The organism is Pedobacter sp. MR22-3 (genome assembly GCF_026240075.1).
Lineage (GTDB): Bacteria > Bacteroidota > Bacteroidia > Sphingobacteriales > Sphingobacteriaceae > Pedobacter.
Genome location: NZ_JAPIVF010000006.1, coordinates 1 through 57671, shown reverse-complemented (window position 1 = coordinate 57671; position 57671 = coordinate 1). Strand labels below are relative to the sequence as shown.

The window sequence follows — 57671 nt, the reverse complement described above, 5'->3', positions numbered from 1 at the left end:
AACAGCAGTTGCATTTTCTGCAAAAAGTGCAAAATTCACTCCTTTACCATCCCATGTGGCGCCTAAGGGATAAGCATCTCCTGGGAATTGTAAAATTTCGGGCATTATATTTTTTAATTAGATGGTTAAATTTTTAGCCATTGACGGATAATATCATATTGCTTACAGCATATTTTCCGATCAGCCTATTTAAAAGTAATATTCAGCACTAAAAGTTTTAACAAAATGAATTTGCTGACGACAACATTTTTCATCAAATGAATCTAACGCCCCAATTGAGTTAAACAACTTACTGTTAACAAGTGAGTTAAGGCATAAAATAATGATATAAACTATTCAGTGCAGCCCTGCTAAAATCTGGAAAATCTCCGGTGTAGGTGGCATTTATTCCATTGGTAATAATTACAAAGCCAAATTTTTGCTCCGGATTAAAAAACATGGTACTGTACAATCCATAGGCAGAGCCGGTATGCCCAATCAGTTTTACCCCCGGAATTAAATTACTGGTTTGGCGAAGTGCCAGGCCATATTCTTCTTCCTCTGTAATTTTGGTTTGCATGAGCCTTGAATGCTTTTTGGACATGATTTTCACACCATCAGCCTGACCATAGTGCATATGCATAATCATATATTTCGCTAAATCAGTTGCCGAAATTTTCATTCCGCCCGTTGGCGAAAAAATGGGCGTGCTGTAACCCATTACATACTGGCTGATTTCTTCCCGCCTGGGCGCATAGGCAGCCGGCGATGGCGTGAAACTTTTGGTATCTGTATGGTATTCATAAAGCTTCACAAACCGATTGCTATCTAAAGAATCGACACAATAGCCTCCATAAAGTCCCAGCGGTTTCAGGATATGTTTTTCAATGTACTGATCAAAACGCTCACCTGATTTTTTTTCAATAATAGTTCCGATAAGATTAAAATTCAGGTTGCAGTACTGATATCCTTTTCCGGGCGCATAGTCGTTATAACACTTTGCGTAATCCGGGTTTTTATCAGGGTTAATCAAATCCAGGTTCAGGTATCCTTGGCTGTCATTTAAACCGGAAGTGTGCGAAAGTGCCATTTTCAGTGTAATTTTCTGATCCGGAAATTTTGGATTTCTGATTTTAAAACCAACTAAATCACCGAAATCATCATTAAGAGACAATTTCCCGGCCTCAATCAGCTGCATAATAGCAGTGGCAGAAAAAGATTTTGAAATGGAGGCGATCCGGAAAATATCCTGATCAGTTAATGGCGTTTTATGCTCCAGATCCTTCAAACCAAAAGAATGTGTATAGATGATTTTGCCTGCTTTTACTACTGCAACAGCAGCACCAACGGCATTAAACCTGTTCATCACCTGTTCAAAATCTGCTTCAGCACCTTCCTGTTGTGCCCTGGCCATGCCAAACTGAAGCAGCAAAACCGTTATCATAATCAGTTTGGAAAAAAAAGAAGAAATCATATGTTTGAGTTAAAAAAGGAATATCACGGTGAATCATAGCAGATGCTTTATTTTGCGTCATTTGTTTCCAGCCAATGTCCGTCCGGATCTTTAAAATAAACTTGTTTTACGCCATCAACCCTGAGGGTAACCGCTCCTGCTTTGCCCGCCCAGTCTTCGAAGGCAATATTTTTCGCTGATAATACTTTAATAAACGTATCAATAGAAGACACGCTAAAGCAAAGGTGTTCGTTTTTATCGAAAATTTGATTGCCTTTGGCCCCCTGAATCAGATGTAAAGCTCCGGCATTCCCCAAAGAAAACCAGGTATGTTTACCATCTTTAAAGGGCTCCGGAATTTCCTTTAAATTAAATACAGTACCATAAAAGGCTGTTGACTTATTCAAATCGGATACATAAACAGCAATATGATTTAAAACTGCGGGTTTTTGCTGTGCCATAGTATGTTGAAAGAAGAAAAAAGATAGCAATAACAATGAAGAAGGGATAATTTTTCTCATACCTAAATATCTGATTTTATCCTTCAATTTATAAAAAAAATGGGTTTTTTATCAAAACCTACTTACAAAGTTACATTGGTGGAGATGCTTTTTTATGGTCAACGCGTATGAAAAAAAATTGATGGGTCTGATCTGTTACCGTTCTTGAGAAGAAGAACAGAAAGAAGGAAGTAAAATAACTGATGACTGATGAACATCAACCACCAGTTATTGGATTTTTTATTGACGGGAAAGGGTTTCAAATTCTGCTGCAGATAAATTAATGTCTGCTGCTTTCAGGTTTTCTTCCAGGTGTGCAATTGATTTGGTACCCGGAATGAGCAGGATATTGTCTGAACGCTGAAGTAACCAGGCCAATGCAATCTGGGCAGTAGTGGCCTGATGTGCTGCTGCAATCGCTTTAATTTTATCTTCCAGTTTGGTAGGTCCCGAAGCCAATGGAAACCACGGAATAAAGGCCAGGCCTTGTTCAGCAGTATAATGCAATACATCTTCCCATTTTCGATCCCCCAGGTTATACATGTTTTGTACAGAAGCTACAGGTAAAAGATCCTGCACCTGTTTAATTTCATTTACACCAACTTCAGATAAACCCACGTGTTTAATCTTTCCAGCTTTAACCGCCTCAATTACTGGCGCAAGTGTTTTTTTTACATCCACATTCGGATCAATCCGGTGCAGCTGCCACAGGTCAAGCTGTTTAACATTTAGCCTTTCCAGGCTTCCTTCAATGTCAGCTTTAATTTTATCCGGATGACCATTTGGAACCCATTTGTTTGGTCCGGTTCTGTCAAAGCCACCTTTAGTAGCAATCAGCAATCCGGATGGATAAGGATGTAATGCATCTGCGATCAGTAATTCATTAAATTTTGGCCCGTAAGCTTCGGCAGTATCAATAAAATTCACCCCGTTTGCTACAGCGGCCTGCAAAACTTTTTTGGCATTTTCACGGTCTTCCACCTCACCAAAAACACCCTGTCCGGTTAACTGCATGGCGCCATAACCCATACGGTTAATTTCAATATCGCCTAATTTGAATGTTAAATTCATCTGTTATATGTGCTAATATTTAAAAAGATATATGATAACTAACTGGAAAATGATGCTGAATGTTTGTTCCGGAAAAAATTATGATCATGCCGCTACAAATGTAAATGCCATCGCTTCAGCACCATCAACCAATGGCATATTTGGCCATAAAAGATTTTTTACTCACCAGTTGCAGATAGCTGTAATGGCCTGAAATCTGGTATCTTTTTCTCAGCCGGTATAAAAAGTGCCCACCGAAATCGATAAAAACAGGGCACGACACCTGCATCCAGGCCTGATGTGGATGGCGCCAGCTGAAAGCATAAAATGCTGTACTAACAGGAACTGATTTTAAATCCTGGTGGTAGAAATTAAGAATCGCGGGATTGGGATTTTGTGTTAGCGCATCAATTTTACGGATCATCGAAAGATGCTCCGAGAGGCAAAATTCAAAATCATCAAGCGCAGGATGATGGGGATCAGGAATTGACTTTAAAATTTTAAAGCCCTTGAACTTTAATCCATTCACTAACCAGATTAATTTGGGATAAAAGGCTTCACGTGCCTGTAGTTCTGTTAATGAAATGGCTGAGTTTTGAAGTTCAATGGTGATTCCGGCAGCGGTATGGATATCGGCCCGGTGAAACTCCAGCAGTTTTTCATCAAAAAAATTTACTTCACGAAAATTAACCGGAAATTCAGCTTTCCATTCGCGGTGCCAGATGGTTTCATTTTCCCACCAGGAATCACATCTGTCTGCCACCGCATGTGCCCAGTGTTTAATGTTAATGGATCCGCATTTGGCAATTACCTTTTGCCCGCAGCACATGCAAATGCCCTGCGCACCCCTTACCGCTTCGGCTTTACATCCGTTTAATAGGGCATATTGCATTTGGTATGGCTATTCGTTCCCTTTAAAAATATTCATCACAGCAGTTTTCCACTGAATGTAGCCTAAATCGCCACAAACCCGGCCAACATACTGTTCTACCTCTTCCGGTACATCATTTACAATGCGCCAGCGAATCTTATATTTTGGATTATAACTGATGTACACCACTAAATCATCACTGCGTTGCCCTACGGCCTCCATGGCTTGTAAATGGATATCACGTAAGTCATCCGCAGCCACTTTAAGCCGCTCATTCATAATTTTACCCAGTGAATGGTCTGGTCGAAAATCTGTTTCAAATATTGCTAAAACGGTAACAGTCATATTATCCCCTATTCTTTGAAAACAGCCAGCTGCTTTCTTCGCTAAATCATCAATAACTCTTTCGAGACAAACAAATCTATACTAAAATATTTAGTAAACAAAAATATTAAAGATATTTTCTTTAGTTGAATGTCATATTTAAAAATACCACTGAGCATCAACAGGATACCTTTTCCATTTCTTCAGGGCAATAAGGTCCCAAATCTGGATTCAACAATTATGATGATGATTTTGTGCATAACCTGTATAGAAAAGAGTGCCAGGATCAGTTCAATTCTGTGCATCTTTGCAAAAATTAGCGAAATGCTTTCAGGAGATCAGTAAGTAAAGATGGATAACAAGCACAATTTGGAAAATTCGGATCAGGATCATCAACTTATCCTTGATTTTATTCAATTCACCAACCAACCTATATTTTTAACGGGAAAGGCAGGAACCGGGAAAACCACACTCTTGCGTAAAATCAAGTCCACCACTGCTAAAAATTTCGCCGTTGTGGCACCCACTGCTGTAGCTGCCATCAATGCAGGCGGGGTAACCATCCATTCTTTTTTCCAGATGCCCTTTGGTCCCATTATTCCAAATCAGCCTGGCGAAGCTTCTAAAGAACTGAAATACGCTGAGGATAAAATTAAATTACTGAAATGCCTTGAACTTCTGGTGATTGATGAGATCAGTATGGTCAGGGCAGATATGCTCGATTTTATTGACCAGACACTCAAAAATGTAAAAGCATCTAATTTACCCTTTGGTGGCGTACAGGTTTTAATGATCGGCGACCTTTACCAGCTCTCACCCATTGCACATGATGCCTGGCATATCCTTAAGGATTATTATTTAAGCCCTTACTTTTTCGATAGTTTAATTCTAAAGCGGATTTCACTGCTTACTTTCGAACTGCAGAAAGTTTACCGGCAGTCTGACCCCTTGTTTCTGGATATTTTAAACCGGATCAGGGAAAACACGCTCACCCCTGCCCTTTTAAATCAGCTGAATGAACACTATGATCCAACACTGGCAGATGCCTGGAAAGAAGATTACATCACATTAACCACCCACAATAACCTGGTTGGGCAGATTAATACGGAATGCCTTGAAAAACTGGATGGTGAAACGCATGCTTTCGCAGCCAGGGTAACCGGCGATTTCCCTAAAGATGCCTATCCGGTGGATGAGGTGCTCCATTTGAAAGTTGGTGCGCAGGTGATGTTCATTAAAAACGATTCTTCAGGAAAAAAACAATATTATAATGGTAAGGCTGCGAAGGTTGTCGGTATAGAAAAAGATAGTGTTCATGTGCAGTTTCTGGATGATAGTCAGTCATTTGAAGTAGAGCGTGAAGAATGGCAAAATGTTAAATACGCACTGGATCAGGATGAAAATAAGATTAATGAAACCAATACCGGTTCCTTTGCGCAATACCCTTTTAAGCTTGCCTGGGCCATTACCATTCATAAAAGTCAGGGTTTAACTTTTGAGAAAGCCATTGTTGACATCAGCTCATCTTTTACCCATGGCCAGGCTTATGTAGCCTTAAGCCGCTGTAAAAGCCTGGATGGCCTGCTGCTTAAAGCTCCTGTGAAGATGGAAAATATCATGACAGATAAAAGGATTATTGCTTTTACAGAACAAGCTGTGAGCAAGAAGCCCACTGCAAATGATTTAAATATTTTCCAGCAGCAATATGCCTGGAACCTGATTGATGATTTATTTGATTTCGGCGTCATTCAAGGTTACTGGGGGATCCTGAAAACTGCAAAATTCAGGGCAAATGATGAAAATGCAGCACTGGATAACCTTCGCGCGGTTGTTAATGACCTGCTGGAAAAAGACATCATCCGGGTTGCGGGAAGATTTAAAGATCAGGAACTGGTTAAAATAGATAAAAGCGCAATCCTAGAAAATGATGCGGTTTTTTTAGGCCGTCTGACTAAGGCAGCTCAATATTTTATTCCGAAACTCGAAACGGTGACCCATGAAATGAGCAAATTTGCTTCCTTAAATATTTACCTGGATGAACAATCAGAAAGGGTTTTAGCCACCCTAAGCCATTGCGCCAATGCGCTGAATGTTAAACTGGCACTCTTTAATTTTTCATGGCATCCTTTTTCGCTGGAAGATTATACTAAAACTTATCTTGGAGCAACCAATAAATTTGATCAGCGACCTAAAAAACTAACCTTCGCCAAAACCGAACTTCCTAAAGAGGTGATCAACCAGAAATTATATCAAAGCCTGGTGGACTGGAGAAAGGGCCTCAGTCAGCAGCGAAACGTTCCGGCTCATTCTGTTTTATCTGATCTGGCTTTATTAAACATTGCGGCTAAGCCTCCGCGATCGGCCGATCAACTCGCTGCGATAAAAGGTGTAGGCATTGGAAATGCGGTGGATTTAGGAAAGGAAATTTTAAAAATAGTGAATGACTATTTGGGTGCGAGTACGCTTTTTTAAGCGGAGTGAAAGATTTTATAATAAGCATAGGTACATAATATCCCTGCAAGAAAGCATAAAATCCGTACCAGCCACTTTTCTAAAATATCCTTGCCTTGCTGTGTAAGGCTATTTTCTAAGCTTTTAAGCAGTTGTTCCTGCTTCGTTAGTTTTTCTTTTAAATCAAGATTTTCATTCTGTAAATCAAAAATACTTTTACCGGTATCCTGCTCCAGCTTGTTCAGGGCATAGCGACGTTTAAACCCACCTTCACTGATAAACATATCAACACCAGCCTGTTTCCCCACCATGGCCGGCAACGGTATGCCATCTACCTGCCCTACCAAAATAACCAGGTTCATCTGGACCAGAAAATCTAAATAATCTGATGCCAGACTCCCGTTACCCCTGAAAATTTTAAGCACACGATCAGATTTGATGTAAACTTCTTCATCAAATTCTTTTAGGATGTTATCCAAAAGCTCACATTTAGCCGGAGTTAAACTGATGGAATGGTTCTTCATTTAGTGGAACGTTGGTAATATCTGGCAATAAAGCAAAAATATATTTAACCTGATAGTTTTGCAATAAAATAAATACGCATTTTTAGACTAAACAGATTAAATATATTTAAAACGATTTTTCTATACCTTTCATTTTTCTGAAAATAAAAACTTATGCTAGCGCAAAACTGTTATTTAAAGAAAAATATAAAGTTATGAGAGACCAGGAAGATCAACCAAAAGACGAGAAAAAAATTGAAGATTCTGATCAGTTCCAAATGCACCGTGCAGGTGGAAACGCCGGAGAAGGACACCTGCCTAAGGAAGAAAAAGATGATTCAGCATACACAGAACAGGAAATTCCATTTGCTGATGGCGAAGGTACCAAACTGGATGAGTGGATAGAAGACGAGGATGACGAAGAAACAGATGCATAAAAAAAGAGCGATCAGTCATGATCGCTCTTTTTGGTTTATTGAAATAAAGAATATTTACCAGGCATTTACCCGATTTTATTGATTCAGCGCAGAAACTTGTTTTAAATGCGCTTTCAAATGAGGCAGATGTTTGGAAGCAAATTTTCTGATTGCGCTATCTTTTGATTTAGCCCCTTCTTCAAATAAAGCAATGGCCTTCTGGTGATCGCTTATCATGAGCTTTACATATGCCTGATCCAGCGCAGTGCCTTTCATTTGCTTTAAGTCTTCAACAGATTTTAATATTTCGGCTTCGGTATCCCCATCCGGATGAGGTAAGACAGCAGACTTCATATTTCCGGCTGCTTCAGCCACATTCTGGTTTCTAGTGGTATCTTTCATGTTTTCCAATTGAGAATCTACCCGCCCATCAGGTCGCATTCCACCCGGAAGTTTACTCATCGGTAAACTCACGCTTTTAGCCTTCGCCAATAACTTTAATTCTTCATTCACCTTACTATGGTCATCGATCATCATTTTGGCAAAGGCTTTTACTTTGGGATCAGCAGATTGTTCGCTGGCTACTCCGCTTAGCTGTATTTCTTTCATGCCAGACAGCATCGCCTGCCTGATGAATACTTCTACAGGCATATCCATCATGTTGCTTTGCATGACTAATGGCTGATGATAATGGGCAGATGCCAATTGATTTAAACCGGAAACAGACAGTAAAACAACAGCTGTTTTGGCGAGGGTAGAAAAGATATTTTTCATGGTTCATTTATTTATCATTAATACAACCCTGTTGACTTTAAAAAAGTTTCATTTATATGCCATTGAATTCAGCTAAACGGAACAGGTCTGATGGCAAAGGTGAATAACCCCGGGTTTGTGAACAACTTCCGTAAACACCTGTTAATGAAAGATGTTAAGCTTGTATACCAAAACATCAAGCGATGAAAAAGTCCATCTATGTTGTTGAAGATCATCCGGCCATCAGAGAAATAATCGAATTTCTACTCACGGAAGAATTATATGAAGTAAAGGCTTTTCCCAACTCGGCAGATTTCTGGAAAAGAATGCAGGATAGTATCCCTGATATGGTTATTCTGGATATCAGGCTACCTGATGCCAATGGAATAGACATTTGTAACCGGCTTAAACAAAATGCGAAAACACATCATATCCCGGTGATGATGATGTCGGCCAACAATCATTTAAGTGCGGTGAAAGCGAAATGCATGGCGGAAGATTTTATTAATAAGCCGTTTGATTTAAATGATTTCGCTACCCGGGTAGCGCATTATGTCAGCAATTAGTACCTATCGATACAGTGATGAGCCGCAAAACTTGCAGAACAGCGCATCACTGTCATGGCCTTCCCGGCTACAGTTGGGACAGGATTCCGGTAACTCTTTTTTCTGCCTGGCCGCAATTGCGATATCATGGGTAATGATACCTGTAGGTACCGCAATAATGGCGTAACCAATCAGCATCACTACAGAAGCCACAAATTTTCCCATTGGTGTAATGGGCGAAATATCGCCATAGCCTACTGTAGTAATGGTCACAATGGCCCAGTAAATACTCTCCGGAATATTGGAGAAACCATTCTCCCGCTTTTCAACCAGGTACATGATCGAACCCAGAATGACCGTAATGGTTAAAACAGTAAGCAGGAAAATGCTTATTTTTCTTAAGCTGCCCTTAAGTGCCTGGGTTAAAAAGTTAATCTCTGATAAAAATTGCCCGAGTTTAAATATCCTGAACACCCGAAGCAGCCGCAAAGCCCTGAACACCAGCAATGATTGTGCACCAATAAAAAAGATGCTTAAATAAGAAGGAAGCAGCGCAATCAGATCAATAATACCCAGCGGACTCAGTACAAAAAGTAAGGGTTTTCTAACGCTCACCAACCTTAAAATATATTCTACCGTAAATAAGGCAGCAAAAATCCATTCCAGCCTGTTAAACAGCTTACCGTACTGATGGTGAATACCAATGACACTGTCCAGCATCACCACCATAATGCTGGTAAATATCGCCAGGAGCAAACCTATGTCGAAAGCTTTCCCCGCAGGTGTGTTTGATTCATATATTACCTCATGCAGCTTAAAACGCCAATCTGTTTTACCTGTGGGTTTAATATCCTTATGTTTCAATTGTTCGGCAGACATGAATGTTAAAGCGGATCAATTTCCCCTATGCATATAATGTTAGTGATTTTTTATGGATAAACCTAACCATTTACCACTTCGCCGCCATTGACATGAATCACCTGGCCGGTAATGAATGAGGCATCTTCACTCGCCAGAAATACATAAGCCGGTCCCACTTCTGAGGGTTGACCTGCCCTTTCCATCGCTGTTTCTGAACCGAATGATTTAATTTTTTCCTCATCAAAGGTTGAAACGATCAGTGGTGTCCACACCGGGCCGGGAGCCACTGCATTTACACGAATGCCTGTTTTAGCCAGATTAGTAGCCAGCGACCGGGTAAAGGATGTGATAGCACCCTTTGTAGCAGAATAATCAATGAGGTTTGGAGAAGAGCGGTAAGCCGTTACGGAGGTGGTATTGATGATGCAATCGCCTGCCTTAAAATGTTCCAATACGTCATTTGCAAAATAGAAATAACCAAAAATATTGGTCCGGAAAGTATCTTCAAGTTGTTGCTCATCTATTTTTTTAGGATCTTTTTGTGGAACCTGCATACCTGCATTATTGACCAGAATGTTAAGCTGGCCAAATGTTTTAACGGTTTTCTGCACCGCTTTTTTGCAGAAATCAGATTTCTTTACGTCGCCCTTAATCAGTATGCACTTACGGCTTTCATTTTCAATCATTTTTTTTGTTTCGTCGGCATCAGTATCCTCATTCAGGTATACAATGGCCACATGAGCACCTTCACGGGCAAAGTGAACGGCAACAGCACGTCCGATGCCACTATCGCCACCGGTAATTAACGCAACCTTATCTTTCAGCTTTCCTGAACCTTTATAGCTGGCTTTAATTACTTCAGGAGCAGGATGCATTACAGCTTCGATTCCGGGTTGCTGCTCCTGTTTTGCAGGGGTTTTCTGCTTTTTCATATTGTCTGTTTTTATGTTATGATGATTTAAAATAACATGAAAAGGGAAGGCATGGTTTTAATCCGGCCTGCCAATCATCATTTTGTAAAAAAGCCAAACATAGCAAGCGCATTGCTGTTAACCTTAGATGCGGCTAACTTTACTCCTGATCTTAGGCACAATTCTTCATCTTGAACTGAAAGCACAATACAGCGATTCCACCAGGTACCATATCGCGCTTTCTTCTACCGGATCAGTTAACCGTACCAATGAAGACAAAGCTTATTTGTTAAACAATGCCCTGAATTTAGGAATGAAAAGGGAACATTTTGTTTTAAATTCTTCTTCCAGCTGGCTTTATGGCAAACAAAACAACAACCTCAGTAACAACGACTTTTCCTCTACCCTAAACTTTAATCTTTATAAAACCTTTCCACATTTTTATTACTGGGGATTGCTGAATTATAATACCAGCTATTCATTAAAACTGAAAAACCAGTTGCTTGCGGGTGGCGGTATTGCCTATAGCTTTCTGGATAAACCAAATGCTTATGTCAATTTAAGTGACGGGGTATTATTTGACCAGAGTAGCCTGATCGTTGGCGAAAGCTATAATACCTATCGCAATTCCCTGCGTTTACAATATCATTTTGCCATTAAGGAAATCATTGTGATTGATGGCAGCCACTTTCTTCAAAACTCCTTTAGCCGGAAAGGCGACCATATCATCAGATCGGTGACTTCTGTTGGCTTGAAACTGCGAAAATGGATCAGCCTGACTACGGCCCTGAATTACAATAAATTGAATATTACCGGAAGAGAAAACCTGAACCTTACTTACGGACTGAGTATTGACCAGTATTTTTAGTGACTGATGTTCAGTTCCAGTCTTTTTTTAGTAAGCGGATACCGCTGCGTCAGGAAATTTTCCATTGCCGTACAAAGCATGGGATAACATGCATGGCTGCTTAAACCCTCCAGCAAAATGGCATGGCTGATGGTTCCTGCCCCCAAATGTTCAGCTATCCATTCTGAAACATATATTACCGCCTCCCATACACCTTCCATCAGAAAAAAATCAAAAGCCTTTAAAATGGTATTCCATTGCGTGTGCATGGGGCGAAGCAGAAAATGCCGGGACACCGGGAGTAAATGTTTGCTGAAGCGTACATAATCATCACCACAGCCTGAAGTAACCATCATGGCTGCATCTGATGGAAAATTAGCTTTTTCAACCCTGATGATTTCTTTTCCATATTGATGGATACTGGCCGCGCAAATGGACGAAATATCAATCAGCGCCAGATGATCATAAATCTCCGGGTGCATGGTTTTCTTCGCATCCCTGCTGAATTTGAATCCGGCAATACCTTCCTTACCTTCCGCTTTGGGACGAAGATCGATGTATAACAAGTCAAATTCCTGCTGGAAATTGAGCGCCATGATATAATGCGCGGCCTCGGTGATCACATACGGAAAATCGAGCACCGGAGCTTGTTGCCCTTGCTGAAAAGATAAAATAGACAGTTGCAAATTAATGTTGTTCGGTTTCCTTATTGCTTTCTTACTTCGTACAAAAGCGAAGCGTAAATTTAGCATTTTGCCGCTATTCATCAAAAACCATCAGTTGGATTTTAGCGGTTAAAAAGGCTTTCCAGCTGGATAGCAGCACTTAAAAACATATCAACAACAACAAATAAAAAATGTTGAAAAATCTCCGGCTACCTAAAACACTGAATAACAACCAGTAGTCAAATTTATTTTACGGATGTGAATAAAAGCATGATTCATTTCATATTCAAATGATAATTTTGTGTTATGGCAAATTTAAACGTAAGAAAATCGATACAAACCAAGATAGAATCTTTAAGTAAGGAGATTGAAAATCTGCAGTCGGAATTAGTAAAATGGGAAAAAATTGCAGCTGAATATGAAGTCAATTCTGAAAGCATCGATTTGATCTTATCCATACAACAACCCGAAAAAGCCGAAGGCGGACGGGCAAAAAAAGTAAAACAAGCTTAACAGCTGTTTAGAACAAGCCTGCAAAATCAAATTTAATTGATTTTGCAGGCTTGTTTATGATGTTATTTGTGACATGATAACAGATCACGAATCAGGTTCGGAAGGATGATTGAGTATACTTAATTTATCACATTCTCCATTTTTCTAACAGGTATTCTAGCTCTTGGTTTACCATGCTGCAGCGGATTTGATCCCTCCGTTTTTAAAGGTTCCTTAGCCTTTCCTTTTTTCTTAAACTTACGTCCGTACCAAATCAGAAAACCTGTGATTGGTAAACTCGCGCCAATCAGGGATGCCAGAAAGGCCAGTACTTTGCCCGGGAAACCCAGGATACTGCCCACATGGATATCATAATTCATTTTCCTTAACTTGCCACCAAAACCAGAAGCTTCGTAAGGCACTGAATAGACACCTTTCCCTTTTAATTCTTGTAGCGTATGCTGATCAAAAGTATAACTTTGGTTATTGTAAAACTGCCCTTTATCAGGATAAACCGTAATATTAATGGTTGCCTTTGCTTTGGAAGTATCCGGGAAATTATAATAAAAACCTTCTGATTTTGGATGTTTTTTAATTACGGTATTCCAGGCTAAATCCATTGCCTTTTCTGGTGTGTAGAATTTCCCTGCCTGTAGTGAATCAGATGCCAGGCGATCAAATTCACCCAACTTTTCGCCACCACTGGTTACCCAGTATAAGCCTTCGCTATACCACCTGATGCCATAAACCATCCCGGTTAATGCGATGAACAATAAAAAGATGAGCGAATAAAACCCCAATACATTATGCAAATCCAAATTAACACGTTTGAATGATGCACCCCATTTGATTTTAAAACTTTTATCACGGGTAGATTTGTTCCATTTTTTAGGATACCACCAGATCAAACCTGTAATCAATAGGATAACGAAGATGAGTGTTCCATAATTCACAATCGGCCGGCCAATGGCATAGGGCAGCCAAAGGAAACGGTGTCCGTTCAGGATAAAGCGGAAGAAATCTACCTCACCTTTTTTGTGTACCACTTTGCTGATCACCCGGCCAGTGTAAGGATTAATGGTTAAAGTTGTTCCACCACCCCTGCGGCCTTCTTCTTTTGCGCCTTTCAAATTTAAGTTAATTGCCCTTCCCTGCTGGTAATTCGCGTAAACCGGCGATTTGTCCGGAAATAAGCGGGCAGCAATCGAGGTGAGCTGAGATGGCGTGATCACTGGCTTATCTTGCTTTTCTATCTTGCTTTCAGGCTCCAGTAATCCGGTGATCTCTTCATTAAAAACCCAGATGCAGCCTGTTATACAAACCATTAAAACAATGACACCAGATACAAGACCGAGCCAGAGATGAAGCCATTTGTTAATTCTGGTAAATTGCGAATCTTTCACTTTTTTCTTCGCCGGATTAGAGTTGTTTGCTGTTGCCATTATCTTCTTAATTGAAATGAGAAATGCTTAATTAATATTGAAGCGCATTGATGGCGGTAATTGTCCCACCTTCTACCTTTAAACCTTTTTTTGCAGCGGCGATGTCGGCATCAAAAACATAAACATAACTTCCTTCGCTGGCTGTGGTGATTCCGATATAACCTGTTCTTCCATCTCTCGGGGAATAGTTATTAATTGTAGTTGTCCTTGTTATATCAGCTGGTATGCCTGTTACCCATTTAAACGTTTTGTTAATTACATCTACAATGGCAAACTTTCTGGCTGCGCCTGTAATCGAATTGGCTTGCGGGTACATCTGCACTACAAATTTACCCATGCCTACATAGCTCTGACCAGCCATGTGGTAACCGCCAGACAATTCCTGAACATTTAAAAAATAGCTTTTATCAAACTCAGTCGTTCCTTTATTAATCCGGATTACTGCAGAAGGATTTTTAGAGCTTGGCGTTCCGGAATTGGTTGCAGAAGCATAAGAGAAAGCATAAGCATCGCCATTTTCGATTTCCACTAAACCATTTACAAAGTAAGCACCGATATAACTCGTACGGTTGTCTTTTATCACTTTCTCCAGTTTTAATTCCGGGTAACTGTAAACGGCCACCCACGAACTATCAGGATAAGCGGTACCAAAAACATCCGGTGCTGCACCTTTGATGCTCATATAAGGGATAAAAAGTTTTTCACCCACTTGAGTTGCCCATGTAAAATGTGCGCGTTCCCTGTTTCCCGCTAATTTTACAATGTTCACCTGCTGCTCCCCAACAATTTGGTATTTACGGGCATCAATCCTAAAGAAACTTGAAAATTCATTTCCTGATCTCGGTATTTTCGCAATAAATATATCATCCTTCGCTGGTGCAAAAAGCTGAACCGTTTCAGTTTGAAAATTGGTGAGTTTATTTAACTTTCCGGTACCGTCTAATCGATAAGTGGTTACTGCACCCGGATTCCCTTGTCCGTACAACAAGCTAAAAAACCGGTTTCTATGGGTTAAATAATAACGGTAAGAACCGTCTTGCTCAATGCCGTTTCCTTGTGTAGTCACCGTTCCTGCATCTAAGCTATTGGCAGTCAATAAATAATCGGCGATGCCTGTGGTACCCACAGGTGTTGCGGAAATGATAAATTTAGTTGCTCCGGTAAGCTCGTTATCCACGTCTACAACTTCTGAAGAATCCAGTTCCTTATCGCAGGCCGCAAACAAGGTAACCAACAATAAACTTAAAAATGGAAGTAAATATTTAGTTTTCATATTCGTATGTATAAAAATTTATGATCTGTTACTACTGAAAAAATACCTCACTTTAGCATAAAATGCTCTGCCTGGTTTTTGTAATGAAAAGTTATCGTAGATGCGGTTATTCACCAGGTTTTTACATTCTAAACCAATGTTGTATTTACCACCGCCTAATGTATAAACTGCATTAACATCCTGCATCCATTGTCTCGGGATATCATACTTCGTATCAGCAGTACCCTGACTTGGCCACGATAGGTAATAAGCATGAACATACAATACATTGTAGCCAAGGGTTAAGGTATTGCCTTTCTTACCTACGTTATTGAAGAATAGCGAAGCATCAGCGTTACCAAAAAGATAAGGCATGTTAGGGATACGATCCCTGTACAAAGGACTTTCCATGGTTTGCCCCTGTTCAAAACGGGTATTGTTTCTTAAGTTCTGGTAAGTAAGATTTACCCCTGCGGTAAATAACTGCTTGTAAGAATAACGCACTTCAGATTCGAAACCTAAATTGGTTACATCAGCCAGGTTGCCATTTACCTGTTTGGTTTGATTATTATTTAATTGCGGCCTGATAAAGTCTTTCGCATCTCGGTACATTACATTACCATCAAAGCTAAAACGGTGAATCTGATTTAGCTGTGCCTGATAGCTGAAGCCCAGGTTGTAGTTATTGCTTTGCTCAGGTTTCAGGTTGATATTTCCTTCCAGGTTTAATAAATCACCAAAAAGTTCATCCGTTTCCGGCAGTCGGTAGCTTTTTTCGAAAGAGGCTTTCAACTGAAAGTTAGGGACAATAAAATAAGTTGATGCAATACCATAACCTGTTTTGCTGTAGCTGTTTTCCTGCTGAAGATAGGCTACATCACCCCAGTTTCCGCTTGGATTGTAACTCTGTGCATATTTATTCGATTGATAAAACTGTTTGGCAAAAACAGAGGTGTTCCATTTTTCTGAAGGACTGAATTTATACCCTAATCCTAACACATTTTTATTGTTCTTACGGGGTTGCTCGTAATTTTGGTTTTGCGGGAAGAGTTCATCAGAACCTTTTCTGTTAAACGAATTGTAAACATTATTTAATGAAAAGGAATGACGCTCATTAAGGGTATACGTTAAGTTGGCAGTGGCCAATCCATTATTGTTACGGAATTTATACATAGAACGTTCCCTTTCGCTACCAGCACCCGGGTATTGCTTATACTCCTGGAACCAGTTGTAACGGCGATACACGGTATCGATATTTTGTTCGGTACCAAAATTGAAGTTACCATTGATACGAAGATCAAGTCCTTTGGTAAATAAATCTTTTTTCTGATACTTCACAGTTGGCATTAAAATGCTTCCTCTTCGGTGCCAATCGCCGAAAACACTGACCATCCGGGCACCTGTTTGTACTTCTGCATAGTTTTTCCCAGCGGTTAAACCAAACATCAGCTGATCTGCGAATGATTTATTAACTACTCCTGCACCTACAATTATTGTTTCATTATGGTAAGTATCGTTAAAGCGTTTCACTACCTGATTTCTAAAATAGCGTCCATCAAAAGAAGCCACATCTGTAGTTACTTTATAATCGTTATCAGAATAATTCTGGAAGGCATTCAGTTGTACCTTAAAACCTGACGGCGAAGTATAACCGGCATTGATAGCTGTTTTATGGGTATTAAATGAACCATAAGAATAAGAAGCATCAATGTAACTTTTTGTGGTATTGTCAGTTACAATGTTGATGGCGCCACCCAAAGCGTCTGAGCCCAACCAAACCGGAACCACCCCTTTATACACTTCTACACGTTGTGCCAGGTTGATCGGAATATTGTTGATCTGGAAGGATGAGCCAAAATTATCCATTGGTATACCATCGATAAAAAATTTCACCTGCCGACCGGTAAATCCGTTTAACGAGAAATCCATTCTAGATCCCAATCCTCCAGCCTCTCTCACGCGGACACCAGATACACGATCGAGTGCATGAGAGATATCTAAAGTACTGTTATGTAATTTTTTGGCATCGATAGAAGTTACGTTAAAAGCCTGGCGGTTTACCTGTTGATTTGCCGTTCTGCCAATCACATTAACCGTTTCCATGTCTTCTGAAGATTCGGCAAGACTGAAACTTAACTTTTGATCCTCATTTTCGGATACGCTTATTTCCTTTTTAATTGTTTTGAAACCAACGGCAGAAATCTGAATCTGATAATTCCCGGCTTTAACCTGAGAAATTTTGAAACTTCCCTTCTCATCAGATACCGTTACATAATTGGTTTTCTGGATCTTGACGGTAGCGCCTGAAACGGGCTGACCAGAAGCACTTTTGATTTGCCCCGAGATACCGGAAATGCGGTTTTGGGCGGAGGCAAAAATTACAAAGGCACATAGCATGCCTAATAGCAAAATTTTCTTAATTTGCATAACTTTTAATGGAGATTAAAGGTGAGCCGGTTTTCCGGTAGCCACACGGGTCTGAACCGTGTGGCATTTTTTTTATGCCGCAAATATAAATCTTATTTAGATCAAGTCCAAATAAGATGCAGACATATTTTAGCCCTTAAACCGTTTAGTATGGTAAAAAACAAAGAAAAGCAGAACATTCAACGCCTAACCATACGCCATTTCATTTGAAATATTCCTGGTAGAACCGTATCTATAAGCTTACATATTATTTAATTTAAGCAGAAGAATAACAATGGCAGGTTGATCGACAAATCATTAATCCTAAGGATTAACTTTTTTGATGACGATCAAAGATGGTGTCGTAAATGAACTGAAATTTTTGAACGATGAGTAAAAAAAATTATTTACAATCTACCGCCCTGCCATATATCCCCATCGGTGCGGGAGATAAATAAGGAATACCAAGATTTGCAGACCGGATAATTAGCAGCATCCCCATGGTAAACATCAACCAGGGAATAAGCCTTTGTGTGTTGAAAGGAATATATCTTTTGATGAAAATTCCGCCCAGTGAAACCATCAGCATCAGCGGTGTGGTTCCAATCCCGAATAAAAACATAAAAACCCCACCAGCTTTAAAACTTCCGGTATTGAGGGCGGTAACCAGCGCCAGGTAAACCATTCCACAGGGAATAATTCCATTTATAGCGCCGGCAAAAAATCCCCAGAGCGGCAACTGGAATACGTAAGCCATTAGCTTACTGATAGGACGCAATAAATGATTTTGTAACGTAGCAAAACGCCTTACATACTGCGGAACAAGTTGCAATAAGGTAAAAAAAATCAGTAGTATACCAATAATGGTGCTGAGTATTTGCTGATTGCTAAAAACGGCTATACTGCCACCAAGTGCGCCTGCGCATAAGCCTAAAACCACATAAACAAAAATTCTTCCGAACTGATACATGAGCAATTGGAAGGCAGCACCTAAAAAATGTTGTTTCTGAAAAGGCATGCCCAGCATAATGGGTCCGCACATGACAGCACAGTGCAAACTGCCAAACAGGCCCATTAAAAAAGCTAATGGCAGGAAATCCGTCATAGCGTGAGGTTGGTTTGATACAAATAGTCCTTCCCATGACTGCGCCACTGCATATGGAGAAACCACATGCCTTTTGGTAAATGAGCGCGACTTACCAGAATCAGGTGATCAGGTCCGATGGTTTTACCATCAAACTTTAAATCTTCGGCTTTGTTTGATGGCCGCATCAATACGAGCTGGTAGCTGGCACTGTCTTTTAAACGGATAACCAATTGCTTTTGATCAACTGTAATTTTCGGCTGCGCATCATAATTCAGCATGTTTTGTGCTGCATTATAGGTGGTATTGTAGTTAATCCCTTTTTCATAATAATCCTCTTCCACTAAAGCATCGCCATCATGTTTGGCAAACATATAACCTACCATTGCTATGATGAAAAGCATGAAACAGCCCATTCCCAATAAAATTTTAGTACCCCAGTTCATCGTCATCTTTTTTTATTTTTATTCGTTATCAGGCGGTGCAAAAAAACTGGTGCTGGCCTGGCTTAAAACTTTTCCATCCACCATCACTTCAAATGCAGCATCTGATTTATATTCCTTAATCTGGCGGTTATTCCGGATGAGAAAGAAAGTGATTTGTGCAGATCCATCCTTCGGAAGCACATTTGCCGCCTGTATAAATTCGATCTGATCATGTTGATCTTTCGCCCTGAATTCAAACTTTACCGTTTTATTGGTTTTATTGATCAGCTCTGCATTATACAGATTGCTGGTTTGATTGTTTCCCCTGTTTTGATAAAGCGTACCACTTGCCCTTAATACAGTGGTTTCAATAGATGATCTTTTATAGATGAGGGCAGAAAAAACCATGCATACCATAACCAGGACAGCTGCATAGCCATAGGCTTTGGCCCCTATTTTAAATGGTTTCTGCTGGCTGATGTAATCCTGATTATAAAATCCAATTAGGCGTTCTGGTCGATTGATTTTTAGCATCACTTCATCACAGGCATCAATACAGGCCGTACAATTTACACATTCCAGCTGTGTTCCCTTTCTGATGTCTATGCCTGTTGGACAAACCTGTACGCATAATCCACAATCTATGCAATCGCCTTTAGCTTCAGCTACATTTTGCTTCTGCATCTTTCCACGGGGTTCACCACGATTAACATCGTAGGCGACAATCAGACTTTGGTTATCCAATAAAACACCCTGTAACCTGCCATAAGGACAAATTACCGTACAAACCACCTCACGCACATAGGCGAAAACAGTATAAAACAGAAAGGTAAAAAGCCAGATGGAAATAAAGCCTGATACATGCTGATGAACCGGTTCTGTAATGATGCTGAATAGTTTTTCGGAACCAATAAGATAGGCTAAAAAGGTATTGGCAATGGCAAATGAAATCACTAAAAAGAGAAAATGTTTAGTCGATTTTTTTAAAATCTTGTCCATATTCCAGGGCTGAGCATTCAGTTTGATTTGTTTTTGCTTATCACCCTCTATCCAGAATTCTATTCTCCGGAACACCATTTCCATAAAAATGGTTTGCGGGCAGGCCCAACCACACCAGAGCCTGCCCAAAACCACTGTAAAACAGACAATAAAAATGATGAATATGAGCATGGCCAATGCGAAAAGATAGAAATCCTGCGGAGTAAAAATCAGTCCGAAGAATACAAATTTTCGTTCGATGAAATTTAATAGCACCCACTGCTCACCATTCAATTTTAAAAAAGGACAAGAGAATAAAAGCAAAAGCAGCCCATAGCTTACCCATTTCCGGTAAGTATATAGTCTTCCCGCTGGCTTTTTAGGATATAGAAAATCCCTGCCCTTACTTTCCTTTTTCTGATTATTTTGTAGCATTCGTTGTTTTCAAACTATCGGCGGGTGCTTTCATGGCATTGTCCTGTGGATCTTTTTCTTCGTACTTTTCTCCCTGTGCAGCCTTAGCCCCTGCCGGATGGGTACCGGCCAGTGATAAAATGTAGTTGGCTACGGCACTGATTTGTTTAGGGCTCAGGTTTTTCTCCCAGCTGATCATCCCTTTCTCAGGCACACCGTATTTGATGGTTTTGAAGACATTGTTAATACCTCCACCATGTAACCAGTAATCATCAGTTAAATTCGGACCGATAATTCCCTGCCCCTTATCACCATGGCATACTTTACAGTTTCCTTCGAAAATATTCTTCCCTTCAGCCAATACCGTTTCTGTGATATCAACTTTTACCGTATTTTCATCAATTGCATTTGCTGATTTCTGCAGGTATGCTGCTTTTTCAATCTGTGCCTGTGCCATTTCATTCTTATACTCCTGATCCTGGAGATCGCCATAGCCACCAATGTGGTAATAGAACAGGTAACCCACAGCAATAATCATGGTACCAAAAAACAGGAAGTTAAACCAGGCCGGAACCGGATTATTCAGTTCTTTAATACCATCATAGGCGTGATCAATTTCCAGCTCTTTTTCCTGCTCAATCGGTTTTAAACTCAGCAATTTTTCCCAGATGGAGTAGCCTTTTTTTCGCCGCTTTAACCATTCGTCGTAGTTTAATTGTTCAGCTTTCTCTGGTGATAAATAAGGTGTAGGATGAAGCTGCTCCTTATACATTACCTTGAAAGCGTTGAGTAAGGTAAGCGACACAAACACCAGTACTACAGCAAATAGTAATAAAATAACAATCAATAATTCTGATTGCGTAAGGCCAAGCGATGGCGCTGAAGGCTTTACATTTTCGGACACTGTTTTTTCATCTGCTGCAAATGCCAACACCTGACCAAACAGCAACAAAACAAATAAACTAATCTTCTTCATACCCTATAGATTGATTTTCCTGGATTGGCAGTTCGCTCATGACTTCGATATGCTTTTTATTTAATTTAAGGAGGTAAATGCCTACGATAATGAAAAATACCATAAACATGATCAGCGAGCTGATGAGGTAAAGTTCACCTCCGGCCAGGTCTTTTATTTGATTGAACATAATTTTAGTTGCTTGGAATTTCTGTTTTATTGGCTTTAATATCAGTACCTAAGCGTTGCAGATAGGCTATAATAGCCACAATCTCCCGATCACTTTTTACCTTAATATTGTTTTGTTTTAATTCAGCGGCAATCTGATTAGCCTGAATCTTAAGATCTTCATTAGCCTTTTGGTCATATCCAGCTGCATAAGGCACACCGAGTGTTTGCATCGCCTTGATCTTACTTGCCGTAGTGGTAATATCAAGTTGTTGATTCACCAACCATGGATAAGGCGGCATGATACTTCCCGGCGACATTGAAGTGGGATCTACCAGGTGATTGTAATGCCATGCATCAGAATACTTTCCGCCAATGCGATGCAAATCTGGTCCGGTTCTTTTACTTCCCCATAAAAAAGGATGATCGTAAACAAACTCACCAGCCTTACTATATTCGCCATAACGCTCTGTTTCTGAACGGAAAGGCCTCACCGTTTGTGAATGACAGTTTACACAACCTTCGCGGATATAAAGATCTCTTCCTTGTAATTCTAAGGCAGAATAAGGCTTCACACTGGCAATAGTGGGTACGTTAGACTGAATGGTAAACGTTGGCATCATCTCCACCATTCCACCAATGAGAATGATAATCAATGATAAAACCATAAACTTCATTGGCTTACGTTCCAAAACCCTGTGCCAGGCTTTATCCGCAGCAGAATGATCTACAATTTCTTTTGCCAGGGGCATTGCTTCTGCAGGTTCATTGGCCACCAGTTTAGCACTTCTCATGGTTTTGGCCAGGTTATAAGTCATGACGATTACACCTGCCAGATACATTGCACCACCTATTGATCGCAATATATGCATGGGAATAATCTGTAGCGTAGTGGCCAGGAAGTTTGGATATTTTAACAAACCTTCGCTGGTAAACTCCTTCCACATTAAACCTTGTGTAAAACCTGCCCAGTACATCGGGATAGCATAAAAAAGGATGCCGAGCGTGCCTATCCAGAAGTGAAAGCCGGCCAGTTTTTTAGAATATAATTCCGTTTTATAAATTCTTGGAATTAACCAGTACAGTACGCCAAAAGTTAAAAAGCCATTCCATCCTAAGGCACCAACGTGTACGTGGGCCACGATCCAATCGGTAAAGTGGGCCACACCATTAATTTGCTTTAAGGATAACATTGGCCCTTCGAAAGTGGCCATGCCATAAGCTGTTAAAGCCACCACCATAAATTTCAGTGTAACATCTTCCCGAACTTTATCCCAGGCACCGCGAAGGGTCAGTAAACCATTAATCATTCCGCCCCAGCTTGGTGCAATCAGCATAATGGAAAAAGCAACACCTAAAGATTGTGCCCAGCCGGGTAAAGAGGTATAGAGTAAATGGTGCGGACCAGCCCAGATGTAAATAAAAATCAGCGACCAAAAATGTAAAATACTCAGTTTATAGGAGTATACCGGTCTTCCGGCCATTTTGGGCAGAAAGTAATACATCATGCCTAAATAAGGCGTGGTTAAGAAAAAAGCTACTGCATTGTGTCCATACCACCATTGTACCAGTGCATCCTGAACGCCCGCATACACATAATAACTCTTTAGGAATGAAATAGGCAGCTCAAATGAATTCACAATATGCAGCACCGCTATGGTGACAAAGGTGGCGATATAGAACCAAATGGCTACGTATAAATGCCGTTCCCTTCTTTTAAAAATGGTACCGAACATGTTAATTCCGAATACCACCCAAATGATGGTGATGGCAATATCTATCGGCCATTCCAGTTCGGCGTATTCATGCGAGGTGGTAAAGCCCAATGGAAGCGTAATCACCGCTGAAACGATAATCAGCTGCCAGCCCCAGAAATGAATTTTACTTAAAACATCACTAAACATTCTGGCCTTAAGCAGGCGTTGTAAAGAATAATACACCCCCATAAAAATGGCATTGCCCACAAAGGCAAAAATCACTGCATTGGTGTGTAAGGGCCTGATCCTGCCAAAAGTGGTATACTGGTTGCCTAAATTCATGGCAGGTTTGAAAAGCTGCATCGCTGCCAGCAAACCTACCGTCATCCCAATAATCCCCCAAACGAGGGTGGCAATGCCGAAGTTTCTGACAATTTTGTTATCGTAAGTAAATCGCTCTAATTGCATAAACAGAAATGTTTTGTTTGTATTGATAGGTCAAAGGTATCCTGCATGGAGGACGTAAAGGATGATGTGGCTTAGCTGGAAAAGTGATCTTCTTCACTTTTTTCTTCTTCCAGCTCATCATCAAAGAGAATGCGGATGCCCGGCGTGTAAACATCGTCGTTCTGCCCTGTTTTGGCAGCCCAGATAAATGCACCCAGAAAAATGAGTGCCATTAAAACACTGCAGCCCACCAGAAAATAGAGAATATTCATAATAATTTATTTTTACGGGCTAGAATCCGTGTAGCGAAAGTGGTAAAACAGATGATGGTAATGGTACTGACGGGCATAAGCACCGCAGCAACCAAGGGATAAAGCGTACCCTGAACGGCATAAAAGATTCCCATAAAATTATATGCGGTAGCAATGGCAAAGCTTGCTTTTATAATCTTTATCCCATCCTTACTCAGTCCGATAAAATCAGGTAGCATATTTAATGAATCGCCCTTTAATATGGCATCGCATCCGGGAGTAAAATTGTTAATATCATCGGTAATGGCTATGCCGAAATCACTCTGTTTCAAGGCACCTGCATCATTCAGTCCATCACCGAGCATCATGACTTTCTTTCCACTATCCTGCAATGCTGAGATGGCATTAAGCTTTTCATGTGGACTTTGCCTGAATCTGATGGTATTCTTTTCCGGAAAGATGGTTCTCAGATGGCGTTCATCCTTGTTGGTATCGCCAGAAAGCAATTGTACCTCAAATGAGCAATTTAACTGTTTAATCAGAAAATTGAGTTGCGGCCGCCACTCCTGCTCAATGACAAAATTCCCCATATAAACATCATCGATGACCACATGCACACCGCTGGAAGGCTGATGAGCCACCGCTTTTAAATTTGAGGACAAACTTCCGGCATAAACACTAGAGCCGTTAATGGTTGCAGATAAACCCTTACCCGGCATTTCCTGATAATTCTTCACCTGAAAAAAATCGCCTGTTTTTAGTTCCTTTAAAATGTGCCGGCTCAATGGATGCGCAGAATTTCTGAACAGTGAAGCCACCATTTTTTTCTCGTGATCATCCATTTTACCATTGAAATAAACCTGTGCATTCCGGGTAGTGGTTAATGTTCCGGTTTTATCAAAAACAATGGCATCACACTTAGCCAGCTGTTCTACAGCATCCGTATTTTTCACATAAAAGCCTTTCTTATCAAACACAGATAAAATGGCTGAAAGCGTAAATGGCGTACTCAATGCCAGTACGCATGGGCATGCCACGATAATGACGGCCGTAAATGCCGACCAGGCCTTATGGCTATCGTGTTGTAAAAGCCAGTAAGCAGTGGCTGAAAAGGCAATGGTAAATACAGCCAGGCTAAAATACTTGGCGATGCTATCGTTAAAGTTCTGCTGATGAACATGGTCTTTATAATGATCATGGTTCCACAAACCCGTTAGATAACTTTGTGAAACCGGCTTGATCACTTCCAGCTCTATGGCCTCTCCGGTCTGGCGCCCACCAGCGTAGATAATTTCGCCTAAAACCTTATGCACAGGTTCAGATTCGCCGGTGACGAAACTCATATCCATCCAGGCATCACCTTTCATTAAAATTGCATCGGCAGGAAGTAATTCGCCGTTTCTAATCCATAAGCGGTCGCCAATTTTCACATCATTGATGGAAACTGGCTTTTCCAGCCCGTTAATCAATGTGGTTACTGCAATCGGGAAATAAGAACGATAATCACGGTCGAACGAGATGTGGTTATAAGTGCGTTGTTTCAGCCATTTGCCCATTAACAGCAAAAAAACCAATCCCGTCAGGGTATCAGCAAAACCTGGTCCGATGTTCAATATAACTTCAAATGCTGTTCTTAAAAACAGAACGGCAATGATTAAAGCCAAAGGCGTATCCAGGTTCACATGCTGATGTTTTAAACTGGTTAAGGCGGAAATGAAATAATCCTTACCGCAATAAAAGGCTGCCGGAATGGAAAAAGCCAGATTAAGCCAGCCAAATAACACTTGAAATTGTTTGTCAAGGTCCGATAAACCAAAATACTCAGGAAAGCTGAAAAGCATCACATTACCCATTAAAAATCCGGCTACGGCTATTTTCAGAATCAAACCCTTATCCAGGGCCTTTTGATGTTCCTTCACCACATCCTGAAGGCTGATTAAAGGCTCATATCCAATCTGAATCAGGGTTTCTACCAGGTTCCTTAATGAGATTTCCTGATGGTTAAAAGTGATGGTTACCTGCTTCCTGATAAAATCAATGCGTGAACTGAAAATGGCCGGGTTGATTTTATACAGATGCTCAAGTAACCAGATACATGAACTGCAGTGAATTGCTGGAATATAAAAAGTGATGATACTTGAATCTTCACCAGCGTAATCAATAAGCTGATTCATAATTTGCTGTTCATCCAAATATTCTAAGCGGGTATCATGACGCAATCGCTGACCAGGATTATGATTATATATATAGTAATTACACAGGTTATTTTCAGAAAGGATTTGATAAACGCCCTTGCAACCGGCACAACAAAAGTTTTTGTCATCCAATTGATGAACATGATCGGTAACCTCTTCTCCACAATGGTAACAGGTGGTGTTAACAGTAGTTTGTTGTTGGTTTTTCATGGCATAAAATTTAAATGGCATCACTAAATAACCTGGTTCCAGGCTGCCTGATCCATAACTTCTCATCGAAAGCCATACACACATTTCTCAAAAATGACTTACCAGTTTGGGTAATATTGATTTTATTTCCGGAAACCCGGATCAACTGATCTTGAATGAGCGGAGCAAGCCTTTGAACTATTGCCTCAGGAATACCTTCCGGATAACTAGTATTTTCCCTGCACATCATGTTTAAAATGTGCTGACGAATTTCAAGGTCTTCAGCAGACAGCAGATGGCCTTTTTCTACGGGTAACAAACCCGCATTTATCTGATCGAGATAAGCTTCTACGGTTTTAGGATTTTGTGCGAAAGCAATCCAGCTGTCACTAATTGACGAAACACCTAAGCCAATGAGCAAATGCGTATGCTGATCGGTGTAGCCCATAAAATTGCGGTGCAGTTTTTTCTTTGTACTGGCTGTAAATAGTTTATCAGTTGTTAGGGCAAAGTGATCCATACCCACATCCATATACCCAGCTTCCATCAGCATGTTTTTTCCCATTTGATAAAGCGCAAATTTTTCCTTTCCAGCAGGAAGATCCTCAACAGTATAGTGCCTTTGGCCAGGCTTGATCCAGGGCACATGGGCATAACTATAAAAAGCAATCCGATCTGGCCGCATATCAATCACTTCTTTAATTGTTTGCGATAAACCACTGATATGCTGAGCAGGTAATCCATATATCAGATCAAAATTAATAGAATCAAAACCAATTGTTCTGGCTTGACGCATGATCGCGGTTACCTGTTGTGGCGTCTGAAATCTATTGATCATCAACTGCACTTTTGGATCGAAATCCTGAATTCCCAGACTCAATCGTTTAAAGCCAAACTGATATAAGGTTTGCAGATGTGTTTCAGTGGTATTTGCCGGATGCGCTTCAAATGAAAACGTAGCATCAGCTGAAACTTCCACTTCAGTAAGAATGCCATCCATTAATACTTTCAGGTTTTCGGCTTGAAAAAAAGTAGGTGTGCCACCGCCCAGGTGTAATTCTTTTATTTTAGGCCTGCTCCCTAACAGATGCTGATACATTTTCCATTCAGCTAAAACGGCCTCAATGTATGGTACTTCTACCGCATGGTTTTTAGTGATTCGGGTGTTGCAACCACAATAGGTACATAAACTTTCGCAAAAAGGCAGGTGAATGTAAAGACTGATTCCTTCAGCTCCCTGATCGGCATAAATGGTCTGAACAGCGTTGATCCATTTATCCTGACTAAATGTATTCTGATCCCAATATGGAACTGTAGGATAACTGGTATAACGTGGCGCAGCAACATTATATTTCTGAAGTAATGCGGCGGTTTCCATTATTTCAAGGCTTTAGTCACACCACAATTATTCTGACAACAGCAGGCTTTGCCTACACATTTACCGGCCGCCCATTGATCCAGATTTTTAATCACCTGCTCCATTCGCAATCTGGGATCCTGGTTTTCTTCCAGCAATGGCACATTCGCTACTTTCATTCCGGCCCGACCTGCGGCCAGTAAATCCAGGTGCTCTGTTTCAACAGATGAGGTGGCGATATACCGAATCCCCAATGACTTTAACCCATCAATCATTTCCGCATCTAAGTCGTCATGATTAAAAACCAATAGCACCTCCTTACCTGCAGAAAAAGACAAAGTATCAATAGTTAAACTATTGGCTATGATCGTAATATCATGTTTTTTATAATTCGCGAGAACCAGCCATTCTTTTTCGACAGGCTTAATATTATAGGCTATTGCTTTCATGTACTTTTTTTAGAGTACACAAAAATAAAGCAGCCATCATTTGAAGAGGATGAGGCTGCTTAGGCTAAAAAGTGACATTCGTTACTTTTATCAAGATATATTGCAAATCAGCTACTGCTTTACATTTTTAAGCTTTTGTAAGGATAAAATATTAATGGCGTTACCCGTTTTATCAATCAGCTTTTCCTCTTTAAAATCGGCCAACATCCGGCTGATGGTTTCACTGGCCGTCCCCACCAGCGCGGCCAGGTCATCTCTCGAGATCTTGATGGTACAACTGTCGGTTTCATGCTTGCTAAACTTTTCTGCTACCTGCACCAATGCTTCAGCTACCCTTTTTCTTACAGACGAATAAGCCAGTTGCAGCATCTGCTTCCCTTTATCCTGAACATTTTCAGACAACAGACTGATGAACTTTTTAGATACAGACTGATGATTGAGCAGGTATTCCATAAAATCTGTTTTTGGAATCTGGATAATTTCAGATGACGCAAGTGTTGCCGCATTTTCAGCATAAGGCACACCGTTACAAAGGCTTTCATAACCGAAGAAATCACCATCATGAAATAAGCCGGAAGAAAGTTCCCGACCATCTTTAAAACGTTTATAGGTTTTAACCTGTCCTTTTACAATATAATAAAGATGCAAGGGCTCATCATCTTCCAAATAAATAATCTGTTTATTTGAAACTGATCTGGCTTTGCCCTTGGCCTTAAGTTCTTCGAAAACCGCGTCAACGCTTCCGGCAGATGCACCAATGGCTTTTGATAGCTGTTTCTTTTTAAACCGGCTTTCAATTGCCCTGAACAATTCCAAATCATCAAAAGGCTTTGTTAGATAATCATCTGCGCCCATTTCCATTCCTTTTCTCATATCTGCCCGCTCTGTTTTAGCAGTGATGAAGATGAAAGGAATATTAGCGGTTTGCGGGTTTTTATTCATCAGATACAATACACCGTATCCGTCCAGTTCAGGCATCATAATATCACAAAGAATTACATCCGGCAGGTGCTTCAAGGCCATATCCACCCCAATTTTACCGTGTTTAGCCGTAAAGGTTTTGTAGCCGGCCAGATCCAGTACCTCTGCAGTCCCTTCGCGGATATCATCGTTATCTTCTATGATTAATACTTTTTTACCCATCTGAAAATTTAAAAAGAATTTTTAATTTATTTAACCGGAAAACTCAACGTAAATAAGGTTCCGGAATGCTGCTCACTTTTACAGGATACCGCGCCATTCATTAAGCCTACATAACGACTGACAATATTCAGGCCCAAACCAGTTCCCGGAATATCGCCGGTATTGTGTGCCCTGAAAAATGGCTCAAACAGGTTGTGCTGATCGGCTTCAGGAATACCTATTCCATTATCTTTCACCTCTAAGATCAGTTCATTGTCTTTTAAGATACTGTTGAATTGAATCAGCGTATCTTCACCTGAATATTTTATCGCATTGGATATTAAATTGATAATGCAGTTTTTAAGTAGATTTGGATCAAGTAACACATTAGCCTTGGTTCCGGTGTGTTCATAAATAATATGCTGGTTTTGTTTGGTCATTAACTGCATTTCTTCCGTAATTTCTTCTGCAAAGCTGATGATATTGAAAACCTGTGCGGCGGCCTGTACCTTTCCGGCTTCCAGTTTTTCCAATGATAAAAAATCATTTAAAATGGTGGTGAGGTTGTTAATGGAGTTCTTGATTTTGGCCGTATGTTTTTCTACATTTACCACATCTTGTTTTACCGTATATTTATCTATCAATGAAGCTGATAACTGCATCGAGCTCAATGGCGTCCTAAACTCATGTGAAGCCATGGAAACAAACCGCGTTTTAAGCTGATTAAGCTCTTTCTCTTTTTGAAAAAGGGCACTCATATTTTCCTTTGCCGTTTCCAGCTCTGAAACCAATTTAATCAGATCGCGTGTGCGTTCTTTAATTTTGCTTTCTAACTTCTCCGTATACGATTTAATCTGTTCCTCATTTGCCTTTTCTTTTGACAAATCATGAATAAAGCCGGTGTAAATTTTACGATCGCTGAATTTAACTTCACTTACGCCCAACCGGAATGGAAAAGTGGAACCATCTTTCTTTTGTCCGCGCACCTCTCTGCCAATGCCGATGATATGCTTTTTACCGGTTTCATTATAGTTTTGAATATAGCCGTCATGCCTGATTTTATCAGGTTCCGGCATCAGAACAGAAACGTTTTTGCCTACCAATTCAGTCCGCTCGTAGCCAAAAAGCTTCAGTGCCGCTGGATTTAAATGCTCAATAAAGCCTTTATCATCAATAGTAATGATACCATCAATCGCATTTTCTATAATTGCATCCAGGAATTTCGATCTGTCCATGTTATCTGCTTTGCTGAAGCCGTAAAGATAAATTTAATTGAGGCCACTTTCAATACTAATCAATTTGCAGCTGATCCAATCGGTGCTGTGAAATATTTAACTGCATCTGCAATGAATTTAAGTGATCATCTCCCTCATCGGCGATTTCATTAAACAATTGTGTATAATAGGAGATTCCTTCTGATAACTGCAATTTAAAATGCTGAAGCTGTTTCTTCTTTTTATCCGTAACATGGTGATACAACTGTTGTAACTCCCCTTGGAAATAATCGATATATAAACCAAGCTCCTTTATAAAAATATGCGGACGTTCAATTTTCTCAAGCAAGTTTAAGCGGCCATAAATGTGCCCCACCATTTCATCTAAAGCATAAATACCAGAAAAATAAGCCAGATTTGGACCCGGACAAATGGCTACGGCTTTACTTTCTTTAGGTTTAAGGATATCATATTTCAGATAGGTAGAGGCACATAAACCTTCACACAGGCAGATTTTTTCCGTCACGGCATCAAATTGTTGCTGAAATTCCTGTACCGACAGTGCCTGAGATTTCAGTTGTTTGATTTTTAAATGCTGGTACGCTCTGGATGCCGTACAAATGGGCTGTTCGGTAAACTCGGTATTGTTGCATAAATATTTTTTGGTACAGGCACTGCCCGGACGATTTTTCCCTATCCTCCCTAAGCGTTGCGCATTAATGCTGCTGTTTTTGAAATTATTAAACTGAATGCCCAATGGTGAGGAATGGCTCAGGTAATAGTCATCTTCCCTGGAATGCGCCAGAACATTCAGGGTTTCATCATCCACGTTCGTGGCTTCAGGAACCAAAAGAAAAGGACTCCCCCAACCTGTGGCATCTAAGCCATAATGACGCATTAAAAACCGGTTTTCTTCAGCAGTACCAATTCCGCCCTGCACACTGATCCGTTGTGAAGCTGGTGTAGTCATATTTATATTTCTCTGACGAATAACCGGCTCATAAAGCGCAAATAGCACTGCATGCATGTCGCTTCTTCTGGCTTTAAATTCTTCCAGAATGGGTCCAAGCAGATGGCCTTCCGTTGCAAATGCATGCCCACCGCAGTTTAATCCGGACTCAACCCGGAACTCGGCTACCCATAAGCCTTTTTTGGCCAGGAATTTTGCCTGAATTAAAGCTGACCTGAAATCACTTACTTTCAAAATGATCTTTTTACGAACATGGCCATTTTTATCTGGGAAAAAATCTTCAAACTGTGCGAGATAACTGTATAACCTCGGATTCATCCCGGCAGAAAGAATAACAGATGAAGATAATTTACTTAAGGCAAATCCACGTAAGGCTGCAAGCGCATCTGAACTTTCATCGCTGGTCAATTCAGCGTCCACATTCATCTTATCCACCTTCGCCATAATATTTACATCAATTGCTCCAGCCTTAATTTCATTCCGCAGCACCTGCTGAAACCTTTCTTTCTGTGTTCCTTCGGGATAATCCATCATTAATTCATATCCGTTTTTTAAACCGGAACCTTCTGGCAGGAGCTCAAAATACCTGCAGATATCGCTCCCGGCTTCAAATGCCTGCTTTTTAAGTTGTGCCACCTGACGGGAGACGGCATCAGCCAGGAAATTTAAATAGGCAGTGATTCTGGATGCCCGGCTGTCTCCGGCAGATTTCAGTATCGGTAAAAATGCCAAATGGAGCTGTTGTGAGTGGTATTCGCGCATCCTTTCGATCAGTTCATCATCTACAATGGATAATACAGAAGAAATGCCATAGCGGGCAACTTTTAATGGTGTGTCTATAGAATACCCCAGTCCTAAAACAGGGATATGAAAGGTATGTGGCATAATCAATTGCTTTAAAGCACAAACCTATTTAATGTGCATGAAGCAGGACCAGATTTACATTATCTTATAAAATGATGTAAGTCACTTTTTACCAGAATTAAACCTTATGGTTTTAAAACTTATAGGGTTTGATAAATGTATTTTTTTTCTAAAACCTTTACCCTATAGCGCTGTTTTTAAAATAAAAAAGATAAGAAATATGGGACTTTTAAAAACAGCAATCATCGGCGCTGCAGTGTATGCAGGCTTTAAATACATCACCAAGAAAGATCCGATTACCGGAAGATCTGTAGTAGATGATCTTAAAGATAAAGCACCGGAGTGGAAAGAAAAAGCAAAGGATTATCAACGTGAATTTGAAACGAAATTTCAAAACGTAGAGAACGATTTGACCAGATGAATAGCAGCTTGCAGTAATCGTGACCGACCGTCAGACCGCTACTTATTTCTGTAGGCATTTAACACGATCATCAAACTAGATACACATCACTGGCAAAGATTTAAGGAATACACGTTCTTTAAGCCTTTGCCAGTTTTCATATTCCCGAAACTTTAAAAAAGAAACAATTGTTGGCTATAGACTGGAAACAATTTCTCATTGGTGAGGAAAATTTTGAATTTCTGATGGAAATCGCCCTGCGCACCTTCATCATGTATTTCATTATTTTATTTGGTTTGCGTTTACTGGGTAAGCGTGGCGTTCGCCAGTTATCCGTATTTGAACTGGTGGTGATCATCAGTTTAGGTTCTGCCGCCGGCGACCCTATGTTTTACAAGGAAATCGGTTTACTTACGCCTGTTGTGATCTTTCTCATTATTGTAGGTGCATACCGTTTTACTACCTTTTTAACAGCTAAAAGTGAGAAAATAGATGATTTAATTGAAGGGAAAAGCGTTTACCTGATTCGGGAAGGTGTATTTAACATTGAAGACTTTAAAAAAGAAACCCTGGCAAAAGACGAATTTTTCTCTGAATTACGCCAGCAAAGTATTTCACACCTGGGCCAGGTAGAAACGACCATTCTGGAAACATCAGGTACATTGAGTGTTTATTTTTATGCTGATGAAAACGTTAAACCAGGTCTTCCCATTTTACCTGATCTTTTTGATCAGAAAATTAAGTTGATTGACGATGAAGGTCAATATGCCTGCTCATTTTGTGGTGCGGTAGCAGAAATTAAGCTGAAGGGCAAACACAAGTGCCCGCGGTGCCAAAACGAGGAATGGGTAAAAGCGATAAATGATTGCCGGGTTAAATGATACCTTACAGGCTGAGTATGAGTAAAATAAAAAATAGATCCGGTTTTCCGATCATTACATCAGCTTTGAGTTGTAAATTTGTAGCATGACATCACAAGAATTACAGGAGCTGGAAGATTTTTTTACCCATGCAGGCAAGCAACCTGTACCCATCTATCTCAATGAAGCCACTGTAATTACCGATTATGATTTTTTTCTCGAAAGCCATTTCCTGCCTTTGAAATTAAACCTTGACTCCAAAGTTAACCAGCCATTGCTTCATCGCTTAAAAATGCTCAAACTGCTGGTAGAAGCCAATGCCTAACGGATTGGCCTTTTTCTGTTCGGCAACTTACTGGCATTCTTCGCGGTAGCTAAACTTACTGTTAACAATGCCGTAGCTAGAAAAACACCCTGAATCAACAGCGACTTATTTTTGCGTTCAAGGCCCCTGTAGAAAGTATACAGGGCAATGCCCCCCATTCCTGCCAGTTCAATGACCCTTTTACTTTCGGTTGCTGAACCATTTCTTTTTGAAAAGGCAATCCGCAATAAGTTATCCACCAGGTTCATATTTTTGGCAACTGTATGCTGAATAGCCGGCTTGGTTGCATGAATCCCCAAACCATGTCCAACAGCTTTCATCCCGTCCAGCACCATCTCCTTTTTAAATTGATCAGTTGTATTTTTTTTCATCATAAATTCTTTAAAAAAAAACAACAAAAAAAGAGATAAGGTTTTGGTTAGTTTGATTTCAGTTCACAACCATTTAAACTGTTCATAAAAACACCTTAACCAAAAATTTCTGCAAACAATTTGTTGGAATGGAGTTTGGCTTGCTGATCGTAAATATGTGAGGTACTCATCACTTCATTTACCCCATATTTTTCTACAAAAGCCTCTAAATTTCTCTTGATCGTTTCTTTGTTGCCAATGAAAGAATAGTAGAGCATTTGTTCTACCGCTTCTTTTTCCATCCGATCCCAATAGCCATTAATATTATCAAAAGCAGGCTTTAGCAATTCACGCTTCCCTGTAATCACCCCAAGAAACATTCTTTTCACTGAGCTGGATAAAAACTCAGCCTGTTCATCTGTATCTGCTGCCACCACATTTACACAAGCCATCACATAAGGTTCATGTAAAAGGGCTGATGGTTTAAAGTTATTTTTATAGATGGCGATAGCCTGTTCAAAATAGGTAGGCGCAAAATGACTGGCAAAGGCATACGGCAATCCTTTTTCAGCGGCCAGGTATGCACTGTCGGTACTCGAACCCAGTACCCAGATGGGAATATCCAATCCCTCACCCGGAAAGGCGCGTACTTTCGCCCCCCTGTTATCGGCCGAAAAAAACTGCTGGAGGCGTTCAATATCACGCGGGAAGTTATGTGCAGCGTTAAAGTTTTCCCCACGAATAGCCACTGCGGTTACCTGATCAGTTCCGGGTGCCCTGCCCAATCCCAGATCAATTCTATTTGGATGTAAAGAAGCCAGCGTTCCAAATTGTTCCGCCACAATTAAAGGGGAATGGTTAGGCAGCATAATTCCACCGGACCCTACCCGTATGGTTTGGGTTCCGCTGGCTATGAAACCAATTAAAACGGCCGTGGCCGAACTGGCCACGCCTGCCATATTGTGGTGTTCGGCAAACCAGTAACGGCGATAACCTAAACTTTCTGATTGCTGGGCCATTTCTAAACTGGTTTTGAAAGTATCGCCAGCTGTATGTCCTTCAAGTACCGTTGCCAGGTCGAGCACGGAATAAGGTATATTTTTAAGGGAATGATGATTCATGGTATTGGTTTTCTTAATCTGATCACAAAAATATCCGATAAATCAGCTACTCACGATGGCATTAAACATAAATGACTTACTGGTGATTGGCAAAGCCATATTATTATTTTCAGATAACAAAACCTGCCGGATCTGGTTTGTGCTTACGTTACAGGGAACAAATACTCAGGAAAGGTAATGGCAACACCATTTATTTTCCAAAGCATTCACCATTCCTGAAACTGAATAAGTATTTTATTTATTTAAAAAATTTCCAACTATATTGGCACGAGTTCGTTAATTATTCTGATCCTTCTTTTTTTACCTATGACTAAAAATATCTTTATCGCATCTGCAGAGCCCTATACCGGGAAATCAGTGATTGCATTCGGCATGATCAACATGCTGCTGGCCAAAACGCAAAAAGTAGGTTATTTCAAGCCGATTATTGCCCAGGAAGACCCCGCTAAAAAGGACGAACATGTAGAAGCGATGTTAAATTATTTTTCACTTCCTGTAAACTATGAAGACGCCTTTGCCTTTACCCGTCAGGATATGCTTCAACAGTCTGATGATCATGGCTCCATGATTAACACAATCATCAGCAAGTATAAAAAACTGGAAGACAATTACGATTTTACCGTGATTGAGGGCAGTGATTTCCTGGGTGAAGGCAGTGCTTTTGAGTTTGAATCTAATGCCTTAATGGCTAAAAACCTGGGTGCTCCGGTGCTGATCGTGGTATCAGGCAAGGGCAAATCGGCCAGTCAGTTATTTAAATCTGCCATTAACATTTACAAAAACTTTTTGCTGCGCGATGTTCAGGTACTGGGCGTGATAGCCAATATGGTTAACCCGGAAGAAGCGGAACGCATTAAACAGGCCCTGACCAACCAGTTGCCTGCTGAATTATTAATTGCCGTTATTCCGGTGGAGAGTGGTTTGCAAAGCCCCACCATGAAAGAAATTACAACGGCGCTGAACGCTGAAGTGCTATTTGGCGCAGATTTAATGGATAACCAGGTAGATAACTTTGTTACCGGTGCCATGATGCTGCCCAATTTTTTAAGGCACATTAAAGATAACCTCCTCATTGTAACACCTGGTGACCGTGGGGATATTATTATTGGTTCGCTCCAGGCCAACCTTTCGGCCAATTATCCAAAAATTGCAGGGATTGTGCTCACCGCCGGCAGTTTGCCAGATGAACCGATGATCAGGTTAATTGAAGGTTTACAAACCATCATCCCAATCATTTCAGTACAAAAAGGCACTTTTGAAACCACCACTGCCATTGGTTCTATCCACTCAAAAATTACCATCGATAATAAAAAGAAAATTGCCCTGGCGATTGATATTTTTGAAAAACACGTAGACCTTAAAGCACTTGATGATAAAATCATTACTTTTAGTTATCAGGGCATTACGCCGCACATGTTTCAGTACCAGTTAGTGAAATGGGCAAAAAGAGAAAAAAAACACATCGTTCTTCCCGAAGGAAATGATGAACGCATCTTAAAAGCGGTAGAGAAATTAATTGCGCAGGACATTGTAGACATTACCTTACTTGGCGATCCGCTGGACATTGGAAATTCGATCAAACGCCTGGGATTAAATCTGGATTCCAATGCCATTCATATCCATAATCCGGCACATTCTGAGCACTATGATAGCTATGTAGAAACCCTGCATGAGTTGCGAAAGGCCAAGAATGTCAACCAGGAGATGGCGAGGGATATGATGACAGACGTATCTTATTTTGGCACCATGATGGTGTATAAAGGTGATGCCGATGGCATGGTATCAGGCGCAGTGCACACCACTCAACACACCATCCGCCCGGCTTTGCAATTTGTGAAAACGCGTCCAGGTGTTTCTGTTGTATCTTCCATATTTTTCATGTGTTTACCTGAACGGGTAGCCATTTTTGGCGATTGTGCAGTCAACCCCAATCCAACGGCACAGCAACTGGCAGAAATTGCGATTTCCTCGGCAGAGAGCAGTGCCAAATTCGGAATTGAACCACGCATTGCCATGTTATCTTACTCATCCGGAACATCAGGAGAAGGTGAAGATGTAGAGCGTGTGCGTGAAGCCACAGCCATTGTAAGGGAGCGATATCCGGAATTGAAAATTGAAGGCCCGATCCAATACGATGCTGCCGTAGATCCAAAAGTGGGCAAGCAGAAAATGCCGGATTCTGAAGTGGCCGGAAGAGCCAGCGTACTGATTTTCCCCGATCTGAATACAGGCAACAATACATATAAAGCCGTACAACGCGAAACCGGTGCACTAGCCATTGGCCCTATGCTACAAGGTTTAAATAAACCCATTAATGATTTGAGTCGCGGTTGTACCGTAGATGACATTTTTAACACCGTGGTGATCACCGCTATTCAATGCCAGGACATTTAAAAAGAAAAAAATGAACATTTTAGTCATCAATTCAGGAAGCAGTTCCCTTAAATATCAACTCTTTAAAATGCCTGTTCCATCGCCCATTTCAAGTGGATTAGTGGAACGCATCGGCATTGAAGGCTCCTATATTAAGCATAGCGTTTTTAAGGAAGCAGAAAAATTTATTACAGAGAAAACTGCATTTATTGCCGATCATGGCGAAGGCTTAAAGCAGGTGCTTGCTTTATTAAGTGAAGGAGAGCTGGCCGTAATTGCGACACCTGATGACATCAATGCCGTAGGTCACCGTGTGGTACATGGCGGAGAAAATTTTTCAGGTCCGACTTTAATTACGACGGAAGTAAAAGAACAGATTAAAAAACTTTTTTCACTTGCCCCGCTTCATAATCCGGTAAATTTAAGATGTATTGAAGTTGCGGAGGAAACTTTTAAAAAGGCCAGCCAGGTGGCCATCTTTGATACTGCCTTTCACCAAAGCATTCCACAACAGGCTTTTCGATACGCCATTCCAGAACGTTATTATAAAGAAGAGGGCATCAGGGTGTATGGTTTTCATGGCACCAGTCACAAATATGTGAGCGAACAGGCTGTAAAATGGTTAGACAAGAAAGCATCAAAACTCATCAGTATTCACCTGGGCAATGGCTGTAGCATCACTGCCATTCGCAATGGTCAATCTATAGACACCAGCATGGGTTTTGGTCCGTTAAGCGGTTTAATGATGGGTACCAGATCGGGTGACATTGATCCTTCAGTTGTTTTTCATTTAATAGAACATGCCGGGTACAGTCTGAATCAGTTGAGCACTTTATTTAATAAAGAATCAGGTTTATTGGGTGTTGGCGGATCCAGCGATATGAGAGACATCAGAAAGCTGGCAGCATCCGGAGATGAGCAGGCTGTTCTTGCCCTTGAACTTTATGCCTACCGCATTAAAAAATTTATCGGTGCTTATGCCGCTATTCTCAATGGCATAGATGCGATTATTTTTACGGCAGGCGTTGGAGAAAATGACCGGGACATGCGTGAAGCCGTTTGCCATGAATTGGCTTATTTAGGGATCGAGATGGATAATGAGGCCAATGGAAAATACAATGGTGGAATACAGGATGTCAGCATAAATGATTCGAAGGTTAAAATCCTGGTGATCCCTACCAATGAAGAATATGAAATTGCCAGCCAGTGTTATCGCCTGCTTCAAACGTAGAAATTAGACCTTACCTGCACTTTCTCCTCAAAGTGCTGTATCATAGATTTGAAATATCAACCTGAACTCTTTGGAGGGTTTATAAAAATTCTCTTAAATAATGTTTCAATAATATGATACAGCGCTTATCATCAAACCGGGCGGTTAAATTAGTTTTATTCGAGGTTTTTAGCTTTTCCATATGCCTAATAACCGCCTGACCACTACAATCTCTGCGATATGATAAGCATTATGATCTGCAATTTGCAGGGCTTCCCTTAAAATGGATTGACCATCACCATGAGGAATAGCTTCATAAAGATTTCCTGATGCCAATAAATCAATAAAACTATTTAAATCGTGATCAATAGCTTTTAGCGCCTGTGTCCATTCTTCCTCACTTGACGGAGCAGTTTCCTCAGGCCAATACCCCTCCGGCCAATTAGGCGATTGATGCGATCCATCTTTACTAAATTCGAGCATATCCCATTGGGCAATCCGAATGTGCGAGACTAATTGCCAGATGCTGTATGGTAAACCATGCGGCTTTTCGCCTAACAGGTGAAATGGAATATTTTCAAGGGCTTCATTAAAACCGACATGTGCCCCACCGCCATTCAGCAGTTTTTGAAGTTCGTCAAGTAAAATCTGCGTATGCTTTTCCATAATTTTAAATCATTTATCAAAATAACAATGCCTGTACGCTAAGGTTTGCCAAAAAATGGCGAAGCATATTTACAAACAAAATATTTCTGCTATTTTTGAAGATGAACCTATCCTCTTCCTTCCCGATCCTCTCGAACTATACTTACCTCAACACCGCTTATTCTGGTATCTTATCAACGGAGTTAGCCAAATGGAGAACCACACATGATCAACAATTAATGGAAGGCGGTAGTGAATTCAGATTGAGTCAATCATACCTAATAGAAACCTTAAGAACCAACATTGCAGACTTTTTCAATGCAGCGATATCGAATGTTTTTCTGACGCCCAATTTTTCATTTGGTTTCAATACGCTTCTTGATGGATTGCCGGCATCGGAACACTTTCTTTTGCTTCAAAACGAATATCCGTCATTGGCATATCCGGTAACCAGCCGCGGCTTTAAACACAGTTATGTAGCGATAGATGAAAACCTGGAAGATAATATCATGGAAGCAATTGAAAAAAGCCGGCCCACGGTTTTTGCTTTTAGCATCGTGCAATACATTAGCGGATATCGGATGAATCCGGAATTCATCAAAAAACTTAAACAAACTTATCCGGATTTATTGCTGATTGCAGATGGTACGCAGTTTTGCGGCACAACCGCTTTTAGTTTTGAAGCATCAGGATTAGACGCATTATGCACAAGTGGCTATAAATGGTTATTGGCAGGCTATGGAAATGGCTTCATCTTATTATCAGATCAATTAAAAAATCGCCTGTACGAAGATAGAAAACTTGCTCAGCTTCCATCAGCCCCCTTTCTTAAAGGCAAAAAACCTTTGGCCTTCTGTTTTGAACCTGGCCACCTGGATACGCTGAATTTTGGATCTTTAAATGAAAGTTTGAACATGATCCGAAAAGTCGGCATTTCTACCATTGCGCAAACCACTCAGACCCTTTGTCAGCAAGCCCGAACCCAACTTCATCATCGAGGATTTATTCCTGATTATCTGACCGATCAGAAAAATGCATCTACGATCATGAGTTTACCGCTAAACCAGCAACAGGTTGATCAACTGGCTGAAGCTAAAATTTTATGCTCGCCCAGGGGTACCGGTACACGCATTTCTTTTCATTTTTACAACACTGAAGATGATTTGCAAAAGCTGCTGGATGTTTTAGATGGTAAAAAAATTTAACCTGCTTTCCAGATGGCATCTACAAAATATTGCTGCTGATCAAAAAAATGAGCGAAGGGTATAAATCCGCTTGATATGGCCAGGTCATCAATTTCTGTCAAAGCATACTTTTGCGATATTTCCATATAAATGTGCTCATTCGCCAGAAAAGGAATGGTTTCATCACCGATGTTGACCCGCTGATCCTTCAAGCTGATGAGATAGCTTTTACAGGAACCCGATTCCGGATCATAACTGGCATAATGATCAAAGTTGCTGATATCAAAATCACCATCCAGTTCGCGGTTTATCCGGCTTAATAAGTTCAGGTTAAAGGATTTGGTTACGCCTGCTGCATCATTATATGCGGCCAGAATCTGTCGCGGGTTTTTCTTTAGATCGAAACCTATAACCAATAGATCCTCAGCCGACAACTCATTTCGCAATGCCTTACAAAATGCCTTTGCTTCAGTTACATTCATGTTTCCGATATTCGCCCCCATGAACAACAATACTTTGCGACGAGCGGATAGTGTTTTCGCCTTTTTTACCATGGCAAAATAATCACCATTTAAACCCTGCACTTTTAAAGCAGGAAGCTTTTTAGGGAGATTTTCTTCCAGGTCTTCAATAACATGCCGGGAAATATCGATGGGTAAATAGGTAAACTCAAGCTGGCGATTGATTAACGACTGCAACAGATGAACGGATTTAGTGGCATCTCCGGCACCTAATTCAATCAGATCAAAAGCACCTGGGTTGGCCGCGATAACATCAGTAATCTGTTCCGTTTGATGCCGCATAATGTCCATTTCCGCATTGGTCAGGTAATATTCATCCATTTCCATGATCTGCTGAAAAATATAATCTCCGGTTTCATCATAGAAATATTTTGAACTTAATGATTTCTTTTCAGCCGTTAAACCTGCCAAAACATCATGTAAAAATGTTGACCCTACCGGGATAATTTGTTTTGAAATAATCGTACTCATGTCAATCTTATTTTGCTAATCTGATCCCTGTAAACTGCCACCTTAAATGCGGATGAAAGAAATTTCTGTAAGTAATGCGTCCATGGTCTTTCGGAGTGGCAACAGATGCGCCGCGAAGTACTTTCTGGTTGACCATAAATTTGCCATTGTATTCCCCAATGGCACCAGGAGCTTTGCTAAACCCTGGATATGGTAAGTAGGCACTTTCTGTCCACTCCCATCGTTTGCCCCAGTTAAATTGCCTTGCAGCCACCTCCCATTCAAATTCTGTTGGCAACCGCATGCCTTTCCAACTGGCATAAGCATAGGCTTCATAATAGCTGATGTGCGTTACCGGGTGTAACCTGTTTAATGGCACTAAACCAGCATAAGTATAATTAAACCAGTCGCCATCTATTTCATGCCAGTACATTGGCGCTTTAATGCCATTTGTTTTTACCCAGTCCCAACCTTCTGCATGCCAGTAATTAAAATCACTATAGCCACCCGCCTTTATAAAATCCAGATAGGTTCCGTTGGTTTCCAAAACTGCATTGATTTCGAAATCATGCAGATAAACTTTATGGCGGTTTAATTCATTGTCGAAACAGAAATCACTTCCGGCAAAACCAATTTCATAGATTCCTTCAGCTATCACTATTGGTTCAGGTGAAGTTTGGACTTCCTCATGCTCAATCCACTTATTGGAATACACCGGAAAAAGCGGATTGTTACCCAAAATATATTTGATATCGGTAAGCAAAAGTTCCTGGTGCTGCTGCTCATGATTAAATCCTAAAATCAGGAGTTCCATTACCTCATCAGTTATGGTTTCACCAAGCAAACTGGTCATGGCCTCATCTACATAATGGCGATACTGATAAATATCACTTACACTAGGCCGACTTAAATTGCCACGATCCGTTCGGATCACCCTGGCCCCCACCGTTTCATAGTAACTGTTAAAAACGAAATTATAATCCGGATTATATTCCTGATAATTTGCAGCATGTGGTTTTAAGATAAAAGTTTCGAAAAACCATGTGGTATGTCCGAGATGCCATTTAGGTGGACTTACATCGGCAACAGGTTGAACCACATAATCTTCCGTTTGCAGGGGCTCACAAATCGATTCAGTATACTTCCTGATGGTCAGAAATTGATCAACTAAGCTCATTAATTTTTATCTAGATATTGTTGTAATGTTGTTATACTATTAACATCAAGATCTTTTGATTGTTTTTGCCGCATCATTAATGCATACGAATTATTAAAGCCAATTGGTTTCAGCCATCTGATATTAAACTGCTGTAAAAACTGCTTGCTCACATACTGATAAGTGCGATCCTTATCGTGAGCCATTTTTTTTGCCATCTTTGGATCGGGTTTTAGCAGAACAAGTAAGCCAGTACCCGTATATTCCGGATAAAAGTCAATTTGATCGTTCATCAGCGCATCAAAACAGATTTTAGTACCACCCAAACCTGTTTTAGTGGCTACTTCATAGTCTGTATTTCCCAGAATCAGCATCCGGTACATTTCTGCCAGGATGTATTGCTCTCCAAAAATTTTTGAGCCAATCCTGACTACCCCTTTCTTGCCACCTTTTGCACTTTTATATAAGCCACATCCCATTAAAAAGTCTTTGGCCACCCGTTCAGGCGTTTGATGAAGGTGATCTGTCCGGTAATTCAGATCCGTCATGATTGAATCGGTAATTTTTCCGGCTAAAAGATTCAATACGCTTTCCAGTTCCGGAAATTTGCGCAAAGCCTTAACCCTGACAATCGGTGCAGCATAATATGGCGGAAAAATCCCTTTATCATCCTTTAAAATGGTGAGGTTAAATGCTTTCAAACGTCCGTCTGTAGAGTAACCGCTGATCACGTCCAGCTCCTTTTCATAGGCGGCCTGATACATGACCGCATCACTGATTACAATGGTGTGAATTTTTAAACCATATATGGCCTTTAACCCTAAATCACCATCTTGCCTGCCCATAAATTCTGGCGTAAAACCAGCGGTTAATGAACTGCCATAAGCTTTAGGAAGCAGGTAAAAGCCACCCAACAACAAAAAAATAACAGGAAAGATATACAACAGCTTTCTGAACTTTTTAACATTCATTTTTTGGATCGCAGCTAAAACAGCATCAAGGATAATAGCCAGTAATGCTGCCGGAATAGCGCCTGCCAGAATCATATTGGTATTATTAAGTGAGATTCCTCCAAAAATAAATTCACCTAAACCTCCTGCCGCGATGTAGGAAGCCAGTGTGGCTACGCCTACATTAATGACGGTAGCCGTTCGGATACCCGCCAGAATAACAGGCATAGCCAGTGGTAACTCGACTTTAAATAAAACCTGCATTTTACTCATTCCCATAGCTATTGCTGCTTCTTTTACCTCTTCACTAATCCCTACGATGCCTGTATAAGTATTTCTGATGATGGGTAACAGCGCATAAATCAGTAAGGCTACAATAGCTGGTTTAGCACCAATGCCCAATAATGGAATCATGAATCCCAATAAGGCAATACTGGGAATGGTTTGTAAAACACCAGCCACAGCCAAAACAGAACCGGAAAGCTTTCGTTTCCGGGCAATGAATATGCCTAAAGGTAGACCCACCGCCACCGCCAGAAAAAGAGAAATGAAAGTTAAACCCAGGTGCTGAAAGGTTTGATTGAGCAATTTATCAGACTCTCCCGACATGAACTGCCATAAATTTTGCTGAGGTTCATTCATGCTGATGTTGTGTTTGATAACGATTAAAGGCTGAAGTTAAATCATGAATATCCATCGATTTTTGTTCCCGGGTTTTACCTGTCGAAAAAGCAATTTCCTTAACACCTGAACGAAAATAATTTAAAGCATCCCATACGCTCAGATCCGAACGCACGATGGTGGCTTTTGCTGAAAATTTCTCTGGTAAATGATGCCATAAATCACCAAGTGTTGTGATCTTGAATTCAAGGGAAAGCCGTTCGCTTTCCATAAATTTAACCACAAAATCACTTGCCGGCTGATAGAGCAATTCTTTTGGTGTTCCAATCTGGACGATCTCGCCTTTATCCATTAAACAAATGCGATCTGCCAGTTCAAATGCTTCCTGAATATCGTGCGTAACCATTACGATGGTTTTACGTTTCAATTCTTCCAGTGCTTTAAATTCTTTTCGGATACTGGCACGGGTTACATTATCCAATGCACCAAAAGGCTCGTCCATCAGCAAGATGGCCGGATCAGCCGCCAAAGCCCTGGCTAATCCTACGCGCTGTTGCTGCCCGCCGCTAAGTTCATATGGAAACATGTTGATATATTCATCCGGGAGATGAAGTTTCGCCATAAGCACTTCTGTTCTGTCTAAGGTTTTCTTCCGATCCCACTTCAATAATTGCGGAATAATGGCAATATTTTCTCTTACAGTGTAATGTGGAAATAAGCCATTATTTTGCATGACATAACCTATTCCCCTTCTTAGTAATTCAGGATTTTCAATTGCAATGTTTTTTCCATTAATCACAACCTGCCCCTCATCAGGTTCGATCAGTCTGTTGATCATTTTTAGTGTGGTGGTTTTACCACAGCCACTGGTTCCTAAAAGGATCAGGTTTTCACCTTCTTTTACTTCAAATGAAACTGCTTTTACAGCAATAGTATCATTGAAAGATTTACTTACCTTTTCCAGTCTGATCATGATTAAGCATGCATTTTCATAAACAGGTTATTTAGTGATTCGGTATAGGTGGGATGTGCAAAAACCCCGTACCTGATTTGTTCGGAAGTGATTCCCCCCTCCATCGCCATCTGCAATACCGACATAATTTCTCCACCTTCTGAAGCAAGGATGGCTGCACCTAAAACCTGATTTGTTTTTGCATCCACAACTGCTTTCATGAGTCCGGATGTTTCATTGGTTTCAATGCCCCTGGCTACATTTTTCATGGGCAGAACAGCCACCTGATAATCTAACTTTTGTGCCTTGGCTTCTTTTTCGGAAAGCCCGATTCTGGCCAGTTGAGGATCAGTAAACATACAATAAGGCACCGGCCGATCTGTAGTAGATAAATGTGCATTTTCAATCAGGTTCCGGTAAACGATGGTATAATCGTTGTAGGCAATATGTGTAAAGGCAGGTCCTCCTTTAACATCACCCAAAGCGTAAATCCCTTTAACATTCGTTTCCAATTGATTATTCACCAGAATATGACCGTGTTCATCTGTTTCAACGCCACAGTTTTCCAGATTTAGATGCCGGGTTTGCGGTGCCCTGCCAACAGCAACCAGTAAGTGGCTGGAGGTGATCTTCTTATCTTTTTTACCTGAAGTGACGGTGGTTTCGATCTGATCGCCTTTCCATCCAATATGGCCGATCTTAACGTCAGTTAATACATCAATTTTCTCCGCTTTCAGGATCTCGGTAACTGCTGCAGATATATCATCATCCTCCCTGGATAAAATAACAGGCGATTGTTCCAAAATGGTGACCTGACTACCAAAACGGCTGAACATCTGCCCGAATTCCAATCCAATATAGTTACCGCCAATAATCACCAGATGTTCCGGAACTTCTTCCAGATCGAGGATGGAAGTTGAAGTAAGATAGTCTATTTCTTCAATTCCCTCAATTTCAGGGATGATGGTTTTAGCACCGGTATTGATAAAAATTAAATCAGCTGTTAAGGTCTCTGTAGTTCCATCCTTACCCTTAACCACAATTTCCTTCTCACCATTGAAACTTGCCTCACCAAGGTATAATTTTAAGCCTTTCGTTTCTTTAATTCCCTCTTCAGCACCTTCCCTGAACATTTTGACAATGCCATCTGCTCTTTTTTTCACCTTTTTTAAATCAACTTTAACTTCATTAATGATAATACCCAATTCTGAAGCTTTTCTGGCCTGATAGGCTGCCTTGGCAGAAGCGACCATGGCTTTGGTAGGCGTACAGCCATCATTAATACAGGTACCGCCTACTTCTCTTTTTTCAATAATTGCTGTTTTTTTTCCGGCTTCGGCCATTTTTTTTGCAAGCGGAACGCCTGCCTGTCCTGCACCAATGATGATGGCATCGTAATGTTTCATATCTGTTTGTTTTGCGTAAACGGTTAACTTACTTTTACAAAGCGAAGCAAGCTGACACAGATATAACTTTAAAATAAGTTCATTGTTTTTGCTAAACCGAATCATTTTAGGAATGAGCGGTAAATCCTGTCCGTAGATTTCAGCTCATGCTGATGTACGGAATTTTACGGTCAGTAAATTATCGATCGGTATGCCCGAGGTTTATTTCTGGATCAATCTGATCTCTGACTAACTTTTTCAATTCTTTAATTTCGGGGAAACGTCCGGCTTCTCTCCGGTCAAAGATGATCGCGTTGTTTAACCTAATCTGGAATGTTCCGCTTACTTCACTTGGCAATAAAGATACCCCCTTAAGTTGTTCAGAAAATGTAGTAAGTAGTTCCTGGGCCATATAGGCTGACCTAAGTAACCAGCCACAACGCGGACAGTATTCAATTGAAATTAAAGGCTTTAGCATAAATCATATTTTATCTGGCACAGTTATTTGTTCATCTGGATTTCCCTTTTGAAAGATGAAGAAAACATGAAGAAATATTAAAAATTAACATTTCGTTTGGAAAGTAACATCAAAACTTCTACTTTCGTTTCGAGAGCGTTAATTTAGATACGGGCCGGAGGTAGTTTTACCTTTGGCCCGTTCTTCTTTTAAAGCTATTTATTGCTGACGGCGGCCAAAATATTGGCTGAAAAAGAGCATCTGATATTGTATTGCATTACCCCAGTAAACCCAGTTATGTACGCCCGGACGAATGATAAAATCATGCGGAATATTTCGATCCATCAACTTATCATGCAGTGCGATATTTATCTTATAAAAGAAATCGGCATCACCACAATCGATAATCATGGCCAGTTTATTTGGAACCAGAAGATGGGTTAAATTTACCACACTGTTAGCCTCCCAGCGTTCAGGATTTTCACTATAGGTGCCCAATCTTTTCGAAATGTTCCAGTTTTCAGGAAAAGGGCGAAGATCCACACCTCCGCTCATGCTTCCACAGGCACCAAAAACATCCTGATGGCGAAAAGCAAGATATAAAGCACCATGACCGCCCATGCTTAAGCCTGTTATGGCCCGGCCTGATCGATCTTTTATGGTAGCATAATGCTGATCAACATAATTCACCAATTCTGATGACACGTAGGTTTCATATTGATAAGTCTTATCTACCGGACTATTCAAATACCAGCTGGTTATCCCGCCATCAGGGCAAACCACCACCATATCAAACTGATCACTTAAACGTTTAACGGTTTCCCGGTCAGGTGTTTGCTTTACCCAATCCGAATAATTACCACCTGCGCCATGCAATAAATATAAAGTAGGGAATTTTTTAGAATCAGCATAGGCATTTGGTTTTATGATAACGGCTTTAATTTCTTTCTTCATTACCTTGCTGTAGGTAATTATAGTATCCACACTCGCTGCCCACCCGGCTACCGGAAATATGGCAAGCAGCATAAAACATCTGACTAGTTGAAAGGATTTCATGTTACATGGTTTTGTTTATCAAATATAATGAATTGTAAAACCATGCGTAAATTATTTGGATTTTAGAAATTCTAAAAACGCAGGAAAAAATTATTTCCTGGTACTCTTCCAGGCCCAGAAAACCAATACTGGCTGAAAAAACAATCGCGTTAATCTTTTCTGATCGGTATCTAAGCCAAAACCATCTCTCCTGTTCACATATTGCGATACGTTACCGGGAAAAACACCAACAAAAAGTGATGCTGCCAGCAAACCAACTGTTGACCTGTATTTTTTGGGGGCAACCACCAAAGCTGTACCCAATGCTATTTCTACTAAACCTGAATAAACTACTGTATCATCTTTTTTTAATGGTACCCAGTCCGGAACCTGTGCCTGAAATTCTTTTCTTGAAAAAGTTAAGTGACCTATTCCGGCAACAATCAGGCCCGCGCCTAATAGTATCCTGGCTGTATTCTTTATTTGTTGCTTATCCATAATGATGTTTTATCCGGGATGGTGCAAATATTATTCCACCGATGATAACAGCGTTAAATAAGTCGTGAATGGTTTAACTGAAATATGTTTTTAATTGTTGCGTAAACATCGGCAGCAATTTTTGAGCAGGCATAGCCTTTTGCTTCTCACCAGTTAAGGCACTCAGCGGAGTTAATGGAGCATGTGCAATGCAAAAATCCAGATCGTTCAAACAACTTTCAAATGCTTCATCTCCCATGGCAACATCAGTATTTTTGGCCAGAGCAAGTGCTGCAATGGCACCATTCAATTGATAAATCAAAACCTGAACATCTTCCAGTCCGGCCAGATCGATATGATTGGATAAGGGTTCTTTTCTTACGGACTGCAATGCCTCACTTAAAAAAGAAAAGCTGATGTAAGCATCTTTTCTGGCCAGTTTAGTCCTGTAAAAATAATTCATAAACCCTTTTCGCTCTGTAGCAACGCAAAACAAATAATGGCGACTGGCAGTGAGCGCATTTAAAATGAGGGCACTAATGCGTGGTGTCTCCCAAATGGGAAAGATAAATATAGAAACATAAGATAATGCACAACCCGCCAGAGTAAATAATAAGCGATCGCTGATAATTTGGGATACATGCCCATGATAAACATTCAATGCCAGCACGACCATGACTGTTACACAAGCAACGCCCCACAGGTAATGCGTTCGGTTAAATAGAAAAAAGCCAAGCAAGCCAAGCGCTGCCAGTCCCAATTGTACAGAAACCGGAACAAAAGCAAGTAAAAGCCCAATTAGTAAGCCCATCAAGGTTCCCCATAAACGTTCCGTATTTCGTTTCCTGGTTAAACCAAAACCAGGCCGGTTTACAATAACCACCGTAAGTAGCAGCCAGTAACTATAACGCTGTCCGGGAAAAAATAAAGTGGGTGTGATGGCAATCAGGCAAAGTAAACTCAGGCGAAGTGCAAAACGGAATACCGGTGCATGAAGTGAAAACTGGGCCAGTAAATTTTTCCGGCTTACGCTGGTTTCAGGAATAAAATCTTTGTAAACTTCTGTTTCGATAAGATCAGTAGCTGGCAATTGCATCCGATAGCTTGCGGACAAGCGTGCTACAATTTCAGAAATATCTTTTAAATTCCCTGCGATTCCGGCAAGCAGATTTCCTCCTGATGAAGATATGGTGGTGGAGAGTAGTAATAATTCATCAATCTTTTTTGCAATACCTTCCTGATGTGATTGATCAGCATCCATGGTTTTGGTAATGGAAAACTGTGCAGCGCTATATTCCAGTTGTACTGTAAGCTGTGAAATCACATCATGAATTTTCCACAGCGCACCTGTGGGTGCTAATGCAGCCCTGATTTCCCCATAATCATGGTGAATCGCCGTTACTTGCTCATAAAGATCAATAATATCTAATGCTGCAGCCAGCAGTTTTTTGCCAGACTGGTTATCCGGCGACATGGCAATTCTATCGCGGAGCAATAAACTTCTGATGAGTTCCTGTCTTGCATTTAATTTCAAATGAATTGATATATTACTTGCATTAAAATCACGGAGATCAAATCCCTCATTATACGCACTTGCCCGTAAACGCATAAGGGCAGCCGTTCCCTGAATGGCTTCAAAAATAGCATGATGCAAGGAACGGTATGGCCACAAATAAATCTGCGTCAGACTGATAACGGCATACCAGGCAGCACCTAGGATAATATAAAAGCTGAAGATAAATGGTTCTTTGGGGTGCAGCCCGAGCGTAAAAGCAATCAACGTGGTACCAATTAACCCGATGAGCGACAGTCGGTTGCCAAATACTGATAACATGGCGAAAATAAAGGTGATCATTACCACATTGAGCGCAACATAAAATGGATTTGGCATACTTGCCGCAATCGCAAAAGAGGTAACGGCCAATGAAACCATTGCTATTACTGAAGCACTTAATTTGTCTCTCCTGTTGCCCGGAATGTCGCACATGCTCATAAAGAGTGTGCCAATACTGATGCTGATCCCCGCTACAAGTTGTCCGGAATAAGCAAATAAAACGAGTGGAATGATGATGGCCAGCGTGTTTCTTAAGGCATCGCTGAGGTATTCGCTATAACGTATCCTGATCGCAAAATGCTTTAATTTTTGAGCATACAGGGTTATAAAGTTTTTGTGCTGTTCTCTTTTCATCAGTTTCTGCCGCAAACTTAGCGACAATTATTCTGATTATAACACCTGTTTCAGTGTTTATTCAGATGATACCTTAATTGATAAAAAGGAATTGTTATTTATAAAGCAATATAACTGATTCCATTTTTAATGAATCTGTGCCGAAATCCGTTTAACAAAATCATCTATCTCAAATGGCTTATGAATGTAATCTTGTGCGAAGCAGCGTTTATATTTGCCATCTTTAGAAAAGTTAGCCGACATCATCACCACAGGCCTATCGGCAGTACCAGGTGATGATTTTAATTCACAACAGTAATCTATGCCGTTTCCATCAGGCAGCATCACATCCAGCAAAAATAAATCTGCAGGTTTACCTTTTTCAATCCCTGAACGGAAGGAAGCAATGTTCGAATAAGCAAATACCTCATATTTTTCTTCTTCCAACAACATAGAAACAATCTCTCTTATATCGTCATTATCCTCTAACACATAGATGCGCTTTTCCATATTCTCTTTATATCTCTCTCATTTTAAACCAATAGGATACCCAATTAGTTTTGATGAAAATTTAAAAAATCAATATCACCCTTAAAGATTCTCCTTAGCGGAATAATCAGTCTGGCTTTAAAACCACTTTAAATTTTATACTGTTCAGGAAAGGAAAAGAATATTATGAAAAACATCATTTTTATACACGGTATGTTTCAGAATTCAAAAAGCTGGGACAAATGGCAAGAATATTTTACAGCAAGAGGCTATAATTGCATGGTTCCGGATTGGCCACTACATGAAGGTGAACCGTTAAGCCTTCGTCAGAACCCGCCTGCAGGCCTTGGCGATTTGCATCTGGATGACATTATAGTACCTATAGAAACACGGGCACTTCAAATGGAAAAACCAATTTTAATTGGTCATTCTGTTGGTGGTTTAATCGTTCAGTTACTCCTCAACCGCGGTGTGGCAAGTGCCGGCGTGGCGATTAGTCCGGTGGCTCCTAATGCGATGCTGGATTTCGACTGGGGATTTTTTAAAAACAGTGCCTTAATCGCAAATCCATTTAAAGGGAATGAACCTTTTTTTATGGATGAAAAAAGTTTTCACGGCTCATTTGCCAATACCCTAAGTGAGCAGGAATCAAATGTAGCATACAAGGAATTTGCCACGCATGATAGCCGTAATGTACTGCGCGATTGCATGGGAACTCCCGGAGAAATGGATTTGGATTTACCACATGCGCCCCTGCTGATGGTTGCCGCAGAGCAAGATGAAATTATTCCGAATACGCTGGTGAAGAAAAACTTCGAAGCTTACAAAGATCAATCAAGCCAGACAGCCTTCAAGGAATTCCCTAACCGAAGCCATTATATTTGTGGTGAACCAGGCTGGGAAGAGGTAGCCGCGCATGTGGCGGATTGGCTGGATCGCTTACCTGCTTCAACGTAATTTTAAAAAGAAGGGATTGCTGATGTAATCCCTTCTTTTTTGTATTTATTCCGATTGTAATTTCATTATTGCTAAAAATTAACCAGTGCTGAAAACTTTTTTATTTATGGCCTGTTATCATGCAGAATTTATCGCATCAGAAACAAATGAACGAAATTACAAGTCACGAGAATTACCGTGAAATTATCTCCAGAATTAAATTATTATCTTCCATAACACAGGAGAATGCCCTGAATTATTATGATGAATTGAGAAAATTGCAAGCCCTGGCCATAGCTTATGAGCTAAAGCGATACGATTTTACCATTGGATTAACTGATACCAGGCAGTTTTCAATAGCTGGCTAATAGAATTTTCTTTTTTTATCCCCGAATTTGGTGAACAGAACATTTTTGCATGTTGCTTGTTTAGCTACTTACATTCATTAAGAACGCTTTGACACACGACATCCTTTTTTATCTGAGTTTGCTTGTTATCCTATTAACGGTTATTCCTTTTATTCGTCATGACTTCTGGATTTTCAGGGTTTTTGAATATCCCAGGCTTCAAAAATTATCCCTCAACCTTGTACTTATTCTGATCATACTGTGTTTTTCGTTTCCGGTAAAAACAGCAGACTGGTTACTATTTAGCGCCCTATTACTCAATATTTTTTATCTTTTATACCTCATATTTCCTTTTACTGTTTTTGGCAAGAAGCAAATCATTACCAGTTTAAGATCCAATGGCAGGGATAATCTTAAAATTTTAATTGCGAATGTATTTCAGGAAAACCGCCAATCAGCCGATTACCATAACCTTATTGCATCATGCAATCCTGATGTCATTTTGATGGTAGAAACCAATAAGTGGTGGGAAGAAGAAATGGATTCTATTCAAGAAAGATATACTTACCAGTTAAAGGCTCCATTAGAAAATACTTATGGCATGTTACTGTATTCTAAACTTTCTTTAACTGATACTAAAGTAAACTACCTGGTAAAGCCCGACATCCCATCTATGGAAGCTACGGTGGAGTTAAGATCTGGTCAAAAAGTAAAATTATTTTGTTTACATCCTGAACCACCAGTTCCTCAGGAAAATCCAAAAAGCACAGAGAGAGATAAGGAAATATTAATAGTTGGAGACAAAGCGAAAGAAAGCAAAATTCCGGTGGTGGTAATGGGCGATTTGAATGACGTCGCCTGGAGTTATACCACTGAACTTTTTGGAAAAGTCAGCGGGCTTTTAGATCCGCGGCGCGGAAGAGGCTTTTTTAACAGCTTCAATGCAAAATACTGGCTGCTTCGCTTTCCGTTAGATCATATCTTCTGTTCAACAGATTTTGCACTCAGTTCCATTAAAAGATTACCAAGTTGTGGTTCGGATCATTTTCCTATGTGTGTTGATTTGAAATATTTGCCTTCTGCAGAAAATCAAAATGAACAGCTCGATGTTTCGGCAGATGACCTTGCATTAGCGAAAGAAAAAATAAGAGCTGATGGTTAAAAGCCATTAAGTAAAATTTAACCATCAGTGTTATTCTTACAACAGGTTGATGATTTTTTGAGCAGCATTATTATGATTTCAAAAATAATAATCTACTTTATATTGAATGTACCTTTTCAATCTACCGGCATAAAAAAAATTGCATATACAGTAAATGGATAAGGTTTCAACTGATCGCATTTTTTAAGAATTAAATGGCTAACTTTGCAATCGCGCGCTCATTAAAAAATTATTTATAGTGCGAGATGAAATTTAATTCAATAATTAACTTTTTTAATGCCCTGGAACCTGTATCGGATGAGCTCATTGAAGAAGTTAAGCAGTATGCCTCCACTCTCACGGTTTGCAAGAATATCAGATTGTATCCTGATGGAATTGCAGGAGAAAATGCATTGTTTATAGTCAGCGGAACATTAAGAAAATATACTTTTATTGATGGAAAACAGATCACACTATCGCTGTACGGAGAGAATGAATTAATCGGTTATACCGAAATATCACATTATCTGGAAGATGAAGGCCTGGAAGTGATTTGCGATTCAGAGCTTATTTTATTACCAAAAGATTTAGTAGAAACACTTTATAATAAATTCCCGGAGGTAGATAAAATGGTAAGAAAGATTTTCTCTATGAAATACCAGAAAATTGTTCATGAATCAAGATTGTGCCGCCTTCCTTCTGCTATTCATCGCTATAGTGTCTTCAGTAAAACACCAGACAGATACAGCTTACCCGCCCGAATTTTAGCCAGTTACCTGTTAATGAGAGAAGAAACCTTTAGCAGATTAAAAACCAGGTATAAAAAAGAAAAGTGCATGTAATACATATCGTTTTAGCGAAGGCTGTCTGGAGATGATCAGTTTTGCTTCTATTACCCTTTAAGTTGTTTTAAAGAGAAAGCTTATATTTTAATAATAAAAAAAGCCGCTGAATATTTTTCAGCGGCTCTTAAATTTTATTGCAGCTTAATTATACTGCTTTATGTGCATCTCTTAATGCTTTTATGGCATCATGACTAATGTTAACACCTTCCTGTTGTTTTAACAGCACAGATCTTACATTTTCGCCCAGTTCATTTTCCTGAAGTGCATCTCTGTATGCTTTTTTGATGGCATCTTCACCACGTTCACATTCTGCTAAGATACTGTGACGATCATTACCGCCAAAACTTGCTTTAATATCAATCCAGGCGCGGTGAAGTGTGCCTAAAACGGTATTGCCACTATCTGGCTCTTCGCCACTTCTGCCCACTAATCCGGCAAGTTCAATAGAATTTTGTCTGCTATCAGATGAAAGTTTATCAAAAGTAGCTTTAAGGTCGATATTCTCGTCACTTAAATCACTTGATGCTTTATCAAAACCATCTGCTCTGTCATTGTTAATCTCAATAAGGTCATTTAATACCTCTGCTGTTTTTTCTTGATTTTCCATAGTAAATTATAATCTTATAATTGGTAGATGGTATAACAACACGCTGAAAGGATTAAAGTTTGAAACTTTCCAATAAAGAAGTTTATAGCAAATACCATCCACAAAATAAACACGTATGGAGATCAGTAAATATCGAAAAGCTAGAATATATTTAAAAACAAGAGCATTAATAAACAAAAAAACAGGCCGGAGGCCTGTTAAATCAGCAAAAGTGATGTTTTAAACAAGTCTTACCTTAACTGCATTTAATCCCTTTTTTCCCTCCTGTACTTCATACTCCACATTGTCATTTTCACTTATTTTGTCAATCAGTCCGCTTACGTGAACGAAGATCTCTGAACCATTTTCTTCTTTAATAAATCCAAATCCTTTTTCTGTGTTAAAAAATTTTACTGTACCGTTTTTCATGTTGTAGATTGTTATTTTAATTGATTAAATAAAAATAGTGTTAAAATCTAAAAAAGCAAAGATGTAATTAATTTAATTTCATCAGGTATCCTGCTTACCAGCACATTCAAATGATACATTCAGCTCTAACCATGCAACAAATGAATAAACAGATAGGTTTGAAATAGCCCTTTAAATGTAGATTGCTTATATTTGCAGCATGATTATTTACAAAACCAATGAAGAGGTAGAATTAATGAAAATCAGTGCGCTACTGGTCAGTAATACTTTGGCGGAAATAGCAAAAGTACTTAAACCAGGCATGACTACACTGGAAATTAATCATTTGGCAAATACTTTTATTCTGGATCATGGTGCGGTTCCATCTTTTTATAATTATAACGGTTTCCCTTTTCATATTATCACTTCGGTAAATGATGTAGTGGTTCATGGCTTCCCAACTAAAGAGGAGTTAAGAGATGGTGATATTATTTCTGTTGACGTTGGTACAATAAAAAATGGCTTTCATGGTGATCATGCTTATACATTTATAATAGGCGAAGTTTCCGCAGAAATCTTAACACTTGTCAAAACCACAAAAGATTCATTATACCTGGGTATTGAACAGGCGGTTGCCGGAAAGCGAATGGGTGATATTGGTTATGCTATTCAGTCACACAATGAAAAGCAGGGATATGGCGTAGTTCGTGATTTGGTAGGCCATGGCCTTGGAAGGGATATGCATGAAGATCCTCAGGTTCCAAATTACGGACGGAAAGGATCAGGATCATTACTTCGTGAAAATCTGGTTTTAGCCATTGAACCGATGATTAATATGGGTAAAAAAGAAGTTTTTTTAGATGAAGATGGCTGGACCATCAGAACCGTAGATGGCAAACCATCGGTACATTTTGAACATGATGTATGCGTGAAGAAAGGTCAGGCTCTTATCTTATCTGATTACTTACCCATTGAAACGGCTGAAAAAGCAAATAGCAATCTGAATACCTCCTACTATAATTAATCTCAAAGCAGGAATATGATTTCTGCTTTGAAATTTCATAATCATATTATATTATAAGTTACTATTCATTAATAAGTAAGAGATTTGATTTCTCTCTTTCGTTACTCCTGAGATTTCTTAGAGAAATAATAGATAGCAAACGAAAGTCAGCAACTATTGGCTCTTTCAGTCCTGCTGTACACGACAATCTTTTTGTTGGATGAATCAAGAAATAGGAATTACGGTTAACAAAAAGGATTTTCGTTCCCATCAGGTTTATTAAAGACAGGCCTGGTGCCTTTTTTTGTAAGCCTGCTCCTGTTGTAGCGTTTTAAATCCCCTCTTCTCAGATCCTGAATCCCATTCAGAAGAACCAGACAAGGGCTTCGAAAAACATTGATTGAGAATAACTTTAAACCTGCTTTTCTTCAGACTCCAAATGCGACTACACAACGTTCTATCACCCTAAATCTGCGAAATCACTGAAATCCGCGGGAAACAATTATAGATGAGTGCTAATCTCCTTGTTCTTCTATCGTTATTGGTTAGTACCATTAAAAGATCCCGAATTTTAACAACACGATCTTTCATCACCCTAAATCCGCGAAATCCCTGAAATCTGCGGGAAACAATTATAGATGAGTTCTAATCTCCCTGTTCTTCTATCGTTATGGATAGTACCCTTAAAAACATCCCGAACCATGTCTCAGCAAGAAGAAAGGGTAGGATATTCAAAAACAATTCAGCCTTTGCTACTTGGTCTTTGCTCTTTGCTCC

The 57671-nt window shown here is 40.1% G+C and carries 59 protein-coding genes (1 of these 59 running past the window's edge); 17 read left to right on the top strand and 42 right to left on the bottom strand.

Annotated features, from left to right (window positions below; translation table 11 throughout):
* The 6 genes from glgX to OQ267_RS15435 form a co-directional block, all read right to left on the bottom strand.
* Positions 1-105, bottom strand: partial view of a glycogen debranching protein GlgX gene (glgX, locus tag OQ267_RS15460; RefSeq protein WP_265836713.1) — the 5' portion only. The gene continues 2025 nt to the left of window position 1, outside the view; 105 of the gene's 2130 nt are visible here — the first part of the coding sequence; the start codon lies at positions 103-105; the stop codon falls past the left edge of the window.
* 202 nt (positions 106-307) lie between these two features.
* Positions 308-1423, bottom strand: coding sequence for a serine hydrolase domain-containing protein (locus OQ267_RS15455; RefSeq protein WP_265836712.1), 1116 nt, complete (start codon positions 1421-1423; stop codon positions 308-310).
* A gap of 77 nt (positions 1424-1500) precedes the next feature.
* Positions 1501-1953, bottom strand: a complete 453-nt coding sequence (locus OQ267_RS15450; RefSeq protein ID WP_265818269.1) for a VOC family protein — start codon at positions 1951-1953, stop codon at positions 1501-1503.
* A 219-nt stretch (positions 1954-2172) separates the two neighbouring features.
* Positions 2173-3003, bottom strand: coding sequence for an aldo/keto reductase (locus tag OQ267_RS15445; protein WP_265836711.1), 831 nt, complete (start codon positions 3001-3003; stop codon positions 2173-2175).
* Positions 3004-3127: 124 nt separating this feature from the next.
* Positions 3128-3874, bottom strand: coding sequence for a competence protein CoiA (locus OQ267_RS15440; RefSeq protein WP_265836710.1), 747 nt, complete (start codon positions 3872-3874; stop codon positions 3128-3130).
* A gap of 9 nt (positions 3875-3883) precedes the next feature.
* Positions 3884-4198, bottom strand: a complete 315-nt coding sequence (locus OQ267_RS15435) for a hypothetical protein (protein WP_088301543.1) — start codon at positions 4196-4198, stop codon at positions 3884-3886.
* A gap of 348 nt (positions 4199-4546) precedes the next feature.
* Between OQ267_RS15435 and OQ267_RS15430 the strand changes: the two genes are divergently transcribed.
* On the top strand, positions 4547-6649 hold the full coding sequence (locus OQ267_RS15430) for an HRDC domain-containing protein (RefSeq protein ID WP_265836709.1): 2103 nt from the start codon (positions 4547-4549) through the stop codon (positions 6647-6649).
* Here OQ267_RS15430 and OQ267_RS15425 read toward each other — a convergent pair.
* Positions 6646-7152, bottom strand: a complete 507-nt coding sequence (locus OQ267_RS15425) for a hypothetical protein (RefSeq protein WP_265818273.1) — start codon at positions 7150-7152, stop codon at positions 6646-6648. The genes OQ267_RS15430 and OQ267_RS15425 overlap by 4 nt on opposite strands.
* 194 nt (positions 7153-7346) lie before the next feature.
* Here OQ267_RS15425 and OQ267_RS15420 point away from each other — a divergent pair, with 194 nt between their 5' ends.
* Entirely contained in the window at positions 7347-7568 is a 222-nt protein-coding gene (locus OQ267_RS15420; RefSeq protein ID WP_088301547.1) for a hypothetical protein, read from the top strand.
* Positions 7569-7643: 75 nt separating this feature from the next.
* Here the strand turns inward: OQ267_RS15420 and OQ267_RS15415 are convergent, their stop codons facing one another.
* Complete coding sequence (locus tag OQ267_RS15415; RefSeq protein WP_265836708.1) at positions 7644-8321, bottom strand: DUF4142 domain-containing protein; 678 nt, start codon at positions 8319-8321, stop codon at positions 7644-7646.
* A 182-nt stretch (positions 8322-8503) separates the two neighbouring features.
* On the opposite strand from OQ267_RS15415, the gene OQ267_RS15410 reads away from it, so the two are divergent.
* Entirely contained in the window at positions 8504-8866 is a 363-nt protein-coding gene (locus tag OQ267_RS15410) for a response regulator (RefSeq protein ID WP_265836707.1), read from the top strand.
* A 3-nt stretch (positions 8867-8869) separates the two neighbouring features.
* Here OQ267_RS15410 and OQ267_RS15405 read toward each other — a convergent pair whose 3' ends face one another.
* Positions 8870-9724: an ion transporter gene (locus tag OQ267_RS15405; RefSeq protein ID WP_265836705.1), complete on the bottom strand. Its 855-nt coding sequence runs from the start codon at positions 9722-9724 to the stop codon at positions 8870-8872.
* A 62-nt stretch (positions 9725-9786) separates the two neighbouring features.
* Entirely contained in the window at positions 9787-10638 is an 852-nt protein-coding gene (locus tag OQ267_RS15400) for an SDR family oxidoreductase (RefSeq protein WP_265836703.1), read from the bottom strand.
* Positions 10639-10765: 127 nt separating this feature from the next.
* Here OQ267_RS15400 and OQ267_RS15395 point away from each other — a divergent pair, with 127 nt between their 5' ends.
* The gene (locus OQ267_RS15395; protein ID WP_265820369.1) at positions 10766-11485 is read left to right on the top strand and encodes a DUF481 domain-containing protein; all 720 of its coding nucleotides are present in this window, start codon (positions 10766-10768) and stop codon (positions 11483-11485) included.
* On the opposite strand, the gene OQ267_RS15390 is transcribed toward OQ267_RS15395, so the two are convergent.
* Complete coding sequence (locus OQ267_RS15390) at positions 11482-12231, bottom strand: hypothetical protein (protein WP_265836702.1); 750 nt, start codon at positions 12229-12231, stop codon at positions 11482-11484. The genes OQ267_RS15395 and OQ267_RS15390 overlap by 4 nt on opposite strands.
* 204 nt (positions 12232-12435) lie before the next feature.
* Here OQ267_RS15390 and OQ267_RS15385 point away from each other — a divergent pair, with 204 nt between their 5' ends.
* Positions 12436-12642: a hypothetical protein gene (locus tag OQ267_RS15385; protein ID WP_088303127.1), complete on the top strand. Its 207-nt coding sequence runs from the start codon at positions 12436-12438 to the stop codon at positions 12640-12642.
* A gap of 119 nt (positions 12643-12761) precedes the next feature.
* Here the strand turns inward: OQ267_RS15385 and OQ267_RS15380 are convergent, their stop codons facing one another.
* The 16 genes from OQ267_RS15380 to OQ267_RS15305 all read right to left on the bottom strand — a co-directional run bounded on the left by OQ267_RS15380 (position 12762) and on the right by OQ267_RS15305 (position 32521).
* The gene (locus tag OQ267_RS15380) at positions 12762-14063 is read right to left on the bottom strand and encodes a PepSY-associated TM helix domain-containing protein (protein WP_265820371.1); all 1302 of its coding nucleotides are present in this window, start codon (positions 14061-14063) and stop codon (positions 12762-12764) included.
* Between the two features lie 31 nt (positions 14064-14094).
* Positions 14095-15336 carry a DUF4374 domain-containing protein gene (locus OQ267_RS15375; protein WP_088303129.1) on the bottom strand — a complete coding sequence of 414 codons (1242 nt, stop codon included), beginning with the start codon at positions 15334-15336 and terminating at the stop codon, positions 14095-14097.
* Positions 15337-15354: 18 nt separating this feature from the next.
* Entirely contained in the window at positions 15355-17742 is a 2388-nt protein-coding gene (locus OQ267_RS15370) for a TonB-dependent receptor (protein WP_265836700.1), read from the bottom strand.
* A gap of 382 nt (positions 17743-18124) precedes the next feature.
* Positions 18125-18826 (bottom strand): sulfite exporter TauE/SafE family protein, encoded by a 702-nt coding sequence (locus OQ267_RS15365; protein ID WP_265836698.1) that lies wholly within the window; start codon positions 18824-18826, stop codon positions 18125-18127.
* Positions 18823-19257: a FixH family protein gene (locus OQ267_RS15360; RefSeq protein WP_265836697.1), complete on the bottom strand. Its 435-nt coding sequence runs from the start codon at positions 19255-19257 to the stop codon at positions 18823-18825. Before OQ267_RS15360 ends, OQ267_RS15365 begins: the two co-directional genes overlap by 4 nt.
* Positions 19258-19269: 12 nt before the next feature.
* On the bottom strand, positions 19270-20643 hold the full coding sequence (ccoG, locus tag OQ267_RS15355) for a cytochrome c oxidase accessory protein CcoG (protein WP_265836695.1): 1374 nt from the start codon (positions 20641-20643) through the stop codon (positions 19270-19272).
* Entirely contained in the window at positions 20630-21598 is a 969-nt protein-coding gene (locus OQ267_RS15350) for a cbb3-type cytochrome c oxidase N-terminal domain-containing protein (RefSeq protein ID WP_265836692.1), read from the bottom strand. The genes ccoG and OQ267_RS15350 overlap by 14 nt, the downstream gene beginning before the upstream one ends.
* Positions 21585-21767 (bottom strand): hypothetical protein, encoded by a 183-nt coding sequence (locus tag OQ267_RS15345; protein ID WP_088303134.1) that lies wholly within the window; start codon positions 21765-21767, stop codon positions 21585-21587. Before OQ267_RS15345 ends, OQ267_RS15350 begins: the two co-directional genes overlap by 14 nt.
* 4 nt (positions 21768-21771) lie before the next feature.
* Complete coding sequence (gene ccoN / locus OQ267_RS15340; protein WP_265836690.1) at positions 21772-23910, bottom strand: cytochrome-c oxidase, cbb3-type subunit I; 2139 nt, start codon at positions 23908-23910, stop codon at positions 21772-21774.
* Positions 23911-23981: 71 nt separating this feature from the next.
* Positions 23982-24161 (bottom strand): cbb3-type cytochrome oxidase assembly protein CcoS, encoded by a 180-nt coding sequence (gene ccoS / locus OQ267_RS15335; RefSeq protein ID WP_265836688.1) that lies wholly within the window; start codon positions 24159-24161, stop codon positions 23982-23984.
* Positions 24158-26545, bottom strand: coding sequence for a heavy metal translocating P-type ATPase (locus OQ267_RS15330; RefSeq protein WP_265836687.1), 2388 nt, complete (start codon positions 26543-26545; stop codon positions 24158-24160). The genes ccoS and OQ267_RS15330 overlap by 4 nt, the downstream gene beginning before the upstream one ends.
* Positions 26546-26555: 10 nt before the next feature.
* Complete coding sequence (hemN, locus tag OQ267_RS15325; RefSeq protein WP_265836685.1) at positions 26556-27902, bottom strand: oxygen-independent coproporphyrinogen III oxidase; 1347 nt, start codon at positions 27900-27902, stop codon at positions 26556-26558.
* Entirely contained in the window at positions 27902-28330 is a 429-nt protein-coding gene (locus OQ267_RS15320; protein ID WP_265836684.1) for a lactate dehydrogenase, read from the bottom strand. Before OQ267_RS15320 ends, hemN begins: the two co-directional genes overlap by 1 nt.
* 111 nt (positions 28331-28441) lie before the next feature.
* A complete protein-coding gene (locus OQ267_RS15315; RefSeq protein ID WP_265836682.1) occupies positions 28442-29473 on the bottom strand; it encodes a response regulator in 1032 nt (343 codons plus the stop codon).
* A gap of 26 nt (positions 29474-29499) precedes the next feature.
* Complete coding sequence (locus OQ267_RS15310; protein WP_088303140.1) at positions 29500-30687, bottom strand: PAS domain-containing sensor histidine kinase; 1188 nt, start codon at positions 30685-30687, stop codon at positions 29500-29502.
* Between the two features lie 55 nt (positions 30688-30742).
* Positions 30743-32521, bottom strand: coding sequence for a hypothetical protein (locus OQ267_RS15305; RefSeq protein WP_265836681.1), 1779 nt, complete (start codon positions 32519-32521; stop codon positions 30743-30745).
* Positions 32522-32720: 199 nt separating this feature from the next.
* Between OQ267_RS15305 and OQ267_RS15300 the strand changes: the two genes are divergently transcribed.
* The 3 genes from OQ267_RS15300 to OQ267_RS15290 all read left to right on the top strand — a co-directional run bounded on the left by OQ267_RS15300 (position 32721) and on the right by OQ267_RS15290 (position 34085).
* The gene (locus OQ267_RS15300; protein WP_036677046.1) at positions 32721-32921 is read left to right on the top strand and encodes a hypothetical protein; all 201 of its coding nucleotides are present in this window, start codon (positions 32721-32723) and stop codon (positions 32919-32921) included.
* Between the two features lie 167 nt (positions 32922-33088).
* Positions 33089-33781, top strand: a complete 693-nt coding sequence (locus OQ267_RS15295; RefSeq protein WP_265820387.1) for a DUF421 domain-containing protein — start codon at positions 33089-33091, stop codon at positions 33779-33781.
* Positions 33782-33866: 85 nt separating this feature from the next.
* The gene (locus OQ267_RS15290) at positions 33867-34085 is read left to right on the top strand and encodes a DUF6965 family protein (RefSeq protein ID WP_088303142.1); all 219 of its coding nucleotides are present in this window, start codon (positions 33867-33869) and stop codon (positions 34083-34085) included.
* Here OQ267_RS15290 and OQ267_RS15285 read toward each other — a convergent pair.
* Complete coding sequence (locus tag OQ267_RS15285) at positions 34082-34459, bottom strand: hypothetical protein (protein ID WP_088303143.1); 378 nt, start codon at positions 34457-34459, stop codon at positions 34082-34084. The two genes, OQ267_RS15290 and OQ267_RS15285, sit on opposite strands and share 4 nt — an antisense overlap.
* A 92-nt stretch (positions 34460-34551) precedes the next feature.
* Complete coding sequence (locus OQ267_RS15280) at positions 34552-35556, bottom strand: LLM class flavin-dependent oxidoreductase (RefSeq protein ID WP_265836679.1); 1005 nt, start codon at positions 35554-35556, stop codon at positions 34552-34554.
* Between the two features lie 55 nt (positions 35557-35611).
* Here OQ267_RS15280 and OQ267_RS15275 point away from each other — a divergent pair, with 55 nt between their 5' ends.
* The 3 genes from OQ267_RS15275 (at position 35612) to OQ267_RS15265 (ending at position 39160) form a co-directional block, all read left to right on the top strand.
* Positions 35612-35734 carry a hypothetical protein gene (locus tag OQ267_RS15275; protein WP_265820390.1) on the top strand — a complete coding sequence of 41 codons (123 nt, stop codon included), beginning with the start codon at positions 35612-35614 and terminating at the stop codon, positions 35732-35734.
* A gap of 128 nt (positions 35735-35862) precedes the next feature.
* On the top strand, positions 35863-37950 hold the full coding sequence (pta, locus tag OQ267_RS15270) for a phosphate acetyltransferase (protein WP_265820391.1): 2088 nt from the start codon (positions 35863-35865) through the stop codon (positions 37948-37950).
* A gap of 10 nt (positions 37951-37960) precedes the next feature.
* Positions 37961-39160, top strand: a complete 1200-nt coding sequence (locus OQ267_RS15265; RefSeq protein WP_265836677.1) for an acetate/propionate family kinase — start codon at positions 37961-37963, stop codon at positions 39158-39160.
* A 168-nt stretch (positions 39161-39328) separates the two neighbouring features.
* On the opposite strand, the gene OQ267_RS15260 is transcribed toward OQ267_RS15265, so the two are convergent.
* A complete protein-coding gene (locus OQ267_RS15260) occupies positions 39329-39805 on the bottom strand; it encodes a DinB family protein (protein WP_265836675.1) in 477 nt (158 codons plus the stop codon).
* Between the two features lie 101 nt (positions 39806-39906).
* On the opposite strand from OQ267_RS15260, the gene OQ267_RS15255 reads away from it, so the two are divergent.
* On the top strand, positions 39907-40989 hold the full coding sequence (locus OQ267_RS15255) for an aminotransferase class V-fold PLP-dependent enzyme (RefSeq protein ID WP_265836674.1): 1083 nt from the start codon (positions 39907-39909) through the stop codon (positions 40987-40989).
* Here the strand turns inward: OQ267_RS15255 and OQ267_RS15250 are convergent.
* The 10 genes from OQ267_RS15250 to OQ267_RS15205 form a co-directional block, all read right to left on the bottom strand.
* On the bottom strand, positions 40986-41960 hold the full coding sequence (locus tag OQ267_RS15250; protein ID WP_265836672.1) for an L-histidine N(alpha)-methyltransferase: 975 nt from the start codon (positions 41958-41960) through the stop codon (positions 40986-40988). The genes OQ267_RS15255 and OQ267_RS15250 overlap by 4 nt on opposite strands.
* A 7-nt stretch (positions 41961-41967) precedes the next feature.
* The gene (egtB, locus tag OQ267_RS15245) at positions 41968-43116 is read right to left on the bottom strand and encodes an ergothioneine biosynthesis protein EgtB (RefSeq protein ID WP_265836671.1); all 1149 of its coding nucleotides are present in this window, start codon (positions 43114-43116) and stop codon (positions 41968-41970) included.
* Positions 43116-44687 carry an ABC transporter permease/substrate-binding protein gene (locus tag OQ267_RS15240; protein ID WP_265836670.1) on the bottom strand — a complete coding sequence of 524 codons (1572 nt, stop codon included), beginning with the start codon at positions 44685-44687 and terminating at the stop codon, positions 43116-43118. The genes egtB and OQ267_RS15240 overlap by 1 nt, the downstream gene beginning before the upstream one ends.
* Positions 44680-45639 carry an ABC transporter ATP-binding protein gene (locus OQ267_RS15235; RefSeq protein ID WP_265836668.1) on the bottom strand — a complete coding sequence of 320 codons (960 nt, stop codon included), beginning with the start codon at positions 45637-45639 and terminating at the stop codon, positions 44680-44682. Before OQ267_RS15235 ends, OQ267_RS15240 begins: the two co-directional genes overlap by 8 nt.
* A gap of 2 nt (positions 45640-45641) precedes the next feature.
* Complete coding sequence (locus OQ267_RS15230; protein ID WP_265836667.1) at positions 45642-47024, bottom strand: mercuric reductase; 1383 nt, start codon at positions 47022-47024, stop codon at positions 45642-45644.
* A gap of 178 nt (positions 47025-47202) precedes the next feature.
* A complete protein-coding gene (locus OQ267_RS15225) occupies positions 47203-47481 on the bottom strand; it encodes a SelT/SelW/SelH family protein (RefSeq protein WP_265836666.1) in 279 nt (92 codons plus the stop codon).
* 198 nt (positions 47482-47679) lie between these two features.
* On the bottom strand, positions 47680-48516 hold the full coding sequence (locus OQ267_RS15220) for an alpha/beta hydrolase (RefSeq protein WP_265836665.1): 837 nt from the start codon (positions 48514-48516) through the stop codon (positions 47680-47682).
* Between the two features lie 90 nt (positions 48517-48606).
* The gene (locus OQ267_RS15215; protein WP_088303154.1) at positions 48607-48993 is read right to left on the bottom strand and encodes a hypothetical protein; all 387 of its coding nucleotides are present in this window, start codon (positions 48991-48993) and stop codon (positions 48607-48609) included.
* 73 nt (positions 48994-49066) lie between these two features.
* Positions 49067-51160: an FUSC family protein gene (locus OQ267_RS15210; RefSeq protein ID WP_265836663.1), complete on the bottom strand. Its 2094-nt coding sequence runs from the start codon at positions 51158-51160 to the stop codon at positions 49067-49069.
* Between the two features lie 126 nt (positions 51161-51286).
* Positions 51287-51649, bottom strand: a complete 363-nt coding sequence (locus tag OQ267_RS15205; RefSeq protein WP_265820402.1) for a response regulator transcription factor — start codon at positions 51647-51649, stop codon at positions 51287-51289.
* Between the two features lie 165 nt (positions 51650-51814).
* Here OQ267_RS15205 and OQ267_RS15200 point away from each other — a divergent pair, with 165 nt between their 5' ends.
* The 4 genes from OQ267_RS15200 to OQ267_RS15185 all read left to right on the top strand — a co-directional run bounded on the left by OQ267_RS15200 (position 51815) and on the right by OQ267_RS15185 (position 54894).
* Complete coding sequence (locus tag OQ267_RS15200) at positions 51815-52585, top strand: alpha/beta hydrolase (RefSeq protein WP_265836662.1); 771 nt, start codon at positions 51815-51817, stop codon at positions 52583-52585.
* A 146-nt stretch (positions 52586-52731) separates the two neighbouring features.
* On the top strand, positions 52732-52932 hold the full coding sequence (locus OQ267_RS15195; RefSeq protein WP_265836660.1) for a hypothetical protein: 201 nt from the start codon (positions 52732-52734) through the stop codon (positions 52930-52932).
* Positions 52933-53020: 88 nt separating this feature from the next.
* A complete protein-coding gene (locus OQ267_RS15190; RefSeq protein WP_265836659.1) occupies positions 53021-54073 on the top strand; it encodes an endonuclease/exonuclease/phosphatase family protein in 1053 nt (350 codons plus the stop codon).
* 245 nt (positions 54074-54318) lie between these two features.
* On the top strand, positions 54319-54894 hold the full coding sequence (locus tag OQ267_RS15185) for a Crp/Fnr family transcriptional regulator (RefSeq protein ID WP_088303160.1): 576 nt from the start codon (positions 54319-54321) through the stop codon (positions 54892-54894).
* 148 nt (positions 54895-55042) lie between these two features.
* Here OQ267_RS15185 and OQ267_RS15180 read toward each other — a convergent pair whose 3' ends face one another.
* Positions 55043-55504 (bottom strand): PA2169 family four-helix-bundle protein, encoded by a 462-nt coding sequence (locus tag OQ267_RS15180; protein WP_265820406.1) that lies wholly within the window; start codon positions 55502-55504, stop codon positions 55043-55045.
* Positions 55505-55723: 219 nt separating this feature from the next.
* A complete protein-coding gene (locus OQ267_RS15175) occupies positions 55724-55912 on the bottom strand; it encodes a cold-shock protein (protein ID WP_029285704.1) in 189 nt (62 codons plus the stop codon).
* Between the two features lie 199 nt (positions 55913-56111).
* Between OQ267_RS15175 and map the strand changes: the two genes are divergently transcribed.
* Entirely contained in the window at positions 56112-56915 is an 804-nt protein-coding gene (gene map / locus OQ267_RS15170) for a type I methionyl aminopeptidase (protein WP_265836656.1), read from the top strand.
* The last annotated feature ends 756 nt before the right edge of the window (positions 56916-57671 follow it).

Excerpts from the sequence above, each read along its gene's own strand:
- OQ267_RS15390 (WP_265836702.1), bottom strand. The coding sequence starts at position 12,231 with ATGAATAGCGGCAAAATGCTAAATTTACGCTTCGCTTTTGTACGAAGT.
- OQ267_RS15275 (WP_265820390.1), top strand. The coding sequence starts at position 35,612 with ATGGCATTAAACATAAATGACTTACTGGTGATTGGCAAAGCCATATTA.
- OQ267_RS15280 (WP_265836679.1), bottom strand. The coding sequence starts at position 35,556 with ATGAATCATCATTCCCTTAAAAATATACCTTATTCCGTGCTCGACCTG.
- OQ267_RS15350 (WP_265836692.1), bottom strand. The coding sequence starts at position 21,598 with ATGAAGAAGATTAGTTTATTTGTTTTGTTGCTGTTTGGTCAGGTGTTG.
- OQ267_RS15195 (WP_265836660.1), top strand. The coding sequence starts at position 52,732 with ATGAACGAAATTACAAGTCACGAGAATTACCGTGAAATTATCTCCAGA.
- OQ267_RS15450 (WP_265818269.1), bottom strand. The coding sequence starts at position 1,953 with ATGAGAAAAATTATCCCTTCTTCATTGTTATTGCTATCTTTTTTCTTC.
- OQ267_RS15385 (WP_088303127.1), top strand. The coding sequence starts at position 12,436 with ATGGCAAATTTAAACGTAAGAAAATCGATACAAACCAAGATAGAATCT.
- OQ267_RS15250 (WP_265836672.1), bottom strand. The coding sequence starts at position 41,960 with ATGAGTACGATTATTTCAAAACAAATTATCCCGGTAGGGTCAACATTT.
- ccoG (WP_265836695.1), bottom strand. The coding sequence starts at position 20,643 with ATGCTACAAAATAATCAGAAAAAGGAAAGTAAGGGCAGGGATTTTCTA.
- OQ267_RS15420 (WP_088301547.1), top strand. The coding sequence starts at position 7,347 with ATGAGAGACCAGGAAGATCAACCAAAAGACGAGAAAAAAATTGAAGAT.
- OQ267_RS15290 (WP_088303142.1), top strand. The coding sequence starts at position 33,867 with ATGACATCACAAGAATTACAGGAGCTGGAAGATTTTTTTACCCATGCA.
- OQ267_RS15400 (WP_265836703.1), bottom strand. The coding sequence starts at position 10,638 with ATGAAAAAGCAGAAAACCCCTGCAAAACAGGAGCAGCAACCCGGAATC.
- map (WP_265836656.1), top strand. The coding sequence starts at position 56,112 with ATGATTATTTACAAAACCAATGAAGAGGTAGAATTAATGAAAATCAGT.
- ccoN (WP_265836690.1), bottom strand. The coding sequence starts at position 23,910 with ATGCAATTAGAGCGATTTACTTACGATAACAAAATTGTCAGAAACTTC.
- OQ267_RS15185 (WP_088303160.1), top strand. The coding sequence starts at position 54,319 with ATGAAATTTAATTCAATAATTAACTTTTTTAATGCCCTGGAACCTGTA.
- OQ267_RS15345 (WP_088303134.1), bottom strand. The coding sequence starts at position 21,767 with ATGTTCAATCAAATAAAAGACCTGGCCGGAGGTGAACTTTACCTCATC.
- OQ267_RS15175 (WP_029285704.1), bottom strand. The coding sequence starts at position 55,912 with ATGAAAAACGGTACAGTAAAATTTTTTAACACAGAAAAAGGATTTGGA.
- OQ267_RS15240 (WP_265836670.1), bottom strand. The coding sequence starts at position 44,687 with ATGAATGAACCTCAGCAAAATTTATGGCAGTTCATGTCGGGAGAGTCT.
- OQ267_RS15455 (WP_265836712.1), bottom strand. The coding sequence starts at position 1,423 with ATGATAACGGTTTTGCTGCTTCAGTTTGGCATGGCCAGGGCACAACAG.
- OQ267_RS15410 (WP_265836707.1), top strand. The coding sequence starts at position 8,504 with ATGAAAAAGTCCATCTATGTTGTTGAAGATCATCCGGCCATCAGAGAA.
- egtB (WP_265836671.1), bottom strand. The coding sequence starts at position 43,116 with ATGAGCTTAGTTGATCAATTTCTGACCATCAGGAAGTATACTGAATCG.
- OQ267_RS15230 (WP_265836667.1), bottom strand. The coding sequence starts at position 47,024 with ATGAAACATTACGATGCCATCATCATTGGTGCAGGACAGGCAGGCGTT.
- OQ267_RS15210 (WP_265836663.1), bottom strand. The coding sequence starts at position 51,160 with ATGAAAAGAGAACAGCACAAAAACTTTATAACCCTGTATGCTCAAAAA.
- OQ267_RS15305 (WP_265836681.1), bottom strand. The coding sequence starts at position 32,521 with ATGCCACATACCTTTCATATCCCTGTTTTAGGACTGGGGTATTCTATA.
- OQ267_RS15415 (WP_265836708.1), bottom strand. The coding sequence starts at position 8,321 with ATGAAAAATATCTTTTCTACCCTCGCCAAAACAGCTGTTGTTTTACTG.
- OQ267_RS15365 (WP_265836698.1), bottom strand. The coding sequence starts at position 18,826 with ATGACGGATTTCCTGCCATTAGCTTTTTTAATGGGCCTGTTTGGCAGT.
- hemN (WP_265836685.1), bottom strand. The coding sequence starts at position 27,902 with ATGGAAACCGCCGCATTACTTCAGAAATATAATGTTGCTGCGCCACGT.
- OQ267_RS15435 (WP_088301543.1), bottom strand. The coding sequence starts at position 4,198 with ATGACTGTTACCGTTTTAGCAATATTTGAAACAGATTTTCGACCAGAC.
- OQ267_RS15380 (WP_265820371.1), bottom strand. The coding sequence starts at position 14,063 with ATGGCAACAGCAAACAACTCTAATCCGGCGAAGAAAAAAGTGAAAGAT.
- OQ267_RS15315 (WP_265836682.1), bottom strand. The coding sequence starts at position 29,473 with ATGGGTAAAAAAGTATTAATCATAGAAGATAACGATGATATCCGCGAA.
- OQ267_RS15440 (WP_265836710.1), bottom strand. The coding sequence starts at position 3,874 with ATGCAATATGCCCTATTAAACGGATGTAAAGCCGAAGCGGTAAGGGGT.
- OQ267_RS15360 (WP_265836697.1), bottom strand. The coding sequence starts at position 19,257 with ATGACGATGAACTGGGGTACTAAAATTTTATTGGGAATGGGCTGTTTC.
- ccoS (WP_265836688.1), bottom strand. The coding sequence starts at position 24,161 with ATGAATATTCTCTATTTTCTGGTGGGCTGCAGTGTTTTAATGGCACTC.
- OQ267_RS15265 (WP_265836677.1), top strand. The coding sequence starts at position 37,961 with ATGAACATTTTAGTCATCAATTCAGGAAGCAGTTCCCTTAAATATCAA.
- OQ267_RS15205 (WP_265820402.1), bottom strand. The coding sequence starts at position 51,649 with ATGGAAAAGCGCATCTATGTGTTAGAGGATAATGACGATATAAGAGAG.
- OQ267_RS15215 (WP_088303154.1), bottom strand. The coding sequence starts at position 48,993 with ATGGATAAGCAACAAATAAAGAATACAGCCAGGATACTATTAGGCGCG.
- OQ267_RS15235 (WP_265836668.1), bottom strand. The coding sequence starts at position 45,639 with ATGATCAGACTGGAAAAGGTAAGTAAATCTTTCAATGATACTATTGCT.
- OQ267_RS15225 (WP_265836666.1), bottom strand. The coding sequence starts at position 47,481 with ATGCTAAAGCCTTTAATTTCAATTGAATACTGTCCGCGTTGTGGCTGG.
- OQ267_RS15220 (WP_265836665.1), bottom strand. The coding sequence starts at position 48,516 with ATGAAATCCTTTCAACTAGTCAGATGTTTTATGCTGCTTGCCATATTT.
- pta (WP_265820391.1), top strand. The coding sequence starts at position 35,863 with ATGACTAAAAATATCTTTATCGCATCTGCAGAGCCCTATACCGGGAAA.
- OQ267_RS15260 (WP_265836675.1), bottom strand. The coding sequence starts at position 39,805 with ATGGAAAAGCATACGCAGATTTTACTTGACGAACTTCAAAAACTGCTG.
- OQ267_RS15330 (WP_265836687.1), bottom strand. The coding sequence starts at position 26,545 with ATGAAAAACCAACAACAAACTACTGTTAACACCACCTGTTACCATTGT.
- OQ267_RS15320 (WP_265836684.1), bottom strand. The coding sequence starts at position 28,330 with ATGAAAGCAATAGCCTATAATATTAAGCCTGTCGAAAAAGAATGGCTG.
- OQ267_RS15200 (WP_265836662.1), top strand. The coding sequence starts at position 51,815 with ATGAAAAACATCATTTTTATACACGGTATGTTTCAGAATTCAAAAAGC.
- OQ267_RS15180 (WP_265820406.1), bottom strand. The coding sequence starts at position 55,504 with ATGGAAAATCAAGAAAAAACAGCAGAGGTATTAAATGACCTTATTGAG.
- OQ267_RS15395 (WP_265820369.1), top strand. The coding sequence starts at position 10,766 with ATGCGGCTAACTTTACTCCTGATCTTAGGCACAATTCTTCATCTTGAA.
- OQ267_RS15405 (WP_265836705.1), bottom strand. The coding sequence starts at position 9,724 with ATGTCTGCCGAACAATTGAAACATAAGGATATTAAACCCACAGGTAAA.
- OQ267_RS15255 (WP_265836674.1), top strand. The coding sequence starts at position 39,907 with ATGAACCTATCCTCTTCCTTCCCGATCCTCTCGAACTATACTTACCTC.
- OQ267_RS15370 (WP_265836700.1), bottom strand. The coding sequence starts at position 17,742 with ATGCAAATTAAGAAAATTTTGCTATTAGGCATGCTATGTGCCTTTGTA.
- OQ267_RS15310 (WP_088303140.1), bottom strand. The coding sequence starts at position 30,687 with ATGGACAGATCGAAATTCCTGGATGCAATTATAGAAAATGCGATTGAT.
- OQ267_RS15375 (WP_088303129.1), bottom strand. The coding sequence starts at position 15,336 with ATGAAAACTAAATATTTACTTCCATTTTTAAGTTTATTGTTGGTTACC.
- OQ267_RS15445 (WP_265836711.1), bottom strand. The coding sequence starts at position 3,003 with ATGAATTTAACATTCAAATTAGGCGATATTGAAATTAACCGTATGGGT.
- OQ267_RS15285 (WP_088303143.1), bottom strand. The coding sequence starts at position 34,459 with ATGATGAAAAAAAATACAACTGATCAATTTAAAAAGGAGATGGTGCTG.
- OQ267_RS15300 (WP_036677046.1), top strand. The coding sequence starts at position 32,721 with ATGGGACTTTTAAAAACAGCAATCATCGGCGCTGCAGTGTATGCAGGC.
- OQ267_RS15425 (WP_265818273.1), bottom strand. The coding sequence starts at position 7,152 with ATGAAGAACCATTCCATCAGTTTAACTCCGGCTAAATGTGAGCTTTTG.